Here is a 57671-nt window from a genome sequence, read left to right on the forward strand (position 1 = left end):
GGATCCTGTCGCGCCCCATCGATATCGCGGAACACAACGCTGGACGGAATGCCATTGCGAACCGCAAGCTTCTGGACAGTGTTCAGCCCATTGTCCTGTGTGATCAACCCGCGTCCGGTTCCGGCAGCAATTGCCGCGACCTGATCGGCCAGCTTGCGGTTTCCCTGAATGCCGCTGTTCACGCCTTCCAGAATACCCACTGTTTCAGGCAATGTATCCAGCCACACGGACAGGGAAACTTCGGCATCCTGCGCGCTTGCTGCCTCGGGCAAGTCCGCAAGGGCCAGAACTTCGAACCCAGCCGCGCGGTGCCGTGCCATCTTTTCCGCCGCATCCGGATCAGACGGGTTCACGGCAAAGCTGATCGGGTAAGGGAAATCCTGCAACGCTTCGGCCCCGAACGCGCCTTCGTCATCAATCAGAATGATCGACATCAGCGGCTTAGATTCCGGGTTCTCGAACTTGGCGGCAAAACGTTCAATCGGTTTTTCCGCAGATGGCTGTTCGGAAATCGCCTGTTCTGCAACAGGCTCATCATCGCGTTCCGTCAACGGCAGGATACGTTTTCCGACAATCGAACTGGCACTTTCTTCCTGTTCTCCCCCGATCTGAGGCAGCGCAGCAATGCGAGGAAGCTCACGGGGTAAGGTATCTTCATCCCCTTCCACCGCAATCGGACTGCTTTCAAATGAATTATCAGTCGTAGTGTCTTTTGTTTGTGGTTCAGCCTCGACCTGTGGCAACGGAGTTGGTTCGGGCTCAAGAACTGCGACCTCGGTTGTGTCAGACTCGGTCGGCGGCGTGGGGGTTTCATCAATTACAACCGGCACGGACTGTTCCTGCTGAACTGCGGGTACCTGGCTGGGCTCGGGCGGCGCAGCGGGGGCTTCGGTCATGACGGACACCTCGGTCGCCACCGTTGCAGTGGGCTCGTTCGGGGCCTCAGCCGCTTTGCCAACCTCGGGCTGCGGCTCGGATGACGCTTCCAACCCGGACAAATCGGCCAAATCTTCGTTGGCATTATCGGCGGCTTCTGGCGCACGCGGGGCCAGTTCCACCAGATCGGCATCAGAAACATCCTCGGCAAGTTCAGTAGGCGCCTCTGGTGTTTCTGAAATCGTCGGCGCTGGTGCTTCGGTCGCAACAACCGGTGTGTTGACCATCGGCGTGTTGAGCGACACGACCGCACCCAAGATCAAAACAACGATCGCCCCTGCGACCATTCCTCCGAAAAATCCGCCCATATTTCCTGCCTTTCGCCTCTTTTCCCTGCCTCGCCCTGCTCTGCGCCATCTGGTGTGGCGCTCGGTCAATTGGAGGCGTCAGAAACCGTATGTCCTCTTGACGCTGCCGCCCAAGCCTGAGCATGTATGTGCGGACATTATACCGTGGCCCGGGGTTGCATCGCCAGCCCGAAATGCCCAAGCGAAGATAAGTGCCCATATGCTGCTGCTGATCGACAACTACGACTCGTTTACCTACAATTTGGTACATTATTTGGGCGAACTTGGTGCCGAAATGGTCATTCGCCGCAATGATGCGCTGGATGTGCAAGAAGCAATGGCCATGAACCCGGCTGGGATCCTGCTAAGCCCCGGCCCCTGCGACCCGGATCAGGCGGGCATCTGTCTGGCTCTGACCGAAGCCGCCGCCGAGACCAAAACGCCCCTTTTGGGGGTTTGTCTTGGGCATCAGACCATCGGACAGGCGTTCGGTGGCAAGGTGGTACGATGCCACGAAATTGTGCACGGCAAAATGGGCATCATGCACCACACCGGAAAAGGCGTCTTTGCTGGCCTTCCATCGCCCTTTGAAGCCACACGTTACCATTCGCTGGTGGTCGAGCGCGAGACGCTGCCCGACTGTCTTGAGATCACAGCCGAGCTGGAAGACGGCACGATCATGGGGCTGCAACACAGGGAACTGCCTATTCACGGTGTTCAGTTCCACCCTGAATCGATTGCGTCCGAGCATGGTCACGCCCTTCTCAAGAATTTCCTGCAAGAACTGAAAGTCCCCGCATGAGCGACGCGCTGAAACCGCTGATTGGAGCAGCCGCCGATCGTCCGCTGACCCGTAAAGAGGCCGAGACTGCCTTTGGCATCCTGTTCAACGGCGAAGCCACGCCAAGCCAGATTGGCGGGCTGTTGATGGCCATGCGTACAAGGGGGGAAACGGTTGATGAATATGCCGCGGCCGCGGCTGTGATGCGCGCCAAGTGCAATGCCGTGCGGGCGCCCGAAGGGGCGATCGACATCGTTGGCACGGGCGGGGACGGAAAAGGTACTCTGAATATCTCGACCGCGACGGCCTTTGTCGTCGCAGGCGCTGGCGTGACAGTCGCCAAACACGGCAACCGCAACCTAAGTTCCAAATCAGGCGCAGCGGATGCATTGGGTCAAATGGGCATCAACGTCATGGTTGGCCCGCAAGTCGTTGAAAGCGCATTGAAAGATGTCGGGATCGGATTCATGATGGCGCCGATGCATCACCCGGCCATTGCGCATGTTATGCCTTCGCGGCAGGAGCTGGGAACGCGCACGATTTTCAATATCCTTGGCCCACTGACCAACCCTGCCGGTGTCAAACGGCAACTGACTGGCGCCTTTAGCCGCGAGTTGATCCGCCCCATGGCTGAAACACTAGGCTTGCTGGGGTCAGATCGCGCGTGGCTGGTGCACGGATCAGACGGGACAGACGAATTGACGATCACCGGTATCAGCTGGGTCGCCGCTTTAGAAGATGACGTGATCAAAGAGGTCGAGCTGCACCCCGAGGATGCTGGCCTGCCTGTGCACCCTTTCGAAGACATCCTCGGCGGAACCCCTGAAGAAAATGCCATCGCATTTCGTGCGCTGCTGGACGGCGCTCGGTCAGCGTATCGTGACGCCGTGTTGCTGAACTCTGCCGCCGCATTGGTTGTCGCCGATGCTGCAAGTGATCTGCGCGAAGGCGTGGCCATGGCCGCCGAGAGCATCGACAGCGGTGAAGCCAAAAACAAAATCACGGCCTTGGCCGCCAAGACTCAGGAGGCCGCATGACCGAAACCGTTCTGGACAAGATCAAAGCCTACAAACTGGAAGAGATCGCAGCAGACAAGGCTCATAAGTCCTTGGAAACTCTGGAAAGTGAAGCACGCGCCGCTTCGGAAACCCGCGGGTTTGCCGCAGCTCTTCAAGCTGCGTCCCGGCAAGGTTACGGCCTGATTGCCGAGGTCAAGAAAGCCAGCCCCTCCAAGGGTTTGATCCGGCCAGATTTTGATCCGCCTGCCTTGGCCAAGGCCTATGAAGAAGGCGGTGCTACGTGTTTGTCCGTGCTCACCGACACGCCGAGCTTTCAGGGTGCCAAGGAATATCTAACACAAGCGCGTAACGCGACATCTCTGCCCGCTTTGCGTAAGGATTTCATGTATGACCCTTATCAGGTGGTCGAGGCACGTGCTTTGGAAGCCGACTGTATTCTGATCATCATGGCATCCGTCAGCGATGATCAGGCAGCCGAGTTGGAACAAACCGCTTTCGCTTGGGAGATGGACGTTCTGATTGAGGTTCACGACCAAGCCGAGCTTGAACGCGCAGCCCAACTGAAAAGTCCTTTGATCGGCATAAACAACCGCAATCTCAAGACCTTCGAAACCACTCTTGATACGACTCGGCGCTTGTCCAAACTGGTACCGGCAGACCGTACTATCGTCTGCGAAAGCGGGTTGGGCACGCCAGAAGATTTGCGGGATATTGCGCGCTATGGCGCCCGGTGCTTTTTGATCGGCGAAAGCCTGATGCGTCAGGACGATGTCGAAGCGGCCACCCGCCATATCCTGTCCAATCCGCTTATCCCCGGAGTGATGTGATGCCGCTGACCCATTTCGATGCTCAAGGTCAGGCGCATATGGTCGACGTCTCGGGCAAAGAGGTCACAGATCGTTTAGCCGTGGCTGTGGGTCACGTTAAGATGGCACCGGAAACCTATGAAATCATTTCAGAACAACGCGCCGCTAAGGGCGATGTTTTGGGCGTTGCCCGCCTGGCCGGCATCATGGGTGCAAAAAAGACGCCGGATCTGATCCCGCTCTGCCATCCTTTGCCAGTAACTAAGGTTGCCGTTGAACTGACCCTCGACCCGGATCTGCCGGGAGTTCAGATCGAAGCAACGGTCAAAACGTCAGGTCAAACCGGAGTTGAGATGGAGGCCCTGACCGCCGTTTCCACCGCGGCCTTGACTGTGTACGACATGACCAAAGCCGTCGACAAAGCGATGGAAATTGGCGGCATTCATTTAAGTCTTAAAGACGGCGGAAAATCAGGACGTTACGAGGCGAAATGATTACCGTCGAAGAAGCGCGCGCCCTGCTGTTCGATCTTGTCGGCCCTCTACCTTCGGAACAGGTTCCCCTGGCCCAGTCTGCGGGACGTGTTCTGTCGCACGAGGTTGTGGCAACGCGCGACCAGCCGCCATTTGCGGCATCTTCGATGGATGGCTATGCCGTCAAAGCCGACGAAGTCGAGCTTCATGCCATGTTCAAAGTGGTGGGCGAATCCGCTGCGGGTCGTCGTTTCGACGGCTCGATGGGCCCCGGTCAGGCCGTGCGTATCTTTACCGGCGCTCCGGTTCCCGAGGGCGCGGATTTCGTTGTGATTCAGGAAGATACCGACCGGCGTGGCGATCTGATCACGATCACAGACGACCCCGGCCCCAAAACGAACATCCGCCCTGCCGGTGTGGATTTTATGACAGGCACCCCCATCACGGCACCGCGTTTGATCCGCGCCGAAGACATTGCACTGATGGCTGCGATGAATGTCGCGCGGGTCCCGGTTTCTCGAAAACCCGTCATTGCCCTGATCTCGACCGGCGACGAACTTGTCATGCCCGGCGAAGAACCGGGACCGGACCAGATTATCGCGTCAAACACGTTTGGACTGCGGGCATTGCTTGAGGGGCTCGGTGCTGTGGTTCGTGTCCTTCCGATTGCACAGGATACGGTCTCATCACTTGAAACGGCTTTTCACCTGGCACGAGGGGCCGATCTCGTCGTGACGATTGGCGGTGCGTCGGTTGGGGACTACGACCTTGTGTCTGACGTTTCGCAGGGGCTGGGGATGGATCGGTCTTTCTACAAGATCCGAATGCGCCCCGGAAAACCTCTGATGGCTGGTCGCATGGGTGACACCGCGATGGTCGGGCTTCCGGGGAACCCGGTCAGCGCGATGGTCTGTGGCTATCTGTTCCTTGCCCCGATGGTGCGGCGGATGCTGGGGCTGGAAATGGTTCTGCCACCCTTTCACTCTGCCCGGTTGACCGAACCACTGTCACAAAACGGCCCGCGCGAGCATTACATGCGTGCGGTTCTAAGCGAAACGGGTATCCAGGCCTGTGCAGATCAGGACAGCTCTCTGCTCAGCGTTCTGGCGCAGGCAAACGCCCTTTTGGTCCGTCCCCCGAACGACCCCGCCCGCAAGGCCGGGGAAACGGTTCGATACCTGCCGATCTGAGCTTCGCCCAAATTCATTGACACAAAACGTGAACATGCGTAGAACAAAAGAAAACGCATGAGCGACGAGGTGTGAGCAATGCTGACCAAGAAGCAATTGGATTTGTTGAAATTCATCCAAAAACGCGTGCAGGCGGACGGTGTTCCGCCCAGTTTCGATGAAATGAAGGCCGCGCTTGACCTGCGGTCGAAATCCGGCATCCACAGGCTGATCACTGCGCTGGAGGAACGCGGCTTTATCCGTCGCCTCGCGCATCGTGCCCGCGCGATTGAAATTGTGAAACTTCCTGAAAGCCTTGGCGGTGAACCAACTGCCGGATTTTCACCCCGCGTGATCGAAGGTGACCGGCCCAAAGGCCCCCGCCCGGCCAATATTGAACCGGTTGCGGTGGACGCGTTGGAATTGCCGGTGATGGGCCGGATCGCGGCGGGTGTCCCTATTGAAGCGATCAGTCACGTGTCACATCACGTGGCGGTCCCCGGCCCCATGGTTTCCGGGAAAGGCCAGCACTATGCGCTTGAGGTTCGCGGTGACTCGATGATCGACGCGGGCATCAATGACGGTGATGTGGTTGTCATCCGCGAAACCGCGACTGCTGATAACGGAGATATCGTGGTTGCACTGGTAGAAGATCAGGAAGCGACGCTGAAACGCTTTTTCCGCCGCGGCAACGCTATTGCTCTCGAAGCGGCCAACCCGGCTTATGAGACGCGCGTTCTACCTGAAGAAAAGGTCAAGGTTCAGGGTCGCCTAGTCGGTCTGATCCGAACCTATTGATCCGGATTCAAACGACGGTCCCCGACGGGCTTCGGGGACCAGAGCCTGTGACCTGTCAGTTCCGCGCTTGAAGTCAACTTTCCGTCCGACAATGACAGGCTGCCGGTTTCGGTCAGGTGATCCGGATCGAAGACGGCGCACGCTCCCTCAAGGGTCAGCGCAACTGTCGAAACAATGATCTGGTTGTTCTTGCATTCGTCGAACGCGTGCGCGGCCTTTTTGCCCGAGATATGGATGATTTCCATATCCTGATATGGGTACCGCTGAACGGTGCTGCTGTCCGGCCATCTGCCTGCTGCCGCGATCTGATCGGCACCGTCACCGTCATTCTCAAGCCAGACGCTGGCAACAAACCCGCTGCCTTTGCTTCTGCTCAAAGCCCGGCCCTGAGCGGTCATCACGCCGACTAACCCCCCGTTTTCTGCGATCAGAACATCTGGCCTGTGGCCCGAGTTCCAAAGCAGAAATGACAGAACGACGGGCCCGACACCGTACCAACGCGCGCGCCCTTGCCACAAGGCCAGCCACAAAGCACCAACAGTAACAAGTGGCAATACATACCAGGGCGGGCTAACTACGAAACCCTGAGCACCGTCCAGGTGCGACACCCAGTTTGACACCCCCAAGATCCAATGCAGCGCCCAGCCCATAACGGTCAGCGGAAAAGCCTCCAATCCAAATGGGGCGGCCAGTGCGGCGACAACCGCCGCAGGCACAACTAATAAGCCCATGACGGGTACGGACAGAAGGTTCGCCAGCAATCCATAGTGAGACATCGTATTGAAATGCGCAGCGCCAATTGGGGCCGTGGCAAGCCCGGCTATCGCCGAGGACATCACCACACCAGCAATCGGTTTCAACCAATTCGGGCCGGGTAACGGACCCACCTGTTGCAATGCGCCGAAGACGGCAACCAGGGCTGTCGTTGCCGCAAAGGACATCTGAAACCCCGGACTCAGCAGCGACTCGGGCCAAAGAACCAGAACGATCAGCGCAGCAACGGAAACCGCACGCAACGAGATCGCGCGCCTGTCGATCAACACGGCCCCCAGCATGACACTGACCATGACATAGGCGCGTTCGGTTGCGATATTCCCGCCGGACAACAGCAAATAAATCGTCGCCGCGATCAGCGCGAGCACAGCCGCAACTTTTCGGACAGGTAACCGCAGCGCCACGAAGGGGATCAGTGACAAACCAATACGGCAGGCCACGAAAACAAAACCCGTCAGTAACCCCATGTGAAGCCCGGAAATGGCAAGCAAATGCGCCAGGTTCGACGCGCGCAGGGACAAGAGCGTCTCCTGCCCCATACCACTGCGATCACCTGTGGTGACGGCAGCGGCAAACCCACCGATTTCTCCGGGCAGGATTTGTTTCACTCGCTGCGATATGGCCATTCGGATTGCGGTAATTCGAACACCGCCAATACCGTCCTTGACTGGCGCAATCGTCAATACAGGAACGCGGGTATACCCGACCGCACCCAGCTCCTGAAACCAGGCATGGCGACGAAAATCGAACCCGCCAGGTTCAACCGGGCCCTGCGGCGGCGAAAGATGCGCTGTGGTCATGATCCGTTGCCCAGGCGCAAAAGGGTCTGTTGCGCCATGAACAGAAAGACGGATGCGTTGCGGCCTGCGCTCCTGCGGTACGTCCCCTACGCGCACCTGATCGAGCGTCAACCGCAACGCATCCGAGGCAGACCGATCCATGGCGACGACCCTCCCCTCGACAGGGCCATAGTACCGCCAGGACAGAACCGGTTCTGCCACCATATGGGCGCGAGTGCCCGCCAGTATGACACCGACCGCAATCAGCGCCCCCCCGGTCGCTAACGCTCCCATCCCCGGTGGCAGCCGGCGGCTCAGGACGACAAGAGCCAGGAACAAGCAAGAAAGACCAGCGTATACCGGCCAGCCAGGCTCGCTCCGGGCACCGAAATAGAGACCGATCCCCGTTGCCAGCATGACTGGCGTCCACGGAAACAGGTACCCTGTCTGGTGCAGCAGCGCGGCCTCGACCCGTGCAAGAACACGCATGGTTGCCCCCGTCCTTCGGGCTCGTTAGACAGGCGTCAAACTATGCCAGATACGGTTACCAAAAGGTTAATCCTCAACATGTCCGAACAGGTCGTCACACGTTTTGCCCCCTCGCCCACAGGTTTTCTGCACATCGGTGGCGCACGCACCGCATTGTTCAATTGGCTTTATGCCCGCGGACGTGGTGGAAAGTTCCTGCTGCGGATCGAAGATACCGACCGGGAGCGCTCGACCCCCGAGGCAACCACCGCGATCCTTCAGGGTATGGAATGGCTGGGACTGGATCATGATGGCGATGTAATCAGCCAGTTCGAAGGAGCTGCCCGGCATGCCGAAGTCGCGCACCAGCTTCTGGCCGAGGGAAAGGCATATAAATGCTTCTCGACGCAGGACGAAATTGCCGCCTTTCGGGAACAGGCGCGGGCCGAGGGCAAGTCGACCCTGTTCCGCAGCCCCTGGCGTGACGCTGATCCTTCGGCTCTTCCCGAACTGCCATTTGTCATTCGCATCAAGGCTCCGCAGGACGGTACAACAGTGATCCGCGATCAGGTTCAGGGCGACGTGACCATTCGCAACGACCAACTGGACGACATGGTTCTGCTGCGTTCCGACGGGACACCGGTCTACATGCTGGCAGTGGTGGTCGACGATCATGATATGGGTGTTACCCATGTCATTCGCGGCGATGACCACCTCAATAACGCGGCGCGCCAGATGATGATCTATGAGGCAATGGGCTGGGATGTTCCGGTCTGGGCCCATATTCCGCTGATCCACGGGCCAGACGGTAAGAAATTGTCCAAACGCCATGGCGCGCTTGGCGCGCAGGAGTATCAGGCCATGGGCTATCCTGCCGCCGGGATGCGCAACTATCTGGCCCGTCTGGGCTGGAGCCATGGTGACGATGAATTCTTTACTGATGCACAGGCAAAGGAGTGGTTTGATCTGAACGGCATCGGCAAAAGCCCTGCCCGGTTTGATCTGAAAAAACTGGAAAACCTGTGTGGTCAACACATCGCCATTTCTGAGGATGCTGCGTTGCGGCATGAAATCGGAGCCTACCTGGCCGCAGCTGCTTTACCACCCCTGACAGATTCACAATCGAGTGATTTGGAACGTGCGATGTATTGCCTCAAGGATCGGGCGCGGACTTTTCCTGAACTCCTTGAAAAGGCTCACTTTGCCTTGACGGAACGCCCAATCGTTCCCGACGAGAAAGCCGCAAAGGCGCTGGCATCTGTATCCGACGGTATACTGGAAGAATTGACGCCGCAGTTGCAAAATGCTAGCTGGTCTCGAGACGAACTGGAGGAGACCCTGAATTCCTTTGCCGAGTCAAAGGAGCTCACGTTCGGCAAGCTCGCTGGCCCACTCAGGGCCGCCTTGGCTGGTCGGGCCGTCACGCCTTCGGTTTTTGACATGATGCTTGTGCTGGGACGGGATGAAACCCTGGCGCGGCTTTCAGAAGCAGCGAAATAACCCGAATTTCATAAACGGGTAACGCTGCTCCGCTAACACCCGGACTGCGCGAAAGCGCGCAGTCGTTGCCCGCACTGCCCGAGGTTTCTTTGGCATGCGTATGAATGAAGAAGGGATAACCATGACAGACAGCAACAAAACAGCCACTCTGACCGTTCACGGCAAAGAGTATGAGTTGCCGGTTCATACCCCGACCGCCGGTCCGGATGTCATTGATATTCGGAAGCTTTACGGTCAGGCAGGGGTATTCACCTATGATCCCGGTTTCACTTCAACCGCAAGCTGTGACAGCACAATAACCTTTATCGATGGTGAAAAAGGCGAGTTGCTGCACCGTGGCTACCCGATCGACCAACTGGCAGAGAAATCGCACTTTCTTGAGGTCTGCTATCTGCTGCTCTACGGAGAGCTGCCGGTCGCAAAAGATCTGGAGAAATTCGAAACCACGATCACCCGCCACACCATGCTGCATGAGCAGATGCAGTATTTCTACCGTGGTTTCCGCCGCGACGCGCATCCCATGGCCATTATGGTCGGTGTTGTCGGCGCAATGTCAGCCTTCTATCACGATTCGACCGATATCGCGGACCCGCATCAGCGCGAGGTCGCCTCGCATCGCCTGATCGCCAAAATGCCGACAATCGCCGCATGGGCTTATAAATACCACACGGGGCAGCCCTTCGTGTATCCGCGCAATGACTTGGATTATGCGTCTAACTTCCTGCGCATGTGTTTCAGCGTTCCTGCCGAAGAATATGAGGTCAACCCGATCCTCAGCCGCGCGATGGACCGTATCTTAACGCTTCACGCAGACCACGAGCAGAATGCGTCAACGTCCACCGTGCGTCTGGCGTCGTCATCGGGCGCAAATCCGTTTGCATGCATCGCCGCTGGTATTGCCTGCTTGTGGGGGCCGTCCCATGGTGGCGCCAACCAGGCATGTCTGGAAATGTTGGAAGAGATCGGCACCGTAGATCGCATTCCCGAATTCATCGCCCGTGCCAAAGACAAGAACGACCCGTTCCGCCTGATGGGCTTTGGCCACCGCGTGTACAAAAACTTTGACCCACGCGCAAAGGTGATGAAGCAGTCGGCCGACGAGGTTCTGGATCTGCTGGGCATTGAAGACAACCCTAAACTGCAGGTTGCTAAAGAGCTGGAACGCGAAGCGCTGGAAGACCCGTATTTCGCCGACAAAAAACTGTTCCCGAACGTTGACTTCTATTCGGGTATCATCCTCGAGGCGATGGGTTTCCCGACCTCAATGTTCACACCAATCTTTGCACTTTCGCGGACTGTTGGCTGGGTCAGCCAGTGGAAAGAAATGATTGAAGATCCACAGAACAAGATCGGCCGCCCGCGTCAGTTGTACCTGGGTGAGACGCTGCGCGATTACGTGGACATCGAAAACCGCTGATCCATCAAAGCACGCAATAAATCCAGAAGGCCCCGGTTAAACCGGGGTCTTTTGCTTTCGATACTGAAGCAGCGGACGGTTGGGTATTTGGCTTCAGAACAAGCTCATTTGATCCCCAGGTTGCGGCGGAACTGCAAACCGGTCGCATCGTAACGGAGCGGATTTGATCGAAAGCCCTTGTCTTTTGCAGGTTTTAGCGAATCTCAGGGCGATGAGTTCGGCATATTCCCCCTCACCCCGCATCCTGTACCCCCAGCGCGGGTCATAATTTCGTCCGCCATGCATTTCACGCAGCTTGGACATGACCTTTTCTGCACGGGCGGGTTCGTGCTCTGCCAGCCAGTCCTGCCAAAGCTGCGAGACTTCGCGGGGCAATCGCAACATGATCCAGCTTGCCGCATCTGCGCCCGCCTCTTTTCCGGCGCCCAACAGGCTCTCCAACTCATGATCTGTCAGCCCAGGCACAATAGGCGAGGTCATTACGCGAACCGAAACGCCCGCATCGGTCAACGCTCTGATCGTCTGCAACCGACGGGCCGGAGACGGTGCGCGGGGCTCCATCCGCCGGGACAGACCCGCATCCAGCGTGGTAAGCGAAATACCGACCCGCACCAATCCCCGGCTGGCCATGTCAGCCAAAATATCCAGATCACGCTCGATCAATGTTCCTTTGGTCACGATTGCGACCGGGTGGTTGAACTCTTGCAAGACCTCAAGGCAAGACCTTGTAATCAGTCTGTTTTTTTCAATGGGCTGGTATGGGTCAGTGTTTGTCCCGATTGCGATCGTGGCGACCTTGTAGGACTTTGCCGACAGTTCCTTGCGCAGAACAATGCTCATGTTGGGACGCGCAACAAGGCGAGTTTCGAAATCCAATCCTGCGGACAAGCCCAGAAAGGCGTGGCTGGGTCTGGCAAAACAATAGACACAGCCATGCTCGCACCCCCGATACGGATTGATCGAACGGTCAAAAGGCAAATCGGGTGAACGGTTATAGGTGATTGCACTGCGCGCCACCTCATCCCGCGTCTCGGTTCGCAGGGGCGGCAAGTCTTCATTGATGTCCCACCCGTCATCAACAGCCTGCGTTGCAAACCGTTCAAACCGCCCAGCAGTATTGGACGCCACCCCCCTTGCCTTGACGACATACCCGATGCTCACGATATATTTGTTCCCTATTTGTTCTTGCCGTACGATAAGCGTGAAACAAAACCTGTGCAAGCCAACCCTTCGAAGAAACAGGAACGCACAGATGAAAAATAAACAGGATAATATTGCAGACTTTTCAATCGAGCCGGTGCCATTTTTGGCATATAGGTCGGTCCCGAAACGACCAACGTCGCAATCGTCACAGTCAGAATGCGACGTTTTGGCCAAAACGGAAAAAATGCCACCACGGGCCGATGGCCCGCCCAGCACAGGGAATACCCCATGTCCGACGAAGAAGATATCGTCCTGTCCGAACTGAATGATGACGAACTGGTCGATCAGATGTTCGACGATCTCTATGACGGATTGAAAGAAGAGATCGAAGAAGGCACCAATATCCTGCTGGAACGCGGATGGACGCCGTATGACATCCTGACCAAAGCTCTGGTTGGCGGCATGACCATTGTGGGCCATGACTTCCGCGACGGCATTCTGTTTGTACCTGAGGTTCTGCTGGCGGCCAACGCGATGAAAGGCGGCATGTCGATCCTCAAGCCGCTGCTGGCTGAAACCGGTGCTCCGCGTGTTGGCAAAATGGTTATCGGCACCGTGAAGGGCGACATCCACGATATCGGCAAGAACCTTGTGTCGATGATGATGGAAGGCGCAGGCTTCGAAGTTGTCGATCTGGGAATCAACAACCCGGTCGAGAATTATCTGGAAGCACTGGAAACGGAACAGCCCGACATTCTGGGCATGTCCGCCCTGCTGACCACCACGATGCCTTACATGAAAGTCGTTATCGACACCCTGGTCGAACAGGGCGTGCGCGATGACTACATTGTTCTGGTCGGTGGCGCGCCGCTGAACGAAGAGTTCGGCAAAGCCATCGGTGCAGACGCCTACTGCCGTGACGCTGCTGTTGCAGTGGAAACCGCCAAGGATTTCGTGGGCCGCAAACACAACCAACTGGCTGGCTAAGACCACTCAGGTTTTTCTTGAAAGGCCGTCCGTTTTGGGCGGTCTTTTTCGTTTTATTGCACCGCCTCCGTCTTTAGGCGTCTTGATTATCCAATTGTATACGAAAGTGCGGTTAAAAACCGAAACGTCCAAGTTTCGGGGGTCCCGTGCCGCAGTCATTCACAGCCATTTCGTTGGGCAAACTCGCCGATATCGATCGTGTTGAGGGCAATTACGTCGCTGAAAACGCCTCCGCGCTTGTTGGGCAAACCTTCGGTTACACGGACGCGCCATTATCGCACAACAGCGTGACATGGAGCGCCGTAGGAAACCCCGGCTCTGCCTATGACATGAACAACATGTCTGCCAATGATCGGTTTTCGATCGACGGCGGCGCGCCGCAAACCTTTGATGGCACATCAGTTTACCACGCCACTGTCACTTATTTCGACGGCACAAGTGCAAACATTACTGCCGTTGTCGCGCAGGATGTGGATGGCAACACATATCTGGTGCCAGAGTTCTCGGACAACGCAGATCAGGCCGCTCTGGAAGCGGGGCCTATACACTCGATCACCTTCAACAGTCTTGCCGGTAATCGGTATTCGGGACTGGTGTCAAGCCGCGAGGACTGGGATCTGGTCCCGTGCTTTACGCCCGGAACGTTGATCAGAACACGGAAGGGAGAACGCCCGGTAGAAACGCTGCGTGCCGGCGACCGGGTTGAAACCCTTGACCACGGGTTTCAAACGGTGCGTTGGGCCGGGCAACGGCGGGTTCAGGCCGCAGGCACGTTCGCGCCGGTTCTGTTCAAGGCAGGCGCATTTGGAAACGCACGCGACCTTCTGGTGTCGCAGCAACACAGGATGCTGCTCTGGAACTGGCGCTTGGAACTGCATACCGGCTATTCCGAAGTGCTGGCCCCCGCCAAACACTTAGTCAATGGACATGACATCATCCTCAAACCCGGCGGGGTCGTAACCTATATCCATCTGCTGTTTGATCAGCATGAGTTGCTCTGGTCGGAAGGCTGCCTGAGCGAGAGCTTTCATCCCGGCGCCCAAACCTGGAACGCACTTGATCGGTCGGCCCGACAGGAGATCCTATCGTTGTTTCCCGAGTTATCGAAGCAAGGTATCGCCGCCTACGGCCCGCCCGCGCGGCCTCTGTTATCGGCATTCGAAACACGAACGTCGGCAGCCTGACACGAGATGTCGGAAGAAGGCTTGCCTGCAAGCTGTTTTCGTTCTCTTGTGCCATGAGCCCATAAGGAAGCCGACCTATGCCAAGCGATACGCTACCGGATGATGCAAGCCTCACAACCAAAGGCTATGACGGCGTGGAAAACGCAGGCATCCTGCTGATCGCCTGCGGGGCACTTGCGCGCGAAATTCTGGATATCAAAACGCGCAACGGCTGGGATCACATGGCTCTGACCTGCCTGCCTGCAATCCTGCATGTTCATCCGGAACGGATCACGCAGGCAGTTGAAGACACCGTGGCCAAACACCGCGACAGGTTCGAAAAAATCTATGTGGTTTACGCTGATTGCGGAACCGGAGGTCTGCTGCAATCCGCCTGCGAAAAACTGGGCGTCGAGATGGTAAAAGGCCCTCATTGCTATTCGTTCTTCGAAGGCAATCAGGCCTTTCAAGAACGCGGCGAGGACGAAACAACTGCCTTCTACCTGACTGACTTTCTGGCCCGCCAGTTCGACGCATTTGTCTGGAAACCACTGGGCCTGGATCGCCACCCGGAACTGCGGGACATGTATTTCGGCAATTACACCAAACTGATTTATCAGGCCCAGATCGACGATCCGAAACTGACCGAACGCGCACGGAAATGCGCGGACCGCATGGGATTGGCGTTCGAACGTCGTTTCACCGGCTACGGCGATCTGGAAACCACTTTGTCAGACTGGGCAAACCGCCCCGAGTGACCTCAGGCGTTTTCCTGCGCGACCTGGCGGATGCGTTCGATCATGGCCCGCAATCCATTGGACCGCTGCGCTGACAGATGATCGTTCAAGCCCAGTCGGGCCAGTTCTGCCGCCGCATCGACCTGCGGCACCTCGGTCACCGGCAGTCCGTTGTATAGGGACCGAAGCACGGCGATCAGCCCGCGAACGATCAGCGCATCACTGTCGCCATCAAATTTGAACACACCTGCTTCGATCATCGGATGCAGCCAGACCTGACTGGCACAGCCGTGAACCTTTGTCGCCGGAACTTTCAACGCGTCATCCAAAGGCTCCATCGCCTTGCCCTGTTCGATGACATGGCGATACCGGTCTTCCCAGTCTTCGAGAAACTCGAAATCCTCGACAATGTCTTCAAAGGCAGGCGTGGCCATGGCGCAATGATCCTTTCGTTGAAATCACAATGTGACCTATGCCGACGACCACCTGCTGTCCAGCCCCAGCTGTGGCTTTTCAACGCGAAGAAATTACGCTAACCCATTGTCTGAATTCGTGTGAAAAGCAGTGGGTCCATGCAAAAGTCTCTGTCCGTTCTTATCATCGCCATGCTGACCCTGACTGCCTGCGGCAGCTGGCGCGACTCGCGGGTGAATCCGTCAAACTGGTTTGGCTCCAGCCGGTCTGTGAAGTCTGAAACGCCGTCGGACCCAAATGCCGCCGATGCTTTGGTTCCCAAGACAAGAGAGGGAAGAGGCCTGTTTTCGCGCCCAGACGCCGAAGATACCAGCATTCCAATCGCCAAAATCGATGAGCTGCGGATCGAGCCAATTCCGTCGGGCGCGATCATCTATTCCTCTGGCACCGCGCTTCGGCAGGGTGCCTATAACGCACGCTTGGTTTCGGTTAATTCAGAAGAAAACAAAGAAAAGGGAATTCTGGAGTTTGTATTCCGCGTGAATTACCCCAGCACAGATACCCCGCAAGGATCTGAACGAACAAGAATGGTGTCGGATGCCATTAATGTCTCGACCCAGGATCTTGAAGGCATTCGTCTGATCCGTGTTGTCGGGCAACAGAATACTTTGGAATCGCGGCGGCGGTAATCGCCGCTAAAGCGAGACGACCTTGACCGCCTGCCCTTTGGCCGCCAGCGCGATTTTCCCCTCGCACAGCTTTAGTGCGTCTTCCCCAAAGACCTCGTAACGCCATCCCGACATCGCGGGCAGTTCTCGTTCGCCAGCGGCAATCTGGTCCAATTCGGAACTTGTTGCGATCAGCTTGGCCGCAACGCCTGAGCTTTCAGTTTTGGATTTCAGCAGAACCCGAAGCAAGTCGGCCAAAGCCGGGTTGACCTTCAGGTTATCCCGGGAATTGTCGATCTTCGGCAGATTTTCCTGCGGACAATTTGTGCCCTTCGTCACCGCAGCAAGAATACCTTCGGCAATCGGGCCCTTGCGCGCCTCGCGCAGCAAAAGGCGTGATCCACCGAGATCGGCGACTGTCTTGGGCTTGGTCGACGCCAGTTCGATCAAGGCATCATCCTTGAACACCCGGTTGCGCGGCACGTTATGTTCCTGTGCATACCTTTCGCGGAACTGCGCCAGCTCGCGTACAACAGCCAGGAACTTGGCCGAATTCGTTCGCGTCTTGACCCGCTTCCAGGCCTCTTCGGGACGAATGTCATACGTGGCAGGCTGCGTCAGCGTACGCAGCTCTTCAGCCACCCAGTGGCTGCGCATCGTCTTCTTGAGTTCCGCGGAAAGATATTCGTAGATCCTGCGAAGATGCGTCACATCCGCCAGTGCATATGTTTTCTGCGCCTCTGTCAAAGGGCGGCGGGACCAATCGGTGAACCGCGAAGTCTTGTCGACGCCCTGTTTGCAGATCTTCCGCACCAGCGTCTCATAGCCGACCTGCTCACCAAACCCGCAGACCATCGCGGCGACCTGTGTGTCGAACAACGGGTTGGGGAACACACCGGCCTCGACCCAGAATATCTCAAGATCCTGACGCGCGGCGTGGAACACCTTGACCACGTTCTCGTTTCGGAAAAGCTCATACAGCGGTTCGAGAGACAGGCCATCAACCAGCGGATCAACCAGAACCGCGCTGTCTTCATCATCAGAGGGAAGCGCCAGTTGCACGAGGCACAGTTTCGAATAATAGGTCCGCTCGCGCAGAAACTCGGTATCGACTGTGATATATGAATAGCTTGCGGCCGCCTTGCAGAAATCGGCCAGTTCTTGCGTCGTCGTCAGAGTTTTCATGCGCCGTACTAGTTTTGCTCTTGCTCTTGTGAGTGCCCGTAAATTCCCTCGCCTCCAAGCGATACCGACGACCATAGGACGATTTTCAGGCGAGTGTAAATCACCCTCGGAACCTCACGGCATGAGAACGGGTGACCTGTTGCCTTCGGCAAAGCGGCGCAGCACCGCTGGATAAAGTTCATGTTCCCGGATCAGAACTTTTGAAGCCAGAGTTTCCGGGGTATCCGCTGGTTCGATACCCACACGCGCCTGACCCAGAATCGGGCCATCGTCCAGCGCCGCTGTCACCTCATGGACCGAGCAGCCATGTTCCGTATCGCCCGTTTCAATTGCGCGGGCGTGGGTGTGTAACCCCTTGTATTTGGGCAGCAATGAAGGGTGGATGTTTAACATTCGCCCCTGAAAGCGGGTTACGAAATCCGCGGTCAGGACCCGCATGAACCCGGCCAGGCAGACAATATCCGGCCGCGCGTCTTCCAAGGGCTTCAGCAACTCAGCCTCAAAGGCTGTGCGATTGCCCTTGAATGGCCGGTGATCGACCACTGCGGTCGGAATGCCACGGTCCGCAGCTTTTTTCAGCCCGCCCGCCTGCGCATCGTTGGACAGGACTAAACAGGGACGCGCCGGATGATCACCGGTCATGCTGTCGACAAGCGACACCATGTTGGACCCGCCGCCCGAAATCAGGATCGCGACGCGCTTGTGGCTCACAGCAGTTTGCCCGAATAAGCAACTCCGGGCGTTTCGGTGACAGTACCAATTTGCGCCACCGTCTCGCCAGCCTCGGCTAGCAAGGTCGAAAGCTGATCGGCCTTATCCGGGTCGCAAACCATGATCAGACCGATGCCACAGTTGAAGGTCTTGAGCATCTCAGCTTCCGCGATACCACCAGTCTGCGCCATCCAGCTGAAAACAGACGGCAATTGCCAGCTGCCCAGATCAATCTGGGCCCCCAACCCATCCGGCAATACGCGCGGCAGGTTCTCGGTCAGACCGCCACCGGTGATATGGGCCAGCGCGTGAACGCCACCTTCGCGGATCGCGGACAGGGCCGGTTTGACATAAAGGCGCGTCGGCGTAAGCAGCACCTCGCCCAATGAACCTTCACCAAAAGGGCACGGTGCATCCCAGCCCAGACCAGACAGTTCGACGAGTTTACGTACCAGTGAATACCCGTTGGAATGCACTCCGTTCGACGCCAGACCAAGCAGCACATCCCCCGCCTGGACCCCAGAAGGCAGGTCAGCGCCGCGTTCCATTGCCCCGACCGAGAACCCGGCCAGATCGAAATCGCCATCAGGATACATGCCGGGCATCTCGGCAGTTTCGCCACCAATCAGAGCACAGCCGGATTGCGCACACCCTTCGGCAATTCCTTCAATGATCCGCGCGGCCGTGTCTGTGTCCAACTTGCCTGTCGCGAAATAGTCGAGAAAGAACAAGGGCTCGGCCCCCTGACAGATCAGGTCATTGACACACATGGCCACCAGATCGATGCCAACCCCGTCCACGACGCCGGTGTCGATCGCAATTCGCAGTTTTGTACCAACCCCATCCGTGGCACCAACCAGAATGGGATCCTGGTACCCGGCAGCTTTCAGGTCGAACAGTGCGCCGAAACCGCCCAGACCGCTCATCACGCCGGGGCGGTTGGTTCGCTTTGCTGCGGGTTTGATCCGGTCAACCAGAGCATTGCCCGCGTCAATATCCACGCCTGCATCGGCATAGGTGATTCCGTTCTTGCCCGCTGTCATGGCCAGTTCCTTTTGAATGCTTTGCGGGCGGGTTATTCGATTGTGGCGTTTGTTGCAACGGTCAGGCTTGACGCGGCTGTTCACCGTGATACGCAATGCGCCTAGGCGGGCCTGTAGCTCAATTGGTTAGAGCAGAGCGCTCATAACGCTTTGGTTGGGGGTTCGAGTCCCTCCGGGCCTACCAAATCACCGCCACTTGCCTTGAACACCCCGCACATCTCACTGGTTTTGTTTGCGTTTTTGACAACAAGCATTCATCCTGTCCCGTGCAACCTGTCCAAACGCGGTTCGAATTTAAAGGCATTGGTCCAGTTCGCAGATTTCCAGTTGCGATCAAAGCGTCCTTGGGTGACAGGTCTTGCTGAAATGCTCCAAAATCTTGTCGCGGGAATCCAGACGCACAAATTGTCATATTGGCGCGAGTTTGAACCGGTAGAGGTGTCAGTTTACCGGCCAATAATGATATCCGCGCACAAACCGCCCAAGCGTTCACTTTTGGCCAGTCTCAGGGTGCCACCATGGGCCCGTGCAACATCCGCCACGATTGCCAAACCCAAACCCACGCCACTGCCTTGATTCTGGTTGCGCGCAGGGTCGAGCCGCGTAAAGGGTTTGACGGCCTCTGTGCGCTGCTCTGCGGGAATTCCGGGGCCATCATCTTCGACACGGATGCGCAGCGACTTGGAATTCAGCGACAGGCTGACCTCAGCCCGGCTGCCGTAGCGCACAGCATTTCCGATCAGGTTTTCGACGGCCCGCCGAACGGCCATTGGGCGCAGCATTGCCGTTCCTTGCCCCTCGACAGCGACCAGTTCGGCTGGATGCCCGGCTCGTGTCGCGTCATCTACAATCTGTCGAACAAACTCAGCCGGATTGATTTCCTCAGGCGATCCTTCGGACGCCCCGCGCGAGAATTCGAGGAATGCATCAACCAAGGACTGCATTTCCGCCACGTCCTGTAACAAAGGTCGTGCCTCGTCCTCGGGCAGCATGGCCAGTCCAAGCTTCAGGCGGGTCAGAGGTGTGCGCAGATCATGGCTGACGCCGGACAACATCAGCGTCCGTTGTTCGATCTGACGTTCGATCCGTGATCGCATATCCAGAAACGCATTCCCCGCCGCGCGTACCTCGATGGCACCGCCCGGGGAGTACGGTACGCTCCGCCCTCGTCCAAACGCCTGCGCCGCATCGGCCAGCCGTGTGATGGGGCGCAACTGGTTTCGCATGTACAGAAATGAAATCGAGGTCATGATGATCGCGAAAAACAGCATCGTCACGATCAACTGATGCGGCGCCGCTGGCGACAATCTGCGCCGGTCGAAGGTCAGTTCCAGCACCCCCAGATGCGTATCCAGATACAAACGCGCCTCGCGGCTGCTTGGCAACGCAACAGCACTCAGCTCCGGCAGCCTTGCACGAAGTTCTGCCTCGACCTGAGGTGCTATGAAGTCGTACCACCGTGGACGGTCAGTTTTGGGAGTTTCGTTGGGAGGCAGAAATCGGGCCTGCATTTCCAGCGCCAGAAGATCCGGGCGCACTTCGGCCAATGCCTGGTGCTGCGTCTCGGCCCCGTCCATCATGGTGGTGATCAGCATCACTTCCCTTGAGGCTGCGCGCGTCATCTGGTCAGTGACATCTTCCAGATGCTTTTGAAGAAAGGAAACTCCTACAACCAGCAGCAACGCGATCACAGGAAGAACCAGAATCAGCGCTGCCCGGGCGTATAGGCTGCGTGGCATATAAGGTTTGAGCCAGTGCGTCGACATGCGCTAAACCTAGCGGGCTGCCCGGACAAGAGAAAGAGCACAGAATGCAGGCACCTGACGATTTCAATCCACCCGCTGGTGTTGCGACAGAATTGCAACCGGGTCTGCGGCGCATTCTGGCCCCCAACCCGTCACCGATGACCTATCGCGGCACCAACACCTATCTGCTAGGCGATCGCGACATTGCCGTCATTGATCCCGGCCCCGCAAGCGAAGAGCATTTGAACGCGATCCTGAATGAACTGCAACCTGGTCAGAGAATCAGCCACATAGTCGTCACGCACACCCATCTGGATCACTCACCCTTGGCGGCACCCCTAGCCGCCCGAACGGGGGCTGCGATCTACGCGTTTGGCGGCCCCGAAGCCGGTCGCAGCGCAGTTATGACGACCCTTGCAGCACGTGGGTTGGCTGGAGGTGGCGAAGGCATCGACACCGCGTTTCGCCCGGATGTAGAGGTTGCGGATGGTGAGGTCATCTTGGGCGATAACTGGCAGCTTGAGGTTATTCACACTCCGGGGCATCTGGGAAACCACATTGCCCTGGCATGGCAAGATACCTGTTTCACCGCCGACCATGTGATGGGATGGGCCAGTTCGTTGGTGTCACCACCGGACGGAGACCTGACTGATTTCATGACAGCCTGCCACCGCCTGCGCGCGCGCGACTGGTCGGTTTTTCACGCGGGCCACGGTGCGCCAATTTCAGACCCTGCCGCGCGATTGGACTGGCTGATCCGACACAGGCAAAACCGCGAAGCTCAGATTCTAACTGCCTTGGAGGATGCAGACGGAACGGCGCGGCAATTGGCCAAGCGTATCTACACCGACACACCCGTAACCCTGCTGCCAGCCGCGGAGCGGAACGTTTTTGCCCACCTCGTTGATCTTACTGGTAAAAAACAGGTGTCACCACACGGCGAACTATCTGCCACCGCAATTTTTCGCAGAGACCCTTGAAGCCACGAAAATTTTTTAAAGTTCGCGTGCTTAACCTCTGGACGCCGGGAATCCGGATTGCTATACGCCCCTCAGTTCCGGCGTAGCTCAGCGGTAGAGCAGTTGACTGTTAATCAATTGGTCGTAGGTTCGATCCCTACCGCCGGAGCCAAACATATCTGAAAACCAGATATTTGGCTTTTCCCAGATCGCGATCTTGAATTTTCCGGTTTGCTGGAAATAACGTGCCAATCACTCACATGGCTAAGGTTCAATTCCAGTTTCATGCACATCTCAACCAAGCGTTAAGCTGGTTCGGCGCTTGCTTCTCGGACCCTTTAAGGAACAAACCGAATTTAACACGTCCCTAAGGGAGCGTTAACAATCGAATGACACGAATCAAGCGATCGACGGGAATCTGCATTGGCTCTACCTCGAATATCGCCATTCGACCAACAAGCTCAGGCTTAGGCAGAAACTCTTCCGCCGCTTGTAACCGTGGGCGATCACCGTAGTCGTCGATCAACAAGGTCACTGGTCGGGTAATATTGAAGGCCGTCGCCAAAGCACAACCCACGCGAAACCGACCGTCAACAAGAACCACATCCGGGTGCTTAAATCCGTTGCTCTGCCAGATTGACAGCGGATATCTGGGATAGCGCGCCGATTTGTCCTGATTTACCGGAAAACCCCACTTCTTGGTTTCACCGACATCGACCCATGAAATATTGACCTCAGTCCCTCTACTAGGAGGATTCTCACGAAACCAACGCCGCATCATGCGAGCCCAGCCTCGATCACTTTCGACACTGAAAACAGTTTTTGCTTCCATCTCCCCAGCGACCACAGTCGAACCGCCCGAGCCATATTCCAGAATTACAGAGGCCGCATCATAGTGCTTTCGCAGGACACGCTGCGCATTTTCCGGCATGGTTAAAACAGGTCTTTCAAGGCTTGCCGTATTCAATTTGATCTCCGGGTCTTTTCGCTTTTGATGCTTGACGTTGCAATTCACCGTGGTTTCTGAACCGGCACAATCTACCCCTACAGAATTCTCATCACATGACAGCGAAATCAATAGCGACGACTTGATTCCCCAGGCAAAGATTCCACCACAACGGCACCCCGACATATAAGTTTCAGTTGAGCCGGGATTGACAGCTTACCGTACAAGCATCAAGCAAACAGCAATGACCCAAGGAACAGCTTGACGCTCAGATTTCGGGCTGGGAAGATTTTCCTCAAGAATGCTGCTCTCCCTCTGGACGCCAGATACTCCGGTTGCTATACGGCGCGGACCGTTCCGGCGTAGCTCAGCGGTAGAGCAGTTGACTGTTAATCAATTGGTCGTAGGTTCGATCCCTACCGCCGGAGCCAATTCACCCCGCCAGATCGCGTCTCACCCCCCAAGGGCATCCTTGAAATCCGCACGCAGGTTGCGTTTCAGCACCTTTCCGGTTGCGTTCAGCGGCAGCGCGTCAACAAAGACAACCTTGTCCGGAATCTGCCATTTGGCGATTTTCCCTTCGAAGAAGGCCAGAACCTCTTCTTCGCTTGGATTTTCCCCCTCGGCCCTTACAGCGACCAGCAACGGCCGTTCGTCCCATTTCGGGTGCGGAACACCGACCACGGCTGCAGTTGCCAGTTTCGGGTGCGCAATAGCGATGTTTTCAAGTTCGACCGAGCTGATCCACTCCCCTCCGGACTTGATGATATCCTTGGATCGGTCACGAATGGTCATGTATCCATCGGCGTCTAGCGTTGCGACATCGCCTGTGGCGAACCAACCGTCTTGCAACAGATCCTGATCCTGCATCAGGAAATAGCTGTCCAGCACCCAATGCCCCCGCACCATCAGATCGCCCTGCGTTTCACCGTCATGTGGCAGATCTTTTCCGTCATCATCCACGATTTTCAGTTCAACCCCGAAAGGAGGCCGGCCCTGACTCAGACGGATAAGGTGTTGTTCTTCAAGCGGCAGCACCAGATGTTTGGCCAATGGGCAGTTGGCCGTACCAAGTGGGCTCATCTCGCTCATTCCCCACGCATGGACCGTATCGACGCCATATTTATTCCGGAAGGTTTCCATCATCGAGGGCGGGCAAGCAGCTCCTCCGATCACGGTCCGTTCGAGGCTTTTCAAGCTCGTCCCGCATTTGGCGGCATGTGCCAACAGTCCCTGCCAGATGGTTGGCACCCCCATGGCCAGCGTCACGCCATAGGTGTCGATCAGATTAACCAGCGCCTCGCCATGCAGATCCGGGCCGGGCAAAACCAGACGCGAGCCTGACATGGCGCAGGCATAAGGCGACCCCCATGCATTAACGTGGAACATAGGAACAACGGGCATCACGACATCCATCGCCGAAAAGCCGATCACGTCGCGCGTATTCGACGCGAAACTGTGCAGGACCGTCGATCTGTGGGAATAAAGAACCCCCTTGGGATGGCCAGTTGTGCCCGACGTGTAACAGAGCCCCGAGGCCGTATTTTCATCCAGTTCAGGCCAATTAAAGGCCGCGTCACCGGTTTCGATCAGCTCATCACAGAATTTCACGTCGGGTATCTGTGCGGCGGCGTCATCATTGCGGGGGCCCATCAGAACAAAATGGCGAACATCCCTCAGCGCACCGTGCAAGGTGGCAACCAGCGGGACGAAGGTTGCATCAAAGAACAACACCCGATCCTGAGCATGGTTGATGATATAAGTCAGTTGTTCAGGAAAAAGCCTCGGATTGACCGTGTGACAGACATATCCCGCACCCGAGGTGGCATAATAGATCTCCAGATGGCGACGATTGTTCCAGGCCAGCGTCGCGACCCTGTCCTGCGGCTCCAGACCCAGCCGCGTCAGGGCCGACGCCAAACGCCGGGCGTTCACGGCTATCTCGGACCAGTTGGTTTCGGTCACTGTTCCATCCGTTTCGACCGAGATGATCTCGGTCTGGCCGTGGTAGCGCTGCGCGTGATCAATCAACGACGAAATCAGCAAAGGCTGCGTCATCATCTGTCCCAGCATGGACATCCTCCCGTCATGGGCGGGACCTTGCCTGGCCCCGGCCTGTTCCGTCTGGCACTGACAGGCAGAGGTGTTGCCTGTCACGTCAGTCCAGCCGTTTCCTAAGACGGAACCCTGCCAATCATTTAATTGTCTGACAATAAGAGAATGCAACCCACACCGATAGCGGACTACATTCCCGCCGCCTAATCCCGGTGTTTCAGTGCGTAGGCGACCAAGGCCGCGGTCGACCCATCCTTGCCCTCGGCGCTTTCTTCACCGTCCACGATGGGGCCGAGCGAATTGGCCAGTTCCTTGCCCAGCTCAACCCCCCATTGGTCGAAAGAGTTGATGCCCAGCAACACGCCTTCGACAAACACCCGGTGTTCGTAAAGCGCAATAATCTGACCCAACACAAACGGTGTGAGTTTGGGGTAAATCAACGTTGTCGAAGGACGATTACCGGGGAAGACCCGGTGCCGGGCCTGCCGGTCCAGTTCATCACCCAGATACCCCTGCTGCGCCATGCGTTGTCGCGCTTCTTCGAACGAACGGCCACGCATCAGGGCCTCGGACTGGGCCAGACAATTGGCCAAAAGCAGACGGTGGTGATGGGTCAGTTCGGGTTCGTGCCCCTCGGCCGCAACCATGAATTCGCAGGGAATGACATCCGTGCCCTGATGGATCAGCTGGTAAAACGCGTGTTGTCCATTGGTGCCCGGCTCACCCCAGACGACAGGTCCTGAAGGCATGGTTAAGGACGACCCGTCCATCGCCACGGATTTGCCATTCGATTCCATCTCCAACTGCTGGAAATAAGCGGGCAGACGCAACAACCGCTGGTCATAAGGCAGCACCGCACGGCTGGTATATCCCAGAACCTGTCGATGCCAGATGCCAACCAATGCCAGCATCACGGGCATGTTTTCATCCCAGTCAGCCGAGCGGAAGTGCAGATCCATCGCCTGCCCGCCACGCAAAAACGCGTCAAAAGCTTTTGAACCAACCGAAATCATGACCGGCAAGCCGACCGGCCCCCAAACCGAATAACGCCCACCGACCCAATCAGCGAAACCAAAAACATGCGCCTCGGGAATACCGAAGGCCTGCGTCTTGTCCAAAGCGCTGGAAACGGCGGCAAACTGACGCGTCGGATCGCCCCCGCCTTCGGACATCCACGCACGGGCGGTGCGTGCATTGGTCATCGTTTCGATTGTGGTAAAGGTTTTTGAGGCGACAACGACCAGCGTGCGCGTCGGGTCGAGCTGCCGCAACGTGTCCGCGATATGCGCCCCATCGACGTTCGAGACGTAATGCACCCGCGGCCCATCGTGATAAGGTGCCAGCGCCAACGTGGCCATGACCGGGCCAAGGTCTGACCCGCCGATGCCGATATTGACCACATCGGTAAAGTTGCCCCCCGCCCCAGCGATGGCGCCGCCACGCACCTCTTCAGCGAACACGCGCATCCGATGCAGCGTGTCCAGAACCTCGGGCATAACGTCCTGACCGTCCACCTCAACCGGCCCGCCATCAAGGTTGCGCAGGGCCGTGTGCAACACCGCGCGCCCTTCGGTCTCGTTGATCTTCTCGCCCGCAAACATCGCATCACGCCGAGACGCCAGATCAGCCTCTGCACACAATTGAATGAGCGCGGATCGCACCGCATCATCGATCTGTGTTTTTGAATAGTCGAAGACCATATCCCCGGATGAGGTTGAAAAAGCTCCAGCCCGGTTTGCATCTGCCGCAAACAGGTCAAGGATACGACGGTCACTTTTCGACAGAGCCAGTGTTTTCAAAGCATCCAGATGCATTGCCTTACTCCGCCCAGTGTACGGTCATGCCACCAAGAACTGCGGCGATCGGTGCCTCTTCCGGCGGTAGCGACATAGCTTTTTCAAGAACGGTGCGCTTTGCCTGACCATAGATGATCAGATGTTTCGACAGCGCCCCGTCCAGGACCGGAGCGGTCAGGGAAATTCGTGCCTCTGGCTGCACTTCGGTCCGGGCAACGATCAACGTAGGTGCATCACTGCGCAAAGCTTCCTCCAGCCCTTCCATCCCCGGAAAAAGAGAGGCCGTGTGCATGTCTTCGCCCATTCCCAGTACCAGCACCGACAATGGCAATACCGGCGCAATCAGCGACTCGATTTCAGGCAACGCTGCCTCAGGTTCTGCACCAGGGACATAAAGCGGAATATATTGCGCCACAGAGGCCCTGCTGGTCAGCAACCTTTCGCGGATCAAACGCTCGTTAGAGCGGTCATGATTCGCTGGCACACAGCGTTCATCCGTTGGCAACACACGCACACGATCCCACTCAAGATCGGCGGCACACAGGCTGTCAAATACCGGGCCCGGAGTTGTTCCCCCGGGGACGGCCATTGCAACGGTATCATGGTGCAGCAATGCGGCCTCAAGATCGCCCGCCAACACGTTGGCCACGTCGATGGCAAGCATTTCGCGATCAGCATATTCCTGAATTTTCATGGCTTTATCCCTTGCCAGTGGCGTCCATCACGTTTCATTAGCAGTTCAGCGTCGCCCGGCCCCGTGCTGCCGCTGTCATAAGGCTTCGGCACGTCCCCGCGCGCCAACCATCCAGCGATGATCGGATCGGTCCAGGCCCAGGCGGCCTCAACCTCATCCCCGCGCATGAACAGGGTCTGGTTTCCACGGATCACGTCCATCACCAGTCGTTCATACGCATCTGGCGGGTCCTGATTTTCGGGGCCGAGGGCTTCGGCAAAGCTCATGTCCAAGGGAACATCGATCAGACGCATCCCGCCCTGCCCCGGTTCCTTGATCGTCACCTTCAGCGTGATCCCTTCATTCGGCTGCAACCGGATCGACAACGTGTTGGCGTGACGCCCCGCTTCTTCCCCGAAAATCGAATGCGGCGCGTCCTTGAACATCACGTTGATCACCGACGAGCGCGCCACCAGACGCTTGCCGGTGCGCAGGTAGAACGGTGTACCTGCCCAACGCCAATTGCTGATATGGGCCTTTAACGCCACATAGCTTTCGGTGGTTGATCGCAGGTTGCCAACGCAGTCCCGGTATCCCGGCCCGTCCGATCCGGCCGCAAACTGCCCCCGCACGATGTGATGCGGTTCAACCGGATTAAGCGCCCGGATCACCTTGAGCTTTTCATCCCGAACTGCGTCAGGATCGAACTTGGCCGGAGGTTCCATCGCAATCAGGCAGAGCAGCTGCATCAGGTGGTTCTGCACCATATCCCGCATCGCACCCGCGCGCTCATAATAATCTTCGCGCCCCGCGATACCGACAGTTTCCGCAACCGTTATCTGGATATGGTCGACATACTGGCTGTTCCACAGCGGTTCGAACAGCATATTGCCAAAGCGGACCGCCATCAGATTCTGGACGGTTTCTTTGCCTAGATAATGGTCGATCCGGTAGATCTGATTTTCATTAAAATGCGCGGCCAGCGTGGCATTCAAGTCCCGCGCGCTTGCCAAATCATGTCCAAACGGCTTTTCGACCACGATGCGGGTTTCTTCTGTCACCAGATCATACGCCCTAACCCGCTCGGCCAATGGCCCGAACAGGCTGGGACCGACTGAGAAATAGAAAGCGCGAACCCGGTCCGGCGAGAGCTTTTCGCCCAGTACATCCCAACCTTCCGACGTCAAGGCATCCAGCGATACATAGTCGACCCGTTGCAGGAACCGGGTCAGGGCTTGCGAATCCCGGGCGCGTTCCGAAGCGTGCCGTTGCAGCGACTCAGCAACCATCTTACGAAAGGCGTCCGCCGAATGACCGGCGCGCGCCGCTGCGATAATCCGGGCATCCTCGTGCCACTGACCCGCACAATACCGACGGAAAAGCGCAGGCAGGATCTTACGCTGCGCCAGATCACCGGTGCCGCCGAAAATGATCAGATCAAATGGATCAACAGGGATGACACGTGAAACCATGAGTTGTCCTTACCCTGACCCTTCCGGCATGTCCAATGTTAGCGCAACCAAAGCTCAATAAATCTTGTTGATCAAAACTCTGTCAGAACCCCTGCACCAGACTTACCAAATCCGCGACAAAGGGCTAGATCAGTTTGATGACTTCAACGAACCGGATGCGGGAATGAAAGACAACGCCCCTCAGCTTGCCAATATCGGCAAGTTTCAGCGTAAACTGGTAACGGCCGATGGCCAGACCCGCGCAAAGGTTTCCCTGACCAACCCTCAGACCCTGTGGTTCAACACCGGCACGCTGTGCAATATTGAATGCGTAAGCTGCTATATCGCCAGCAGCCCGACCAATGACGCACTGGTTTATATCACTGCAGACGAGGTTCGTGACTACCTGGATCAGATCGAAGCCCGCAATTGGCCTGTGCGTGAAATCGGTTTTACGGGCGGCGAGCCCTTTATGAACCCCGAGATGATCGATATGACCCGCGCCGCGCTGGAGCGTGGATACGAAGTTCTGATCCTGACCAACGCGATGGCCCCGATGATGCGCCGCAAGGTGCGCGACGGGCTACTGGCATTGCAAAGGACTTTCAATGACAAGCTGACCCTGCGTGTTTCCGTCGATCATTACCGCGCAGAACTGCACGACCTTGAACGCGGCAAGGGGAGCTTTGAAAAAACCCTGACGGGTATGAAGTGGCTGCGCGATCACGGCTTTAACATGGCTGTTGCCGGGCGCACCGTTTGGGGTGAGTCTGACACGGAAAGTCGCGCGGGTTATGCCGCATTCTTTACAGAGCACGGCTTTGACATTGACCCGCATAACCCGGCTCGGACCGTCCTGTTCCCGGAAATGGACGAAACTGTCGAAGTTCCCGAGATTACAACGGCTTGCTGGGGAATACTGAACAAATCACCCGATGCATTGATGTGCGCCAGCGCCCGCATGGTGGTGAAACGGAAAGGCGCTGACCGGCCTGCCGTGTTGGCCTGCACCCTGTTGCCCTACGAGTCGGAGTTCGAGATGGGGCATTCTCTGGCCGAATCCGAGGCTGACGTTCACCTGAACCACCCCCATTGTGCCAAATTCTGCGTGCTGGGCGGTGCCAGTTGCTCTGGCTGAACGATTCAGGAATTCCTGATTTCGCTTCGGACGGATCATCAGACACGCGCCGACCATTTCGCTTCAATGATTGAAGAGCATGCACCAACGGAACTCGTACCTGCCTCTCGCTCAGTTCACACGAAACTCGCCCACCATGTTGCGCCACTCACCCGGTGCGATCATTTTGCGATGGGTGAATTTGACCGAATGCAGCGGGCCTTCGATTTCGCGCTGCCAGAAGTCGATGAATTTGAACAGTTTCGGATGATCCGGCGCAAGGTCGTAATCCTGCCAGATGAACGTGTTCAAGACGTGGATATAGTCGGGCATATGATAGAAAAACTCAGCCGTTGTCAGCCCGTACCCCTTGAGCATCAATTCGGTTTCGCTTGGGTTCATGCAGACCTCCTGCTTGATACAAGGTCCATTCAAGATACCACGAAAAACTTCTAATACTTATATAACAATATGTTACTTGAGTATTACCGCGGAAAATCCCCGTAAAGGCGCTGCTTGCTTGCACCTTATGTGCCGGGTCTGATAAGATACACCCACAAGATATAGACCCAGAACAAGACACGGGCAGTTTACGTGAGCGATACGCCAGAAATTCCTGAAAACATGGATGAAACCCCGCCCGAGCGCCCAGTCTACGACGGCCCGACGGTTTCCATCGAATCCGAAATGCGCACATCCTATCTGGACTATGCCATGTCGGTCATCGTTAGCCGCGCGATCCCTGATTTGCGCGACGGGCTGAAACCGGTGCACCGCCGCATTCTGTATGCGATGCACGAAACGGGGAACACGCACGACAAGTCGTACCGCAAATCGGCCCGTCCGGTGGGCGACGTGATGGGTAAGTACCACCCGCATGGTGACAGCGCGATCTATGACGCACTGGTGCGGATGGCGCAGGATTTCTCGATGTCGCTGCCGCTGCTGGACGGTCAGGGCAACTTTGGCTCGATGGACGGCGATAACCCGGCGGCTATGCGCTACACCGAAGTGCGGATGGACAAGCCCGCCGCTTCCCTGTTGGCTGATATCGAAAAAGAAACGGTTGATTTTCAGGACAACTATGACGGCAAGGACCGGGAACCGACGGTTCTGCCGGCCCGTTTCCCGAACATGCTGGTCAATGGCGCCGGTGGTATCGCCGTGGGGATGGCGACGAACATTCCGCCGCACAACCTTGGTGAAGTGGTCGATGCGACTCTGGCGCTGATCGACGATCCCGACCTTACATCAGAACAGCTGATCGAATACATCCCCGGTCCCGACTTTCCGACCGGTGGCCTGATGCTGGGGCGTTCCGGTGCGCGCAAGGCCTATCTGGAGGGCCGTGGCAGCGTCATCATCCGCGCCAAGACCCGAGTAGAAGAAATCCGCAAGGACCGCTATGCCATCGTTGTCGACGAGATTCCCTATCAGGTGAACAAGGCCGCGATGATTGAAAAGATCGCCGAGGCAGTTCGCGAGAAGCGGATCGAAGGCGTGGCCCATGTACAAGACGAATCCGACCGCAACGGTGTGCGCGTTGTGGTCGAGCTCAAACGTGACGCGACGCCCGAGGTGGTGCTGAACCAGCTCTATCGCTTTTCGCCGATGCAGACCTCCTTTGGCTGCAATATGCTGGCGCTGAATGGTGGCCGCCCCGAGCAGTTGACCCTGCGCCGGTTCCTGACCTCGTTCATCGACTTCCGTGAAGATGTCGTTGCCCGCCGCACCGCCTACGACCTGCGCAAGGCGCGCGAACGCAGCCACATCCTGTGTGGTCTGGCTGTGGCAGTGTCCAACGTCGATGAAGTGGTCGCAACGATCCGGTCGTCTGCGGACGCGGCGCAAGCGCGTGAAAAGCTGATGACCCGCCGCTGGCCTGCCTCCGAAATCGAAAGTTATCTGCGCCTGATCGACGATCCTCTGTCCAAGATGAATGACGATGGCACCTATAACCTGACCGAGGTGCAGGCCCGCGCCATTCTGGAGTTGCGCTTGCAGCGCCTGACCCAATTGGGCGTCAAAGAAGTCACGGACGAACTGGAAGAACTGGCAGCCAAGATCAAGGAATACCTTGATATTCTGTCCTCACGCGAACGGATCATGAGCATCATCGCTGATGAGCTGCGCAGCGTGCGTGAACAGTTCGCGGTCGACCGCCGCACTGAGATCGTCGACTGGTCGGGCGACATGGAAGACGAAGACCTGATCGAGCGTGAAGACATGGTCGTGACCATCACTTCGGGCGGCTATATCAAACGAACGCCGCTGGCAGATTTCCGCGCCCAGAAACGCGGTGGCAAGGGCCTTTCGGGGATGCAGACCAAGGAAGAGGATGTTGTTACCAACCTCTTCGTTGCAAACACCCACACTCAGCTGCTGTTCTTCACAACAGATGGGATGGTCTACAAGCTCAAGACCTGGCGCTTGCCCCAATCCGGGCGTACCGGCAAAGGTAAGGCCATCGTCAACATTCTTCCGATCCCAACCGGTGTTTCCATCGCCGCAATCATGCCCGTGGATGTACCCGACGAAGAATGGGAAAACCTCCAGATCGTCTTTGCCACCAGCGCAGGTGACGTGCGTCGTAACCGCTTGTCAGACTTCACCAATGTCCGGCGCAACGGCAAGATTGCGATGAAACTGCCCGACGGCGTCGAACTGGTGAATGCACGCATCTGTTCAGAAGACGAAGACGTGATGCTGGTCACCAATTCCGGCCGCGCGATCCGTTTCCGGACCACCGACGTGCGAGTCTTTAACTCACGCGAATCCACAGGTGTCCGGGGGATCAGGCTGACCAACGGTGACCGTGTCGTGTCGATGTCCGTGATCCGTCATTTCGAGGCGACCCCCGAAGATCGTGTGGCCTATCTCAAGATGCGGCGTGCAGTTGCAGGGCTTACCGAAGAAGACGCTGGTGACGAGGAGGAAGCCGCAGCAAGCAGCGATTTTAGCCAGGAAAAATATGCCGAGATGTCGGCGGCTGAAAACCTGATCCTGACCATCACCGCCGGTGGTGCTGGCAAGTTGAGTTCAAGCCACGACTACCCGGTGCGCGGACGTGGCGGCATGGGCGTAGCCGCGATGGACAAAGCGATGCGCGGTGGGGATTTGGTTGCATCCTTCCCGGTCGAGATCGACGATCAGATCATGCTGGCCACATCGAAAGGCCAATCTATCCGGGTGCCGGTCGATGGAATCTCGTTCCGCTCACGTTCCGCAGGTGGCGTGAAGGTATTCAATACCGGCAAGGGCGAAGAAGTCGTCAGCGTCGCGTGGATCGCCGATCAGGGCGACGAGGAAGAATGACAGTAACCCCGGGCACCGGTTCGACGATTCCCGGGGTTCAGTTCATGTCAGGTAGGCATTGAAAAAAGCGATGGTCCGGCTCCATGCCAGATTTGCCGCGGCTTCGTCATACCTGGGCGTCGTATCGTTGTGAAAACCGTGATTGACGTCCGGATAGAAGTGCACGCTGAATTTCTTTTGATTGGCTTTCAACGCCTCTGAATATGCAGGCCATCCAGCGTTGATACGCTCGTCCAGACCGGCATAGTGAATCATAAGAGGTGCTTCGATGGACGGAACATCTTCGGCTGGTGGTTGCCGACCGTAGAATGGCACCGAGGCCGCAAGGTCCGGATAGGCCACGGCCAAGGCGTTGCAAACACCTCCGCCATAGCAGAATCCGACAGCGCCAACCTTGCCTGTCGAAAGTTCGTGATCACGTAAGAACTCAAAAGCCGCAAAAAAATCCGCCATCAGTTTTTCCCGGTCCATCGAGCGCTGCATCTCGCGCCCTTCTTCATCAGTACCGGGATAGCCGCCAAGGGGGGACAACCCATCAGGTCCAAAAGCCAGGAAACCGGCCTTGGCCGCGCGGCGCACAACGTCCTCGATATAAGGGTTTAGACCCCGGTTCTCGTGCACGACCAGTACCGCAGGCAGTTTACCTTCGGCATTTGCCGGCATCGCCATCAGGCCGCTGGTTTCGCTATGCCCATCCGGGCTGTCATATGCGACCACCATGGTTTGGATCGCGGGATCGTCCGGGGCCACCTGTTGCGCCCAGGCGTAATTAGGTTGCAACTGGTCCAGAATCATTGCGCCTGTCACTCCAGCAGCCGTGTATTTACCGGCTTTTGAGATGAACTCACGCTTGGACATCGTGCCGTGCACATATCCGTCGAATATCTCGAGGATACGCGGATCAAAATCACTGGCTTTCTTGCGGGCTTTTCCGGTCATCGTTGCCTCCCAGGCGATGGTATCGGTGCACCGATTCTAACGCTTGGGAGGCAATTCGGAAACTCACAAATCGTAGAGCGCGCCGAACTTGGCCTCAAGATAGCTTAGCAATGGGTCCGGTCCGGGTTCAACACCGCTGGCACGGGCAATCACCTCGCGCGGTGCATAAAGGCCGCCATGCTGCTGCACATGCTCACGCAACCAGCCGGTCGCGCCGGACGTGTCGCCTCGGGCCAGTTGCGCGTCAAGATCGGGTTCAGAGACGCGCAAGGCCTGATAGAGGCACCCAGCATAGACATTGCCCAGCGAGTAGGTCGGGAAGTAACCGAACAGCCCAACCGACCAGTGCACATCCTGCAAACAACCGTTCGAGGGCTTGTCGACCGCATAACCGAAATCTGCCTTGAACCGATCATTCCAGGCGGCCTCCAGATCGCCGACCTGCAAGTCTCCGGCCATCAGCGCGCGTTCCAGATCAAACCGCAGCATGATGTGCAGATTGTATTGGACCTCATCCGCCTCGGTGCGGATATAGCCGTTATGGACGCGGTTGACCGTCGCATAAAACGCGTCCGGATCGGCAATGCCGAAATCGCCGAACGCCTCTTTCATTTGTTCGAACAACCATCCGGTAAAGGCCCGCGACCGACCCAACTGGTTTTCGTAGATCCGGCTTTGGCTTTCATGCACGCCCATCGACACGCCAGACCCGAGCGGTGTCAGGAGGTATTTCTCGTCGATCCCCTGTTCATAGGCGGCGTGGCCCACCTCGTGAATGGTGGAATAGAAACAGTTGAACGGGTCTGTTTCGCTGGTTCGCGTGGTGATGCGGACGTCAAGACCGCTGCCGGAACTGAATGGGTGAACCGCCTTGTCCACGCGGCCATTGTTCAGGTCATAGCCAAAGGCGACCGCCAGTTTTTGTGTCAGACGCATCTGGGTCTGCTCATCAAAACTGCGGTTCAGGGCAGCGGGCTCGGGCCGCTCCAGCACGGCGGCACGCAGGGCTACCAGTCGTGGGCGCATCTGGTCGAAGATTTCCGCGATCTGGGCGCTGGTCGTGTAAGGTTCGTAATCTCCGGCCATGGCGTCGTATACGTCGCCCCCTTGCGCCAGCGCCTCGCCTTCCTGTCGTTTCAGCGACACGACCTCTTCCAGAACCGGAAGAAAGGCCGAGACATCTTCGTCTGCGCGCGCCTGCGCCCACTTTCCCTGTGCAGCGGACGTCACACGGGCAATCGCCGTCGCCAGATCGGCAGGCACCTTCACCGCGCGATCATATGCGCGCCGGATTTCACGCATCTGCGCCTTGCCGACCTCATCCTGAGGTGCGGCCTGATCCAGCCATTCGGCAACACGAGGATCGGAACGGCGCGCGTGCAGGACAGATTCGATAGCTGCCATTTCTTCGGCACGCTGAGGCGCTGCGCCGCGCGGCATGACGGTTTCCTGATCCCAGCCAAGCCGACCGGCGATCTGGCCCAAAGCCGAAGTTTCCCGCTGAAAGGTCATCAGTTCATTGAAAGCGGTCATAGTTTTAAACTCCGCGCACAGATGTTGCGATTGGATAAGCCGTGAGGAACCGCGCGCGCAGGATCAGCGTCCAGACGATAACGGCCATAAACTGGTGGAAGATAGCGATCTGCCATGGCGCGCCATAAACCACGGTCACGATGCCGACGACGACCTGTAACGTAAGCGCGGCGAAAGCAGCGTTAAAGGCAAAACGTGTCTGCGGATGCGCGCTGCCGCCACCACGTCGCCAGACGACGACGGCAAAGATGAACAGCAGATACCCCGCACAGCGATGGATGAACTGTACCAGACCGGGGCTTTCAAAGAAATTTCGCCACATCGGTTCCAACATAGTCGCATCCGGGGGCAGCACGTGCCCCCCCATCAGCGGCCAGTCGGTGTAAGACCGCCCGGCGTCGATCCCGGCGACAAGCGCGCCAATGAGTATTTGTAAAAAGGCGAAATGCATCAGCCCTGTGGACAATGAAAACAGCCTGACCTCTTTGGCCCGGCGCGCCTGCATCAGATCACGTTCTTCCCGGCCGAGTTCAAAGATGTACCAGGCTAGGGCTCCCAGGATCACAAAGGCCAGCCCCAAGTGTATTGCCAGACGGTAACTTGCAACAGCCGTCATGCCTTCACCCTGGGTGACGCCCGAGGCCACCATCCACCAACCAACAGCGCCCTGCAGACCGCCAAGAAGACCCGGAACGATCAACTTTCCCGTCCACCCTGTCGGGATCTTGCGGGAGAGAAGAAAGGTCAGAAATCCAACGGCCCAGACCAGACCGATCATGCGACCCAACTGACGATGGCCCCATTCCCACCAATAGATGGATTTGAAGTCACCCAACTCCATCCACTGGTTCTGGATGCGCCATTGGTCAATCTGCTTGTACTTGTCGAACTCTGCATGCCAGTCCGCCTCGGTCATCGGCGGCAAAGCTCCGGTGATCGGGCGCCATTCGGTGATCGAGAGGCCGCTGTCAGTCAGGCGCGTCAGGCCGCCAACCGCGATCATCACAACGACCAGAGCAAACAGGATCATCAGCCAGATGCGGATCGCGTTGCGCGCGCCGCCGCGCCCCCGGTCGATCATACCGGGTTGAACCGCCTGTTGTTTTTCGGTGTCCGTGACCTCTTCGAAGATGCTGCGCTTACCGCTCATGCTGTCCTCATGTCCTGATTTCGCCACAAGCTAGGGCTTGGGTGAAGATAGGTCCAGCCTCAGCCTTTATCCTTCCAGCGGACCATCTGCCGCATGATCCCGTGCAACATCTGCACATCGGCCCGTGTCATCCGCATCCGCGACCACAGGTTGCGCAGGTTAACCTTCATCCCTTCGGCCTTTTCGGGAGGGTAGAAGAACCCCGCCTCCTCCAGCCTGTCCTCGTAGTGCTCGACAAGTTTTTCGACTTCGATCCCCGTGGCCCAGTCGCCTTTGCCCAGGTCGGTCGACTCATGCACTACATCCCCGGTCTGGCGCATCCACTCATAGGCGGTCAGCAATACGCATTGACCAAGGTTCAGCGAGGCATATTCCGGGTTCACCGGCACCGAGATGATCGCGTTGGCCTTGGCGATGTCTTCATTCTCTAGCCCCGCGCGTTCAGGGCCGAACAGAACTGTAACCTTCTCGCCCGCAGCGATCTTTTCGGCGGCAATCCTCATTGCGTGTTCGGGGCTGTAGACAGGTTTGGTCAAGCCCCGCTGACGAGCTGTTGTGGCGAAGACAAACGTGCTGTCGGCCAGCGATCCGGCCAGATCATCAAACAACTGCGCCTCATCCAGCAAGCGCCCTGCACCGCTGGACATTGCCACCGCTTTGGGGTTCGGCCAGCCGTCACGGGGGGCTACAATACGCATCCGGTCCAGCCCAAAGTTCCACATCGCCCGCGCAGCAGCGCCGATGTTTTCACCCATCTGCGGGCGCACAAGAACGAAGGAAGGCTGGGGTTTGTCGCTGGGCATGGCTCACCTTAAGAAAACTTGGCCTGCTGTAATTGGCAGGCTCTTGCAGGGCAAGGCGCAAGGGCGTTATTTGCAGGCTCTTGACCATAAAAGTTTGCTTCCCAGCCGCAATCCGCTAAACCGCGCCAAAGACTGAAAGCCGAAGGACGCGCCCATGGACACCCCCGAGCAGCCGCAGATTTACCTGATCACGCCTCCGACTATCGAGTTGAGCACGTTCACGAACAAGCTGGCGACTGTGCTGGACGGGGTCGAGATTGCCTGTGTCCGCCTCGCGTTGGCCGGAAGTGACGAAGATACCATCGCTCGCGCGGCCGACGCTTGCCGTGAAATCGCCCACGCGCGCGACGTGGCCATCGTAATCTCGAACCATGTATTGCTGGCGCAGCGTCTGGGGCTGGACGGGGTGCATTTGGATGATGCTGCACGCTCGGTCCGCACCGCGCGCAAGGAACTGGGCGCTGATGCAATCGTCGGAAGCTTTTGCGGCGCGTCGAGCCATGATGGTATGACTGCTGGCGAAAACGGAGCGGATTATGTGGCCTTCGGTCCTGTCGGATCGGCCAAACTGAGGGACGGAACCCGCGCCGAAAAGGACCTGTTCCAATGGTGGTCCGAGATGATTGAGGTTCCGGTTGTGGCCGAAGGTGGGCTGACACCCGAACTGATCCGCGACCTGGCCCCCTGCACTGATTTCTTTGGCATTGGCGATGAGATCTGGGGCAGTGACGATCCGCTGGCGGCGCTGAAAACGCTGCTGGCGGCGTTGCCTTAACCCAGCACCCAAGGCTCGACAATCCAAAAGACCCCGGCACCTGCAATCAACATCGAGGCCAGAACCGATATCCGGCCTCGGGTTCGGTGCGAGCCGCCAGAAAACAAAAGCGACAGAGCAAGCCCAGCAAGGGCCACAACAACAAGCGGCAGAATACTCCCGGCGCCAAAGCCCAGGATGGCCGGGGGCAAATGATCTGGTGGCACCCCGATCCCGATCAGGTTCGAGGCAATTACCAGACCTTGAAAACCGCCAATGGCGAGAACCGCCAACAAACGCCAGACCTGCAATCGCCGGGCAACCAGGTTCCACAGCGCCAGAACGATGGTCGAAGCAACCAGAACAGGGGCCTCGCTCACTTTTCCTGCATCCAATACGCCATACAATCCCAGCCCAAGCCCGATCAGGGCGCCCGCTGAAAGGAAAACCAGTTGAGATACCACCGGGCGCAATTTCAAAGACAGAAACACTAGCGCCAAAACAAGAATGGATGGCTTAATTGGGTTTCGGAGAAACTGATCGACCCCTTTTGTGAAATATGTCTGCAATGTTTGTTGCGTTGTCAGAGACGCCCCGCCTTGCAAGGGGATCAGCGGGCTGGCTTCACCGGCAGCCAAATACCCGGTGTATGGCGCCGCGACATTTTGCTGTCGCAGAACGATTGGTCCGCTTTCTGACGGCCAGGTCAGACGCAGGTTTGACGCCTGATCGGGCAAAGGAGCAGTCAGCAACAGTTTGGAAACCCGCACTTTCTCCGTATCTCCCACAACAGGGATACGCACGCCTTCATAAGACAAACTCAATCGCTCTGGTGCCTCCACGACAAGATTTTGTTTCCAGAGATGAACGAACTCTTTGATCTGGGGTTCCAGCTCAGACGAAACCATTCGCCGCAAGGATTTGTAGTTTGGATCGTTGGAAAACGCAGCGGGCTGCGCGGGATTGTTCCCGGTCAACATGGCCTCGGCATTCCATTTCAACTCAAGAAACAGAGTGTTGGACTTGATCCAGAAATCAACAACGGTCGGCGGGGCGGATTGCGCCCTGCCCGATCCGGGATATAAAGTTGCAAGAACAAAAAAACTCAGGGCACAGGTTTTGAGGGTTCGAAAGATGGCGCGGAAAGCAGGGCCATTCATACGAAAAGCTCCAACAGGAAAATCAAATCACCAATCATTGCTTTCGATTGTTCCCGCGAAGGCCGCAGATCGCAAGCCCAAAGGGTATATGGGACCTGTGGATCGTAAATCTCTGATTGCGGTAACGTTCTGACTTGCATGGGCATCACCGCTGCGGCATGACGTCCTTTATGACTCAGAACAGTAATATCCTGTGTATCGGCTCGGTCCTGTGGGACGTGATCGGACGATCAGCCAGTGCCATGCGGCATGGCTCGGACGTGCCCGGCCGGATTACTCGCCTGCCGGGTGGTGTTGCGATGAACATAGCCATGACGCTGGTGCGTTTTGGTATGACGCCCACCCTGCTGACTGCCATCGGTCGTGACCCCGAGGGCGACGAACTGATTCATGCCTGCTCCCGCCTCGGCATGATCACGGATCACATCTATCGCTCGCAGGACCTGCCAACCGACCGGTATATGGCCGTCGAAGGTGCCAACGGGTTGATCGCGGCCATTGCCGACGCGCATTCGCTGGAAGCCGCTGGCGCAAAGATCCTGCGTCCGCTGATGCACGGCCCGATTGGTTATGAAAACATGCCCTTTGAGGGCGCCATTGCACTTGACGGAAACCTGACCCTGAACCTGCTGGAAGAAATCGCCCAAAGCCCTGCTTTCGCCCGTGCCGATCTGCGTGTTGCCCCGGCCTCGCCCGGTAAGGCCGAGCGCCTATTGCCCTTCCTGAAACACGCCCGCGCCACGCTTTATGTGAACCTCGAAGAGGCAGGAATATTGTGCCAGCGCGAATTCACCGATTCTGAATCTGCCGCAAAAGGCCTTCTGGATCGTGGCGCGCTACGCGTGCTGGTCACCGATGGCGGCAGCTCGGCCACGGTCGGTAGTTCAGACGAAATTCTGACCCAAACACCCCCCTCCGTTCTGGTCACCCGTGTGACCGGTGCCGGGGATACCTTCATGGCGGCTCATATCGCCTCAGAATCCGGCGGCGCATCAAGTGACGAGGCTCTAACCCGCGCTCTGCATGCCGCAGCAACCTACGTTTCCGGAGAAACCCCACTGTGATCGACATCCAATATTCTGCCGAGGTCCGCGCCGCCAAGGAAGCGGGCCGTCCCATCGTTGCGCTGGAAAGCACCATCATCACCCACGGCATGCCCTACCCGCAAAACGTCGAAGTTGCGGCTCAGGTCGAACAGGACATCCGCGATGCGGGGGCGGTTCCGGCAACCATGGCGGTGATTGAAGGCAAATTGCATGTGGGGCTCGAGCCGGACCAGTTGCAATGGCTGGGTCAGACGCAAGGCGTTGCCAAAATCTCGCGCGCGGATATGGCGGCCTGCATCTCGACCGGCGGCACCGGAGCCACAACCGTCGCCGCCACTATGATCGCCGCGCATTACGCCGGGATCGAGGTGTTTGCTACAGGCGGCATCGGTGGCGTGCATCAGGGCGCCGAAACCACGTTCGACATCTCGGCTGATCTGCACGAACTTGGCCATACACCGGTCACCGTCGTCGCAGCCGGAGCCAAGGCTATCCTTGATCTGGCCAAAACCCTTGAGGTTCTGGAAACGCTGGGGGTTCCAGTCATCGCCCATGGTCAGGATGCGTTTCCTGCCTTCTGGTCTGCAAAGTCACCCTATGCTGCCCCCCTGCGCATGGACACTCCAGAAGCTATCGCCAAGGCCCATGCAACCCGTCGCGCATTGGGCCTGCCTGGCGGGCAGCTGGTGGCCAACCCGATCCCGATCGCGGATCAGATCCCTGCCGAAATACTGGCCCCCATCATCGCCGAGGCACAGGCTGATGCTGATGCGCATCGGATTACCGGAAAAGATGTGACGCCCTATCTGCTGCAACGTATCTTTGAAAAGACCGAATGCCGTTCGCTGACTGCCAACATTGCCCTTGTGCGCAACAATGCGCGCCTCGCGGCGGCGATTGCACGGGCACTGGTAGAACAGGGATAACGCAAGCCTATTGTGCCAAGGCTACCGATTGACTACCTAAATCCCGATAACCACTCGGATCCAAGATGAATACACCGTTCGACGAAGAACCGCTTCATCGCCGCCCCGGCATGCTGGCACGGCTGCGCGCGTCGTTCCTGACGGGGCTGGTTGTCATTGCGCCGGTCTGGCTGACGGTCTGGCTGATCTGGTCGGTAGTCGGTTGGATCGACAGTGCGGTCCTGCCACTGGTTCCTCATCAATTCCAACCGGAACGTTACGTCGGTATCAACCTGCGCGGCGTGGGCGTCGTGATCTTCCTGATCTTTACCGTTATCGTAGGGTGGATCGCAAAAGGAATTCTGGGCCGGTCCCTGATCCTGTTCGCTGAAAGCGTGGTAGATCGGATGCCGGTCGTCCGCTCGATCTATTCCGGGATCAAACAGATCTCGGAAACCGTATTTGCCCAAACCGAACGCTCTTTTGAAAAGGCATGCCTGATCCAGTATCCCCGCCGCGGGATCTGGGCCATTGGATTCGTCTCGACAACCGCCAAAGGCGAAATCAGCAAACGCGCGGAAACTGGAGGAGAGCTGCTCAGCGTTTTTGTCCCGACTACACCCAACCCGACCTCGGGCTTTTTGCTGTTTTTCCCGATGGAAGACGTAATTATGCTGGACATGACAATAGAGGATGCCGCGAAACTGGTGATTTCGGCCGGGCTCGTTTATCCCAACGAAAAAGACCCCACGCAACCGCCCGAGTGATTAACCGAACATAGCTGGCAGATCGACAGTACTGGTCTGACCCAGATCACTCTTATGCTTGGCCAGAAAACGATCCGCCGCTACCCGCCCCGCCTGTTTCAGCTTGTGCAAAATAACCGGGTTGGGCACGGTTTTAGTGGCAACAGACAGGCTGCTCATCAACTCGTTATCGGCAATCATATGCACCAGAACGCGGCTCATGTCCCCGGCCTTCAGCTTGCCCTCTTTCAGAAGCCGTTGAACAAAGCTGATTGCCCGCAATTCGCGAAACAGGGATGAATTGAAGCTGATCTCGTTTATCCGGTTCTGGATCTGCTGCGGTGTGACCGGCACCGCGTCGCGCTCCAACGGGTTGATATTCACGATCACCACATCATCCGGCAGATCATTGTTGAACAGCGGATAGAGCGCCGGATTACCAGTATAACCGCCATCCCAATAGGCCTCGATCCGGTCTGTCTTTGGATCAAATATCTCGACAGCCTTGAACAGGGTCGGCAGGCAGGCCGAAGCCAAAATGGCATCTGTCGAGACTTCCTCCCCGGTAAACACGCGGATCTTGCCGCTTCTCACACAGGTGGCGCACACAAACAGGCGGGGTCCCGCATCGGCGCAAACTTCCGCAAAATTGAACCTGTCCACCACCGGCTCCAGCGGATTGCTGTAGAATGGACCATAAGCATAAGGCGACACCATCCGCGACCAGGCATCACCGAAGGAAAACGGCACCGAATATTCCATCGCCTGCGCGATTACAGCCGGTTCCAACCTGCGAAACCAATTGGCGATACGCATGTCACCAATCGCGCCCATACGCCTCCAAAGCCCATCCAGTTGCGCGCGCGCACCCTCACGTCCTGAATGAACCATCCCCGATTTGAACGCCGCACCGTTCAACGCACCGGCGGATGTTCCAGTGATCGCAGCAACCTCGATGTCTTCCTCATCCAGCAGCCGGTCAAGCACACCCCAGGTGAATGCCCCATGCGCACCGCCGCCCTGCAAAGCCAGATTGATCCGTATCACCGCCCTCACCCTTCATCTTTTCAGAAATACTCCGGGGGTTTGGGGGCAGCGCCCCCAAGGCCAATCACAAGGCGGTCCAGCCGCCATCGACAGAAATCGTGGTTCCCGTGATCTGCGCCGCCGCGTCCGAGCACAGGAAAATGGTTGTCCCGCCCAGTTGCTCAACGGAGGCGAATTCCTTGGAAGGTTGCCGTTCAAGAAGCACGTTTTTCACGACCTCCTCGCGGCTCATATTGTATTCTTTCATCGTGTTCGGGATCTGGGCCTCGACCAGAGGCGTCAGCACATAGCCCGGGCAAATGGCGTTGCAGGTGATCGGTTCTTGCGCCGTTTCCAAGGCAACGGTCTTGGTCATCCCCACCACCCCGTGCTTGGCGGCAACATAGGCTGCCTTGAACGGCGACGCCGTCAAACCATGCGCCGAGGCGATATTCACGATACGACCCCATCCCGCTTTGCGCATCATCGGCAGTGCGGCCGCGGTCGTGTGAAAGGCCGAGTTCATGTTGATCGCAATAATCGCATCCCATTTATCCACCGGGAACTGATCGATCGGGGACACAAACTGAATGCCCGCGTTGTTCACAAGTATGTCGCAAGATCCGGCCTGCTCAATCAGCGCGCGGCACTCATCGCCTCTTGACATGTCCGCCTTGATGTAACGCGCGTTGGTTCCGGTCTCTTTGGCAATCTCAGCAGCCAACGCGTGATCTTCGTCACGGTCCGTAAAGGAATTAAGGACGACATCTGCTCCGGCCTTCGCCAGCTCGCGCGCGACCCCCAGACCGATGCCAGAATTAGACCCAGTGATGATTGCTGTTTTGCCGGAAAGGCTCATGACCGTTCTCCCTGATGCGATGATTTGGTGCACAATGCCATGCTGCACCTGCAAAGAAAACGGGGAAACACACTGGTCTGAAATCCCAGCCTGACACTTCTCAAGCAGCCAAAAAAAACGCCCGCACGAAGCGGGCGTTAAGTTATTGAGGCAGGTTTCATACAGGCAAGAAACCTATCGAGCAGTGCATCCTTTATAAGCAATTCCACGCCTTCGTCCAAGCTAAAAGTTTGATAATATGAAAAATCATCACTACGGTGAATCCCAACAAAATAAGGCCAGAGCAGGATTGTTTCCAAAATGAGCCCGGATTTTCTCCGACCGTTTCGACCACTTGCGGCGGGAATCGCCAGCATTTTGATGATCTCGTCCGCCCATGCAGAATCGTCTCATGGCATAGCTATGTATGGAGACCCGGCCCTACCACCGGATTTTGTGTCCCTACCCTATGCCAACCCCGATGCGCCCAAAGGCGGCAAAGTCGTTTTCGGAAATACTGGCGGCTATAACAGCCTGAACCCGTTTTTGCAAAAAGGCACCTCGCCCTGGCAATTGCCATTTTGGACCCATGAAAGCCTGATGGGGCGATCCTGGGACGAACCTTTCACACTTTACGGGCTGTTAGCCGAATCAGTTGAGACGGCTCCCGACCGGTCATGGGTTGAATTTACCCTGCGGGAAGAGGCCCGGTTTTCCGACGGCAGCCCGGTCACGATTGACGACGTGATCTGGTCATACGAGACGCTCGGCACTCAGGGGCATCTGCGCTATCGCGGTTTTTGGGACAAAATCGACAGGATCGAACAGACCGGCCCGCGTTCGGTTCGGATTACTTTCAACGTGCCGGATCGCGAACTTGCCCTGCTCGCAGGGATGCGTCCGGTCCTCCAAAAGGCGCAGTGGAAGGACAAGAAATTTGCCGACGCCGCCTTGCACGATGTCCCAATCGGAACCGGCCCCTATGTGATCGAAAGCTACGAGGCGGGGCGCTATGTGAACCTTCGTCGCAACCCTGAGTATTGGGGGCAGGATATCCCGTTCCGTCGCGGCACCATGAATCTGGATGAAATGCGGATCGAGTTCTACGGCGACGGCAGCGTCCTGTTCGAGGCCTTCAAAGCTGGCGAGCTATCAGCGGTGCGTGAGTTCAACGGCGACAAATGGGACACGCAATACAGCTTCCCCGCCGTTCAGCGCGGCGATGTCATCAAGACCGAGATCCCGCATGGCAAACCGTCAGGCATGACCGGGTTCGTGATGAATACCCGCAAAGCCCCGTTCGACGACTGGCGCGTTCGCGAGGCCATGACGCTGGCCTTCAACTTCGAGTTCATCAACGACACGATCACTGGTGGGGCGCAGCCAAGGATCACGTCCTACTTTTCAGGCTCGGACCTGGCCATGCAGCCCGGACCGGCCCAAGGGCAGGTAAAAGCCCTGCTGGAACCCTTTGCCTCGGATCTGATCCCCGGCACGCTGGAAGGGTATGAACTGCCGAAGGGCGACGGTTCAGCCCGCAACCGCGCAAATATTCGCAAAGCCACCAAACTGTTGACCGAAGCGGGTTGGACCGTTCAGGACGGAGTCTTGCGCAACACGAATGGTGACCCGTTCAAAATGACGGTCTTGCTGCAGCAGGGTGACAGCGAGATGGCGTCGGTGGTCGAGATTTATTCCCGCGCTCTGGAACGGCTTGGCATTCAGGTTACGACGGAACAGGTCGACAACGCGCAGTATGTCGGGCGCACTGGGGAACTGGATTTTGATGTTACGCCTTTCCGGCGTGCTCTTTCACTGTCTCCCGGCAATGAACAGCGTTTGTATTGGGGAAGCGAGAACGCGGACACACCCGGCACACGCAACCTGATGGGCGTGGCCTCGCCCGCTGTTGATGCGATGATTGACGCCATGCTTGCCTCGGAAACACGTGAAGATTTCACCGCGGCAACCCGCGCGCTTGACCGGGTTCTGACGGCCGGTCGCTATGTCATCCCGATCTGGAGTTTTGATGTCGGGCGGATTGCCCACATACGCGAGCTCAGGTTCCCCGACACTGTGCCAATCTATGGCGATGGACCGCAATACATGCCGGAAGTGTGGTGGTACGTCGCCGGGTAGTCACATGAACATCAGGGCAGCCGGGTTTTGTACAACACCGGCTGTTCACCGCGGAGTGTTGGCGGACGCCTTGAAATACACGATTCCTTTGCTCTTCCTGCCCGATTGGCCCATGAAAACCACGCCTGTCGGCGGAAATCAGCACATTGCCATCACATTCAGGTATACGTTTGGCGACGACAAATCGCAGCACCACATGCAGGCCATGTCGGACGCCGGATGATCCCATGAGACGGGCCTTCGGCCTGCTTTGGCCAACACTAAAAGCTACATTGAATCGAAATATTTAGACGTAGCCCAAAGATCGAGATCGCCTTTACAATCTGCTCGCCGGGATTTCCCGGTGCCGCAACAAACAGGTCTCCTGATCCGTAGGTACTTTGAATAATTTCAAGCCCGCCGCCCTGTTGCGGCAGCTATTGCAGAGGCACAATCTTGTAAAAGGAATGCAGTGACATGCTGCGACATTTTGTCATGTCTTCCCTTACGGCACCCATTACGTACCCTAAGGAGGGGAGAGCAGTCCTAATCGCTACATAAGGAAAGCTCATACATGATGAACTGGACGGATTTGACACAAGACTGGAATGCGGCCTACGCACGTGCAAAGCGGCGTTTTCCGAATTTGCGTGACCAAGACATGATGCGCGTATCACAAGATCGTAAAGGGTTCGAAGCCTATCTGGCCGAGCGTCACCAGTTAACCATGAACGAAGCTCATGAAGAGGTCGAAGACTTCCTGTTCACCGAAGGCCTGAACAGAGAATTCTGCCGCGCGTCGCTAAGCAAGTGATGTGACCCAAAGGATTGTCGCGTCTTCGTCACTGACGGAGATTACGTTATGGCCCATGCTGCCATCGTAATAGGCGCTGTCACCCCTGCGCATTTCGACCGGCTCATAAAACTCGGTATAGAGCCGGACAACACCGGTCAGAACATACATGAACTCTTCGCCATCGTGGCGCACCCAGCCGTCGAATTCATCCATGGACCGCGCCCGAACCCGCGCGCGGTAGGGCAGCATGTGCTTCTTGGTCAGGGTTTCGGCCAGCAACTCATGCTCGTAGGTCGTTGTCGCGTGAGCCGCCCCTTCGCCCATCCGGGTAATCGCCATCCGTCCGATGACCTGATCCCGCTGTGGCGGTGTGAAAAGCTGAGGAACCGAGATTTCCAACCCAACCGCAAGCTTTTTGAGCGCGTCATAGGTAGGTGACATCTGCCCGTTCTCAATCTTGCTGAGGGTCGAACGGGCCAAACCGGCCTGACTGGCGGCCTGCTCCAGCGTCCATTTCCGCGCTTTTCGCAATTCGCGCACGCGCGCGCCAAGGTCCAGCGGTTCAACTTCGGTGTGATCGCCGGAATCGCGGGCAATTCGGATCAGGGATTTGGGATCTTGGGTGCTCATGCCATTCTCTATAGGCTTGGCCAGCCGCGCTTGCAACGCGCCAGACACCGCGTTAGCCAATGGCCATGTTATCTGTCTTCGATCAGGGGGCGCCCGCGCCCTGCCCTGCACCCTTCAATCTGGCGGCGCACGTCCTTGGCCGCGCGGATCAGGTCCCTGACAAAGTGGCTTTGTCGGTATTAATGCCCCACGGCGCGCTGGACTGTACCTATCGCGACCTGCAATCCGCTGTACTGGGCACTGGCGCAGGATTGCTGCAAGCAGGTCTGACACCCGGCGAAATCGTTCTGATGCGGCTCGGCAATACGGTGGATTTCCCGATTGCCTATCTGGGCGCGATTTCAGTGGGTATCATTCCGGTGCCCACATCGTCGCAACTGACGGAACCCGAAACCGCCAGAATGATCGACGATCTGTCCCCAGCCGCGGTTCTTCGTGATCCCGCTGTCTCATGCGCGCCTCATCCCAGACAGATCGAGTTGGATGAACTGAAGGCTATGCACCATTTGCCCCCTGCCAGCTTTGAACTGGGCGACCCCGAGCGTATGGCATATGTCGTCTACACCTCGGGAACGTCGGGCAGTCCGCGTGCCGTGGCCCACGCGCATCGGGCAATCTGGGCGCGGCAGATGATGGTCGATGGCTGGTATGGTCTGCGCGCGTCCGATCGACTGTGTCACGCCGGAGCGTTCAACTGGACCTATACACTTGGCACCGGACTGATGGACCCGTGGACCATCGGCGCAACCGCCTTGATCCCGGAACCGGGCACGGACATCACCGCCCTGCCTGCTCTGCTCCACCAGCATCGTGCAACCATCTTTGCGGCGGCACCAGGGGTCTTTCGCAAATTGGTGCAAGAGTATGAGCAAATCAGCTTACCTGACCTGCGCCACGGTTTATGCGCTGGGGAAAAGCTTTCGCGCGCTCTGCACGAGAAATGGCTAAGCGCCACCGGTACGGAACTGTTCGAAGCCTACGGCATGTCCGAATGCTCGACTTTCATATCCTCAAGCCCGGCCCACCCCGCGCGCGGCGACGCATTGGGGCACCCGCAACCGGGTCGTCGCGTGGCCATTCTGGGCCCGGACGGCCCGGTGCCGCAGGGGCAAGAAGGTACCATCGCCATTCATCGGTCTGATCCCGGATTGATGCTGACCTACCTCAACGCACCCGATGAAGTTGAATCCCGGATGCAGGGCGAATGGTTCCTGACCGGAGATCAGGGGGCAATGGCAGTGGACGGCCAGGTCAGTTATCTGGGCAGGGACGACGACATGATGAATGCCGGTGGCTACCGCGTGTCCCCGGTCGAGGTCGAAGCCGCCCTGTCCCGTTTTCCCGGTATCACGCAGGTCGGTGCAGCTACGGTCGAGGTCAAACCGGACACATTTGTGATAGCAGCCTTCTATACCGGCCCGGAAAAGCTGGACGATGCGGCCTTGCGCGCCTATGTCGAGGCAAACCTGGCACGTTATAAACAACCACGCGCCTTCATCCACCTGTCTGCGCTACCAACCGGCGGCAATGGCAAACTCCTGCGCCGGGCGTTGCCGGCCTATTTCGAGGCATCAACCACATGACCCAGACCGTCAAGCTCGACATCCTGTCCGATCCGATCTGTCCGTGGTGCTATATCGGCAAAACGCATCTCGACAAAGCACTGGCCAATGTGCCGGACCACCCTTTTGTCATCGAATGGCACCCCTTTCAGCTGAACCCTGATATGCCGGAAAATGGAATGGACCGGCGCGAGTATCTGGAGCGTAAATTTGGCGGCAAAGATGGTGCCGTGCGTGCTTATGCGCCGGTGGTTGAACATGCTGAAAGCGCCGGTCTGAAGATAGACTTTGAAGGCATGAAACGCACACCTAATACACTGGATGCACATCGCCTGATCCATTGGGCGGGGATCGAAGACAAACAGAATGCCATTGTGGATGCGCTGTTCGATGCCTATTTTGTTCAGGCCCGAGACATCGGCGACCCCGAAGTCCTGTCCGACATTGCAGACAGTGCCGGAATGGACGCTGCGGTGGTCATGAAGCTGTTGAAATCCGACGCCGACCGCGAGGATATTCGCAACCGTGATACTCATTCTCGCGAAATGGGCGTCAGTTCGGTCCCGACCTATATTGTTGCCAATCAACATGCCGTTCCGGGTGCTCAACCACCTGAAATGTGGGAGAAAGTGATCGCCGAAATCATGTCTCAACTTGAGGCTTCCCCCGCAGAATAGCACAGAGGTCTGTGCGAATTTCCAGTCTGGCCTAACCTGACTCACCATGATAGCGCGAACAGGTTAGGAGTGCTTCATGGCCAACCGCATGTCGAAGGCGGAATTCATTGCGCTGATCGCAATGATGTTCGCCACTATCGCGTTTTCGATCGATTCAATGCTGCCTGCCCTGCCCGAAATCGGCGCGCAGCTCAGCCCCGATGATGTCAATCGCGCCCAACTGATTCTGACGTCCTTCGTTCTGGGAATGGGTATCGGTACATTCTTTACCGGCCCGCTATCGGATGCGCTGGGACGCAAGCCGGTGATCTTTTGCGGCGCACTATTGTACATTGCGGCTTCGGCTGTTGCCTGGGCCAGTTCTTCGCTGGAACTGGTGCTGATTGCGCGCGTTGTACAGGGGCTGGGCGCTGCTGGACCACGTGTGGTGGCAATGGCCATCATCCGTGACCTGTATTCAGGCCGGGAAATGGCGCGCATCATCTCAATCGCTATGATGATCTTCACTTTGGTACCAGCAGCGGCCCCGATGCTGGGCGCTGGTGTTATCGCCCTCTTCGGCTGGCGCGGGATATTCATGTCCTTTATCCTGTTCGCGCTGGTCGTCCTTTTTTGGGTGAGTACACGACTGCCCGAGTCCCTGGCCGTCGAGAACCGCCGCCCCTTTCGCCTGCCCCTGATGATTGCGGCCGTGAACGAAATGTTTGCCCATCCCACCGTGCGCTTGTCTATCTTCGTGCAGACCTTGTGCATGGGGACCTTGTTCACCATGCTGACTATGGTGCAACCGGTCTATGATGTGATCCATGATCGGGCCGACAGCTTTCCCTTCTGGTTCGGATTTGTCGCCCTGATGTCAGGTTCGGCCAGCCTTTTGAACGCAGCTTTGGTGGTGCGCGTCGGGATGCGCCGGATGGTCACATTCGCCTTCGGCGCGCAGATAGCCATCACGTCTGTCGTCATCATCCTGAACATGGCGAACCTTTCGCCCGATATGTCATTTGCCTTGTTTGTATTTTGGCAAACAACAGTCTTTTTCATGGCCGGTGTAACCATCGGCAACCTGAACGCCATTGCCATGGAACCCATGGGTCACATTGCGGGCATGGCCGCGTCGGTTGTCGGGTCGATCTCAACCGTACTGGCCGCGGCAATCGCCGCGCCGATCGGGCTTCTGTTCAACGGATCCATCGCGCCGTTGACAATTGGCATTCTGAGTATGTGCGTGCTGTCGTTTGGCCTGATGATCCACATGGGTCGCATCGAAGAACGGCTGCCAGCCTGACCTGTGAATCTCGGGTGAAACACGCTATCCTACCCCGAACTTAGGGGGAGGAACTGTGATGAACGATTACTACGATCTGGGCAGCTATTCCTGCCCGGTTTCCACTTCCAGCCCCGAAGCTCAGCTGTGGTTCGACCGCGGGCTGAACTGGACATACGGCTACAATCACGAAGAGGCGGTAGCCTGTTTTCAACGCGCGGCCGAGCATGATCCGAATTGCGCAATGGCCCATTGGGGTGTCGCCTATGCAGCCGGTCCCAATTACAACCTCCCGTGGGACCTGCTGGATGAGAAGGGTCAGGAAGAAGCGCTGGCACAGGCTTACGACGCGATGCAAAAAGCCCTTGGTCTGCTCGCAGGGTGCACTGCCGTCGAACAGGCCCTGATTCAGGCCCTGCTTGCGCGTTACCCGCAACGTGATCCGGTTCAGGACATGCACCAATGGGACCACGGTTTTGCCGAAGCGATGCGCGCGGCATTTGCGGCGCACCCGGACCACCTCGACTTGCGTACCATCTATGTCGAAGCGCTGCTGAACCTGACGCCATGGAAGATGTGGGATCTGAAAACGGGCCAACCCGCCCAGGGCGCGGCAACGAAGGAAGCGCAAGATGCGCTTGAATGGGCCATGGCGAACGATCCGGCTGCGATGTCACACCCGGGCCTGCTGCACCTCTATGTTCATCTGATGGAGATGTCTCCAACACCAGAAAAAGCCCTGAAAGCAGGGGATGTCCTTCGCACATTGGTTCCAGATGCAGGCCACTTGGTACATATGCCGACACATATCGATGTGCTCTGCGGACATTACCACAACGTTGTGCACTGGAACGAAAAAGCCTCGGAAGCCGACCTGAAATATTACGAACGCGAAGGCGCGTTCAACATTTACACAGGCTATCGCCAGCACAATTATCACTTTGCCATCTACGGTGCGCTTTTTCTTGGACAGATGGAACCGGGCCTACGTGCCAATCAGGGATTGTGGGATACAACACCCGAAGAATTGCTGCGCATCGAAAGCCCCCCGATGGCCGATTACTTCGAAAGCTACATGTCCATGGGCCCTCACATCTTGATCCGGTTTGGCCGCTGGGACGAGGCTAAGGCACTGGAACTGCCCTCAGACCCAGACCTGTTCCGCACCCTGACGGCCACGACACACTACGCGCGCGCCATCGCTCATGCAGCAACCGGTGATATCGCCAATGCCGAGGCGGAAGAAAATCTGTTTCTTGCCGCCAAAGAATGCGTTCCGGAAACACGTAGGCTGCACAACAACCGTGTGATTGACCTGCTGAAAATTGCGCGGGAAATGCTGCGCGGTGAGATCGAGTACCGCAAGGGCAACTTTGAAATCGCGTTTGCCCATCTGCGCCGCTCGGTCGAGCTGGACGATACCTTGCCCTATGACGAACCCTGGGGATGGATGCAGCCCACCCGCCACGCGCTTGGGGCGCTTCTTTACGAACAAGGACGGCTGGCCGAAGCTGAAGACGCCTATCGTGAAGATCTGGGCTTGGGCGGTACGTTAAGTCGCGCCTCGATACATCCTGACAACGTCTGGAGTTTGAAGGGCCTTTACGATTGCCTCAAGGCACGCAGCGAACAGGTCGAAGTCCTGCAGATCAAACAACGGCTTGACCTGGCATTGGCCCGTGCCGACCGCATGGTGGCTGCGTCCTGCTTCTGCGCGCAGGCGGCAATGCGTAGCTAAAGTGTCCTGATCGTGCTGACGCACGATGCCTCCGGCGGGGATATTTTTAGCCAGATGAAGCAGGGATCCGCTTCTTCATCTGGCCATAAATATCCCGGGGGAGATGCGCGGAACGCGCAGCGGGGGCAGAGCCCCCTCTCACATCTCAACCTGCTTTGACCTTTTTTTGCGCCGCGACCACTTTTTCAGCGAGATCCCGGGCAATTGCAAAAGCCCCTTTGATCTTGTCACTGTCTTTTTTCCAGTCCCGGCGCACGACGATCTTGTTGTCTTTGACCTTGGCCATACCACGTTGATTTTGAATGAACTCAACCAGTCCCTGCGGCGAGGCGAATTTGTCATTGTGGAACTGGATGGTCGCACCTTTCGGCCCACCGTCGAGCTTTGCGATCCCGGCGCGTTTACACATGGCCTTGATCCGCACAACCAGCATCAAGGTATTCACCTCTTTCGGCAATTTGCCAAAACGATCGATCAATTCCGCAGCAAAGCCCTCCAGTTCGACCTTTGTCGACAGTGACGACAGGCGGCGATAGAGCCCCAAGCGCACATCCAGATCTGGTACATAGTTCTCAGGGATCAGAACCGGCACACCCAGATTGATCTGCGGAGCCCATTGATCGTCCGCATCCGACAACCCCTCCATCTCGCCGGCTTTGATCTTGGCAATCGCCTCTTCCAGCATGGATTGGTAAAGCTCATAGCCCACATCGCGCATCTGGCCGGATTGTTCTTCACCCAACAGGTTGCCCGCACCACGAATGTCAAGATCCTGCGAGGCCAGAGTGAACCCGGCCCCCAACGTGTCCAGCGAGCCCAGAACACGCAGGCGTTTTTCGGCGGCAGCGGTCAGTTTTTGGCGCGGTTTGGTGGTCAGGTAAGCATAGGCACGGGTTTTCGAGCGCCCAACGCGACCCCGGATCTGATAGAGCTGGGCAAGGCCAAACATGTCCGCACGGTGCACGACCATCGTGTTTGCGGTCGGGATGTCCAGCCCGCTTTCGACAATGGTTGTGGCCAGCAGCACGTCGAATTTCCCGTCATAAAACGCGTTCATCCGATCATCGAGCTCACCCGCTGCCATCTGGCCATGGGCAACCACGTAAGTGAGCTCAGGCAGTTGATTTTTCAGAAATTCTTCGATCTCAGGCAGGTCCGAGATGCGCGGTACAACATAGAAACTCTGCCCCCCACGATAGTGTTCACGCAGCAGCGCTTCTCGGATTGTAACGGCATCGAACTCGCTGACATAGGTACGGATCGCCAGTCGGTCGATTGGAGGCGTGCCGATAATCGACAAATCGCGCACGCCGGTCAACGACAGTTGCAGCGTTCGCGGGATCGGTGTCGCGGTCAGGGTCAGCACGTGAATGTCTGAGCGCAGCTGTTTCAGCCGTTCCTTATGACCCACGCCAAAATGCTGTTCCTCGTCGATGATCAGAAGCCCCAAATTGTTGAACCGTATGTTCTTGGCCAAAAGCGCGTGCGTTCCGATCACGATGTCCACTGTCCCGCGGGCCAGACCGTCACGGGTTTGCTGGGCTTCTTTCGCCGAAACAAAGCGTGACAATTGCCGGACCTCCAGCGGGAACCCCCGAAAGCGTTCCCTGAAACTCGCGGCATGCTGGCGGGCCAGCAGGGTCGTGGGTGCCACAACCGCAACCTGAACGCCCGACATGGCGGCGACAAATGCGGCACGCATGGCAACCTCGGTCTTTCCAAATCCGACATCACCGCAGATCAGACGATCCATCGGCGCGCCGGAATGGATGTCCTCCATCACATCCGAGATCGCCCGCAACTGGTCTTCGGTTTCCTGATATGGGAATCGCGCGCTGAATTCCTCCCACGCGTGGGGCGGTGGATCCATGACCGGGGCTTTACGTAATGCACGTTCAGCGGCGATGCGGATCAGCTTATCCGCCATCTCGCGGATGCGCTCTTTCAGCTTGGCCTTCTTTGCCTGCCATGCACCGCCACCCAAACGGTCCAGCAGACCTTCGTCATGGCCGTATTTCGACAGCAATTCTATGTTTTCGACCGGCAGGTACAGCTTTGCCTGCTCGGCATATTCCAGCAACAGGCATTCATGGGCGGCACCGGCTGCGGTGACGACCTCCATTCCCATGTAACGACCTATACCGTGATCCACGTGAACAACCAGATCACCGGGGCTGAGCGACTGGGTTTCGGTCAGAAAGTTTTCGGCCTTGCGGCGCTTTTTGGGCTGACGGATCAGCCGGTCGCCCAGCACATCCTGTTCAGCGATCACCGTTAGATCAGGAGTTTCGAACCCGTGCTCCAACGCCCAGACGGCAAGGTGCAAGCCGCGTTTTCCAATGCGGGTGCCGTTAGCCACATGTATCGCCTCGGCCAGCCCTTCGTCTTCGATCAGGCCGGTCAGGCGTTCCCGCGCGCCATCGGAATATGAGGCGATCAGCACCGGTCCTTTGTCGAGCTTTGCAGTGATGTGACTGGCCAAAGCGCCGAACAGGCTGATGCTTTCCTGCTGGCGTTCCGGCGCAAAGTTGCGCCCGATGCGCCCACCCGCGTCGATGACACCGGGGCCAGAGGCTTGCTGCAGCGGGCTGAACTGCAAAACCCGACGATCCGCGACAGCCGCCTCCCAGGCGGTATCGTCAAGATACAACAACCCCGGAGGTGTGGGTTTATAGACCGTGTCCATGCGAGATCGGTTTTCCAGCGCCAGTCGTCGGGTCTCGTACTGATCGGCAATCGTATCCCAACGCGCCAGACGCGCGGGCGTCACCTGATCATCGACAGTGATCACCGCATCCGGCAAGTAGTCGAACAGTGTCTCCAGTTTTTCGTGGAAGAACGGCAGCCAGTGTTCGATCCCCTGATGTTTGCGGCCTGCGCTTACGGCCTCATACAAAGGGTCATCCGTACCGGCGGCACCAAACTCGATGCGATAGTTCTGACGGAACCGGGTTATGGCGGCCTCGTCCAGGATGACTTCGGACACCGGTGCAAGTTCAACGATGTCCAGCTTTTCGGTTGTTCGCTGGGACGCCGGATCAAAGCGGCGCGCGCCGTCCAGGACGTCACCGAACAGGTCCAGCCGAACCGGGCCCGCCTCTCCCGGAGGGAAGATGTCGATGATGCCGCCACGGATGGCGTAATCGCCGGGTTCCATCACCGTTGGACTTTGTGTGAACCCCATACGCACCAGAAAGTTTCGCAGAGCGGTTTCATCTATGCGATGGCCAACTCGGGCAGTAAACGCCGCCTCTCGCAAAACCTCCCGTGCCGGGACGCGTTGGGTCGCGGCGTTCAGCGTGGTCAGTAATACATACTGTTGGGGCATCTGGTGGACCAGCGCCGCCAGAGTAGCGACGCGCGCCGCCGAGATATCCGCATTAGGCGAGACCCGGTCATAAGGTAGGCAATCCCAACCCGGAAACACAAAGACAGGCATCTGAGGCGCAAAGAACGCCAGTGCAGCGCGCATCGCTTCCATCCGCTTGTCATCGCGTGCGACATGGGCCACCGGCCCCCTGCTGCGGGCGATCTCGTTCAGCACCAGCTGCGCGTCAAACCCTTCGGGGGCGCCGCCAACTGTCACGTGGTTCGGAGCCTTCATCGCCTCGCCTTTCAGAATCTTCTATCCCAGAACGCCAATCGAAAGGTTCTGATACATGCCCCAGAACGAAGTGACCAGTATCGAGATCATGCCGATGATCTGGGTATACAGACGGCAGCGGGAAATCGTTTTCGAGACAGTTTCGAGTGTCAATTCCTGCCGCCGGAGACGCCTTGCATGCACGATATTCACTAAAAGCACCAAGGTCATTGGGAACAAAAGCAAAAACAGGGCCTGCGCGAACTCGACATCATAATAAAACCCAAGCGTGGCCATCCCGGTGAACAGAAAACACCCAAACGCCAAAAGGATGGTGCCAGACATGTCGACGATCAGCAGAATCCGATTTGTATGGATGCGAACGATGTCGAGCAGATCGGTTTCGACCTGACCTCCGATCCGGCGGGCACGAACAACCAGATCATATGGGATGCCCATCACCCAGTGGCTGGCAGACGACCAGAGTACCGCCAGTACGATCCAGAACCACAGATTCGAAAAGCTGCGCATGTCGATGAGTTCAAAGATCGAAGAGTACCAGTCCAAACCCAACCCTTTATTCGCACTACTCAGGGGGGTTCCATCTAGGCGCGCGTCCATTGATACCCTTGAGACCTTTGTGAATTCATGCCACCCAATGCACGAATGTTCAAGGAGAACGCGCCATGAAACCGACCATTGCCCCATTTCCCATGACCCGCTTTCGCCGAGCCCGTCAATCACAGGCAATTCGTGCGCTGGTGCGTGAGAACACTCTGACAACGGATGACCTGATCTGGCCGGTTTTCGTGCGCGATGGCGAAGGTATTGAAGAGCCCGTGCCCTCGATGCCTGGTGTGGTTCGCAGATCGGTTGACCTGATTGCCAAAGCGGCGGTCGAGGCCCAGGCCCTTGGGATTCCTGCAATTTGCATCTTTCCCTACACCGACCCAGCGCTGAAAACCGAAGACTGCGCTGAGGCATGGAACCCCGACAACCTGTCAAACCGGGCCATCCGGGCAATCAAGGCGGCGGCCCCAGACGTCGCCGTAATGACGGATGTGGCGCTTGACCCGTATAACATCAAC

51 protein-coding genes and 3 tRNA genes (2 of these 54 only partly in view) are annotated in these 57671 nt (G+C 57.5%); 30 read left to right on the plus strand and 24 right to left on the minus strand.

The annotated features are described in order from the left end of the window. Nucleotides 1-1244, minus strand: partial view of a divergent polysaccharide deacetylase family protein gene (locus ACR0BK_RS02215; RefSeq protein WP_480553609.1) — the 5' portion only. The gene continues 184 nt to the left of window position 1, outside the view; the window shows 1244 of its 1428 coding nt (coding positions 1-1244); it begins with the start codon at nt 1242-1244; its stop codon lies off the left edge, out of view. A 199-nt stretch (nt 1245-1443) separates the two neighbouring features. On the opposite strand from ACR0BK_RS02215, the gene ACR0BK_RS02220 reads away from it, so the two are divergent. The 6 genes from ACR0BK_RS02220 to lexA all read left to right on the plus strand — a co-directional run bounded on the left by ACR0BK_RS02220 (nt 1444) and on the right by lexA (nt 6269). Next, on the plus strand, nt 1444-2025 hold the full coding sequence (locus ACR0BK_RS02220; protein WP_209503818.1) for an anthranilate synthase component II: 582 nt from the start codon (nt 1444-1446) through the stop codon (nt 2023-2025). Then, entirely contained in the window at nt 2022-3041 is a 1020-nt protein-coding gene (gene trpD, locus ACR0BK_RS02225) for an anthranilate phosphoribosyltransferase (RefSeq protein ID WP_480553611.1), read from the plus strand. Before ACR0BK_RS02220 ends, trpD begins: the two co-directional genes overlap by 4 nt. Continuing rightward, a complete protein-coding gene (trpC, locus tag ACR0BK_RS02230) occupies nt 3038-3850 on the plus strand; it encodes an indole-3-glycerol phosphate synthase TrpC (RefSeq protein WP_480553613.1) in 813 nt (270 codons plus the stop codon). Before trpD ends, trpC begins: the two co-directional genes overlap by 4 nt. Next, nucleotides 3850-4323, plus strand: coding sequence for a cyclic pyranopterin monophosphate synthase MoaC (gene moaC, locus ACR0BK_RS02235; protein ID WP_480472966.1), 474 nt, complete (start codon nt 3850-3852; stop codon nt 4321-4323). Before trpC ends, moaC begins: the two co-directional genes overlap by 1 nt. Next, nucleotides 4320-5492, plus strand: coding sequence for a molybdopterin molybdotransferase MoeA (locus tag ACR0BK_RS02240; RefSeq protein ID WP_480553615.1), 1173 nt, complete (start codon nt 4320-4322; stop codon nt 5490-5492). The genes moaC and ACR0BK_RS02240 overlap by 4 nt, the downstream gene beginning before the upstream one ends. Before the next feature lie 78 nt (nt 5493-5570). Next, a complete protein-coding gene (lexA, locus tag ACR0BK_RS02245) occupies nt 5571-6269 on the plus strand; it encodes a transcriptional repressor LexA (RefSeq protein WP_480472970.1) in 699 nt (232 codons plus the stop codon). On the opposite strand, the gene ACR0BK_RS02250 is transcribed toward lexA, so the two are convergent. Further along, a complete protein-coding gene (locus ACR0BK_RS02250; RefSeq protein WP_480553617.1) occupies nt 6263-8311 on the minus strand; it encodes a ComEC/Rec2 family competence protein in 2049 nt (682 codons plus the stop codon). The two genes, lexA and ACR0BK_RS02250, sit on opposite strands and share 7 nt — an antisense overlap. A gap of 78 nt (nt 8312-8389) precedes the next feature. On the opposite strand from ACR0BK_RS02250, the gene gltX reads away from it, so the two are divergent. Beyond that, nucleotides 8390-9790 carry a glutamate--tRNA ligase gene (gltX, locus tag ACR0BK_RS02255; RefSeq protein ID WP_480472974.1) on the plus strand — a complete coding sequence of 467 codons (1401 nt, stop codon included), beginning with the start codon at nt 8390-8392 and terminating at the stop codon, nt 9788-9790. 121 nt (nt 9791-9911) lie between these two features. After that, complete coding sequence (gene gltA / locus ACR0BK_RS02260; protein ID WP_480472976.1) at nt 9912-11207, plus strand: citrate synthase; 1296 nt, start codon at nt 9912-9914, stop codon at nt 11205-11207. Nucleotides 11208-11300: 93 nt separating this feature from the next. Here the strand turns inward: gltA and ACR0BK_RS02265 are convergent, their stop codons facing one another. Beyond that, complete coding sequence (locus tag ACR0BK_RS02265; RefSeq protein ID WP_480553619.1) at nt 11301-12368, minus strand: PA0069 family radical SAM protein; 1068 nt, start codon at nt 12366-12368, stop codon at nt 11301-11303. A 270-nt stretch (nt 12369-12638) separates the two neighbouring features. On the opposite strand from ACR0BK_RS02265, the gene ACR0BK_RS02270 reads away from it, so the two are divergent. The 3 genes from ACR0BK_RS02270 (at nt 12639) to ACR0BK_RS02280 (ending at nt 15258) form a co-directional block, all read left to right on the plus strand. Then, nucleotides 12639-13337: a corrinoid protein gene (locus tag ACR0BK_RS02270; RefSeq protein WP_209503809.1), complete on the plus strand. Its 699-nt coding sequence runs from the start codon at nt 12639-12641 to the stop codon at nt 13335-13337. A gap of 146 nt (nt 13338-13483) precedes the next feature. Then, nucleotides 13484-14521 (plus strand): Hint domain-containing protein, encoded by a 1038-nt coding sequence (locus ACR0BK_RS02275; protein WP_480553621.1) that lies wholly within the window; start codon nt 13484-13486, stop codon nt 14519-14521. Between the two features lie 77 nt (nt 14522-14598). Further along, nucleotides 14599-15258: a DUF1638 domain-containing protein gene (locus ACR0BK_RS02280; protein WP_480517173.1), complete on the plus strand. Its 660-nt coding sequence runs from the start codon at nt 14599-14601 to the stop codon at nt 15256-15258. Nucleotides 15259-15260: 2 nt separating this feature from the next. Here ACR0BK_RS02280 and ACR0BK_RS02285 read toward each other — a convergent pair whose 3' ends face one another. Next, complete coding sequence (locus tag ACR0BK_RS02285) at nt 15261-15671, minus strand: SufE family protein (protein ID WP_480472984.1); 411 nt, start codon at nt 15669-15671, stop codon at nt 15261-15263. Between the two features lie 138 nt (nt 15672-15809). On the opposite strand from ACR0BK_RS02285, the gene ACR0BK_RS02290 reads away from it, so the two are divergent. Further along, nucleotides 15810-16340: a hypothetical protein gene (locus tag ACR0BK_RS02290; RefSeq protein WP_480553623.1), complete on the plus strand. Its 531-nt coding sequence runs from the start codon at nt 15810-15812 to the stop codon at nt 16338-16340. A gap of 6 nt (nt 16341-16346) precedes the next feature. Here the strand turns inward: ACR0BK_RS02290 and rnd are convergent, their stop codons facing one another. The 3 genes from rnd to purM form a co-directional block, all read right to left on the minus strand. Continuing rightward, nucleotides 16347-17504, minus strand: coding sequence for a ribonuclease D (gene rnd, locus ACR0BK_RS02295; RefSeq protein ID WP_480553625.1), 1158 nt, complete (start codon nt 17502-17504; stop codon nt 16347-16349). A 114-nt stretch (nt 17505-17618) separates the two neighbouring features. Beyond that, entirely contained in the window at nt 17619-18215 is a 597-nt protein-coding gene (purN, locus tag ACR0BK_RS02300) for a phosphoribosylglycinamide formyltransferase (RefSeq protein WP_480553627.1), read from the minus strand. After that, nucleotides 18212-19258, minus strand: a complete 1047-nt coding sequence (gene purM / locus ACR0BK_RS02305) for a phosphoribosylformylglycinamidine cyclo-ligase (RefSeq protein WP_480553629.1) — start codon at nt 19256-19258, stop codon at nt 18212-18214. Before purM ends, purN begins: the two co-directional genes overlap by 4 nt. A 107-nt stretch (nt 19259-19365) precedes the next feature. On the opposite strand from purM, the gene ACR0BK_RS02310 reads away from it, so the two are divergent. Next, nucleotides 19366-19442, plus strand: a tRNA-Ile gene (locus ACR0BK_RS02310). A gap of 262 nt (nt 19443-19704) precedes the next feature. On the opposite strand, the gene ACR0BK_RS02315 is transcribed toward ACR0BK_RS02310, so the two are convergent. Continuing rightward, nucleotides 19705-21024 (minus strand): ATP-binding protein, encoded by a 1320-nt coding sequence (locus ACR0BK_RS02315; protein ID WP_480472994.1) that lies wholly within the window; start codon nt 21022-21024, stop codon nt 19705-19707. A gap of 44 nt (nt 21025-21068) precedes the next feature. On the opposite strand from ACR0BK_RS02315, the gene ACR0BK_RS02320 reads away from it, so the two are divergent. Together ACR0BK_RS02320 and ACR0BK_RS02325 are read left to right on the plus strand one after the other, a co-directional pair. Continuing rightward, nucleotides 21069-21983, plus strand: a complete 915-nt coding sequence (locus tag ACR0BK_RS02320) for an MBL fold metallo-hydrolase (RefSeq protein ID WP_480553631.1) — start codon at nt 21069-21071, stop codon at nt 21981-21983. 76 nt (nt 21984-22059) lie between these two features. Beyond that, nucleotides 22060-22134: transfer RNA gene (locus ACR0BK_RS02325), tRNA-Asn, on the plus strand. Nucleotides 22135-22329: 195 nt separating this feature from the next. Here ACR0BK_RS02325 and ACR0BK_RS02330 read toward each other — a convergent pair. Further along, nucleotides 22330-23094: a hypothetical protein gene (locus ACR0BK_RS02330; RefSeq protein WP_480553633.1), complete on the minus strand. Its 765-nt coding sequence runs from the start codon at nt 23092-23094 to the stop codon at nt 22330-22332. Between the two features lie 170 nt (nt 23095-23264). Here ACR0BK_RS02330 and ACR0BK_RS02335 point away from each other — a divergent pair. Further along, nucleotides 23265-23339, plus strand: a tRNA-Asn gene (locus ACR0BK_RS02335). Between the two features lie 22 nt (nt 23340-23361). Here ACR0BK_RS02335 and ACR0BK_RS02340 read toward each other — a convergent pair. From ACR0BK_RS02340 to zwf, 4 genes are all read right to left on the minus strand, one after another. Then, nucleotides 23362-24981 carry a long-chain-fatty-acid--CoA ligase gene (locus ACR0BK_RS02340; protein WP_480553635.1) on the minus strand — a complete coding sequence of 540 codons (1620 nt, stop codon included), beginning with the start codon at nt 24979-24981 and terminating at the stop codon, nt 23362-23364. Nucleotides 24982-25166: 185 nt separating this feature from the next. Further along, nucleotides 25167-26777 (minus strand): glucose-6-phosphate isomerase, encoded by a 1611-nt coding sequence (gene pgi, locus ACR0BK_RS02345; protein WP_480553637.1) that lies wholly within the window; start codon nt 26775-26777, stop codon nt 25167-25169. A 4-nt stretch (nt 26778-26781) separates the two neighbouring features. Then, on the minus strand, nt 26782-27453 hold the full coding sequence (gene pgl / locus ACR0BK_RS02350) for a 6-phosphogluconolactonase (RefSeq protein WP_480553639.1): 672 nt from the start codon (nt 27451-27453) through the stop codon (nt 26782-26784). Continuing rightward, complete coding sequence (gene zwf / locus ACR0BK_RS02355) at nt 27450-28904, minus strand: glucose-6-phosphate dehydrogenase (RefSeq protein ID WP_480517189.1); 1455 nt, start codon at nt 28902-28904, stop codon at nt 27450-27452. Before zwf ends, pgl begins: the two co-directional genes overlap by 4 nt. 163 nt (nt 28905-29067) lie before the next feature. Here zwf and ACR0BK_RS02360 point away from each other — a divergent pair, with 163 nt between their 5' ends. Further along, entirely contained in the window at nt 29068-30021 is a 954-nt protein-coding gene (locus ACR0BK_RS02360; RefSeq protein ID WP_480517191.1) for a radical SAM protein, read from the plus strand. 111 nt (nt 30022-30132) lie between these two features. On the opposite strand, the gene ACR0BK_RS02365 is transcribed toward ACR0BK_RS02360, so the two are convergent. Continuing rightward, nucleotides 30133-30402, minus strand: coding sequence for an usg protein (locus tag ACR0BK_RS02365; RefSeq protein ID WP_267366492.1), 270 nt, complete (start codon nt 30400-30402; stop codon nt 30133-30135). 222 nt (nt 30403-30624) lie between these two features. On the opposite strand from ACR0BK_RS02365, the gene gyrA reads away from it, so the two are divergent. Further along, nucleotides 30625-33315 carry a DNA gyrase subunit A gene (gene gyrA, locus ACR0BK_RS02370; protein ID WP_480553885.1) on the plus strand — a complete coding sequence of 897 codons (2691 nt, stop codon included), beginning with the start codon at nt 30625-30627 and terminating at the stop codon, nt 33313-33315. A 42-nt stretch (nt 33316-33357) separates the two neighbouring features. Here gyrA and yghX read toward each other — a convergent pair whose 3' ends face one another. The 4 genes from yghX to ACR0BK_RS02390 all read right to left on the minus strand — a co-directional run bounded on the left by yghX (nt 33358) and on the right by ACR0BK_RS02390 (nt 37740). Continuing rightward, complete coding sequence (yghX, locus tag ACR0BK_RS02375) at nt 33358-34254, minus strand: YghX family hydrolase (protein WP_480517197.1); 897 nt, start codon at nt 34252-34254, stop codon at nt 33358-33360. Nucleotides 34255-34317: 63 nt separating this feature from the next. Further along, entirely contained in the window at nt 34318-35787 is a 1470-nt protein-coding gene (locus tag ACR0BK_RS02380; protein WP_480517199.1) for a carboxypeptidase M32, read from the minus strand. Nucleotides 35788-35791: 4 nt separating this feature from the next. Continuing rightward, nucleotides 35792-36937, minus strand: a complete 1146-nt coding sequence (gene ctaA, locus ACR0BK_RS02385) for a heme A synthase (protein ID WP_480517201.1) — start codon at nt 36935-36937, stop codon at nt 35792-35794. 59 nt (nt 36938-36996) lie between these two features. Further along, nucleotides 36997-37740, minus strand: a complete 744-nt coding sequence (locus tag ACR0BK_RS02390; protein WP_480473016.1) for an RNA methyltransferase — start codon at nt 37738-37740, stop codon at nt 36997-36999. Nucleotides 37741-37894: 154 nt separating this feature from the next. Here ACR0BK_RS02390 and ACR0BK_RS02395 point away from each other — a divergent pair, with 154 nt between their 5' ends. Next, a complete protein-coding gene (locus ACR0BK_RS02395; RefSeq protein WP_480553641.1) occupies nt 37895-38515 on the plus strand; it encodes a thiamine phosphate synthase in 621 nt (206 codons plus the stop codon). Here ACR0BK_RS02395 and ACR0BK_RS02400 read toward each other — a convergent pair. Beyond that, nucleotides 38512-39654, minus strand: coding sequence for a hypothetical protein (locus ACR0BK_RS02400; protein WP_480553643.1), 1143 nt, complete (start codon nt 39652-39654; stop codon nt 38512-38514). The genes ACR0BK_RS02395 and ACR0BK_RS02400 overlap by 4 nt on opposite strands. Before the next feature lie 170 nt (nt 39655-39824). On the opposite strand from ACR0BK_RS02400, the gene ACR0BK_RS02405 reads away from it, so the two are divergent. The 3 genes from ACR0BK_RS02405 to ACR0BK_RS02415 all read left to right on the plus strand — a co-directional run bounded on the left by ACR0BK_RS02405 (nt 39825) and on the right by ACR0BK_RS02415 (nt 42372). Continuing rightward, nucleotides 39825-40718: a PfkB family carbohydrate kinase gene (locus tag ACR0BK_RS02405; RefSeq protein WP_480553645.1), complete on the plus strand. Its 894-nt coding sequence runs from the start codon at nt 39825-39827 to the stop codon at nt 40716-40718. Next, entirely contained in the window at nt 40715-41626 is a 912-nt protein-coding gene (locus tag ACR0BK_RS02410) for a pseudouridine-5'-phosphate glycosidase (protein WP_480553647.1), read from the plus strand. The genes ACR0BK_RS02405 and ACR0BK_RS02410 overlap by 4 nt, the downstream gene beginning before the upstream one ends. A 65-nt stretch (nt 41627-41691) precedes the next feature. Then, on the plus strand, nt 41692-42372 hold the full coding sequence (locus ACR0BK_RS02415; RefSeq protein ID WP_480553649.1) for a DUF502 domain-containing protein: 681 nt from the start codon (nt 41692-41694) through the stop codon (nt 42370-42372). On the opposite strand, the gene ACR0BK_RS02420 is transcribed toward ACR0BK_RS02415, so the two are convergent. Beyond that, the gene (locus ACR0BK_RS02420) at nt 42373-43398 is read right to left on the minus strand and encodes a patatin-like phospholipase family protein (protein WP_480553651.1); all 1026 of its coding nucleotides are present in this window, start codon (nt 43396-43398) and stop codon (nt 42373-42375) included. It abuts the gene before it with no gap. 64 nt (nt 43399-43462) lie between these two features. After that, the gene (locus tag ACR0BK_RS02425) at nt 43463-44236 is read right to left on the minus strand and encodes a 3-hydroxybutyrate dehydrogenase (protein ID WP_480553653.1); all 774 of its coding nucleotides are present in this window, start codon (nt 44234-44236) and stop codon (nt 43463-43465) included. Between the two features lie 300 nt (nt 44237-44536). On the opposite strand from ACR0BK_RS02425, the gene ACR0BK_RS02430 reads away from it, so the two are divergent. From ACR0BK_RS02430 to ACR0BK_RS02440, 3 genes are all read left to right on the plus strand, one after another. Continuing rightward, complete coding sequence (locus ACR0BK_RS02430) at nt 44537-46354, plus strand: extracellular solute-binding protein (RefSeq protein ID WP_480553655.1); 1818 nt, start codon at nt 44537-44539, stop codon at nt 46352-46354. 4 nt (nt 46355-46358) lie between these two features. Then, nucleotides 46359-46577, plus strand: coding sequence for a hypothetical protein (locus tag ACR0BK_RS02435; protein ID WP_480553657.1), 219 nt, complete (start codon nt 46359-46361; stop codon nt 46575-46577). 330 nt (nt 46578-46907) lie between these two features. Beyond that, nucleotides 46908-47147: a hypothetical protein gene (locus ACR0BK_RS02440; protein WP_480473034.1), complete on the plus strand. Its 240-nt coding sequence runs from the start codon at nt 46908-46910 to the stop codon at nt 47145-47147. Here ACR0BK_RS02440 and ACR0BK_RS02445 read toward each other — a convergent pair. After that, nucleotides 47136-47759, minus strand: a complete 624-nt coding sequence (locus tag ACR0BK_RS02445) for a helix-turn-helix domain-containing protein (protein WP_209503779.1) — start codon at nt 47757-47759, stop codon at nt 47136-47138. The two genes, ACR0BK_RS02440 and ACR0BK_RS02445, sit on opposite strands and share 12 nt — an antisense overlap. 65 nt (nt 47760-47824) lie before the next feature. Between ACR0BK_RS02445 and ACR0BK_RS02450 the strand changes: the two genes are divergently transcribed. The 4 genes from ACR0BK_RS02450 to ACR0BK_RS02465 all read left to right on the plus strand — a co-directional run bounded on the left by ACR0BK_RS02450 (nt 47825) and on the right by ACR0BK_RS02465 (nt 53000). Beyond that, nucleotides 47825-49342: a class I adenylate-forming enzyme family protein gene (locus ACR0BK_RS02450; RefSeq protein ID WP_480553659.1), complete on the plus strand. Its 1518-nt coding sequence runs from the start codon at nt 47825-47827 to the stop codon at nt 49340-49342. Then, entirely contained in the window at nt 49339-49998 is a 660-nt protein-coding gene (locus ACR0BK_RS02455; RefSeq protein ID WP_480553661.1) for a DsbA family oxidoreductase, read from the plus strand. Before ACR0BK_RS02450 ends, ACR0BK_RS02455 begins: the two co-directional genes overlap by 4 nt. A gap of 76 nt (nt 49999-50074) precedes the next feature. After that, entirely contained in the window at nt 50075-51283 is a 1209-nt protein-coding gene (locus ACR0BK_RS02460; RefSeq protein WP_480553663.1) for a multidrug effflux MFS transporter, read from the plus strand. Nucleotides 51284-51341: 58 nt separating this feature from the next. Beyond that, a complete protein-coding gene (locus tag ACR0BK_RS02465) occupies nt 51342-53000 on the plus strand; it encodes a hypothetical protein (protein WP_480553665.1) in 1659 nt (552 codons plus the stop codon). Nucleotides 53001-53145: 145 nt separating this feature from the next. Here ACR0BK_RS02465 and mfd read toward each other — a convergent pair whose 3' ends face one another. Continuing rightward, the gene (mfd, locus tag ACR0BK_RS02470) at nt 53146-56604 is read right to left on the minus strand and encodes a transcription-repair coupling factor (RefSeq protein ID WP_480553667.1); all 3459 of its coding nucleotides are present in this window, start codon (nt 56602-56604) and stop codon (nt 53146-53148) included. A 21-nt stretch (nt 56605-56625) separates the two neighbouring features. Then, the gene (locus tag ACR0BK_RS02475) at nt 56626-57150 is read right to left on the minus strand and encodes a component of SufBCD complex (protein ID WP_480486469.1); all 525 of its coding nucleotides are present in this window, start codon (nt 57148-57150) and stop codon (nt 56626-56628) included. A gap of 119 nt (nt 57151-57269) precedes the next feature. On the opposite strand from ACR0BK_RS02475, the gene hemB reads away from it, so the two are divergent. Then, nucleotides 57270-57671 carry the beginning of a porphobilinogen synthase gene (hemB, locus tag ACR0BK_RS02480; protein ID WP_480553669.1) on the plus strand. Its footprint extends 597 nt past the window's final position, so 402 of the gene's 999 nt are visible here — the first part of the coding sequence; the start codon lies at nt 57270-57272; its stop codon lies off the right edge, out of view.

This window comes from Ruegeria sp. AF1 (assembly GCF_056542125.1).

What these genes read in the sequence shown, in the direction of transcription:
- ACR0BK_RS02220 (WP_209503818.1), top strand. Translation starts at nt 1,444, where the DNA reads ATGCTGCTGCTGATCGACAACTACGACTCGTTTACCTACAATTTGGTA.
- trpD (WP_480553611.1), top strand. Translation starts at nt 2,022, where the DNA reads ATGAGCGACGCGCTGAAACCGCTGATTGGAGCAGCCGCCGATCGTCCG.
- trpC (WP_480553613.1), top strand. Translation starts at nt 3,038, where the DNA reads ATGACCGAAACCGTTCTGGACAAGATCAAAGCCTACAAACTGGAAGAG.
- moaC (WP_480472966.1), top strand. Translation starts at nt 3,850, where the DNA reads ATGCCGCTGACCCATTTCGATGCTCAAGGTCAGGCGCATATGGTCGAC.
- ACR0BK_RS02240 (WP_480553615.1), top strand. Translation starts at nt 4,320, where the DNA reads ATGATTACCGTCGAAGAAGCGCGCGCCCTGCTGTTCGATCTTGTCGGC.
- lexA (WP_480472970.1), top strand. Translation starts at nt 5,571, where the DNA reads ATGCTGACCAAGAAGCAATTGGATTTGTTGAAATTCATCCAAAAACGC.
- ACR0BK_RS02250 (WP_480553617.1), bottom strand. Translation starts at nt 8,311, where the DNA reads ATGCGTGTTCTTGCACGGGTCGAGGCCGCGCTGCTGCACCAGACAGGG.
- gltX (WP_480472974.1), top strand. Translation starts at nt 8,390, where the DNA reads ATGTCCGAACAGGTCGTCACACGTTTTGCCCCCTCGCCCACAGGTTTT.
- gltA (WP_480472976.1), top strand. Translation starts at nt 9,912, where the DNA reads ATGACAGACAGCAACAAAACAGCCACTCTGACCGTTCACGGCAAAGAG.
- ACR0BK_RS02270 (WP_209503809.1), top strand. Translation starts at nt 12,639, where the DNA reads ATGTCCGACGAAGAAGATATCGTCCTGTCCGAACTGAATGATGACGAA.
- ACR0BK_RS02280 (WP_480517173.1), top strand. Translation starts at nt 14,599, where the DNA reads ATGCCAAGCGATACGCTACCGGATGATGCAAGCCTCACAACCAAAGGC.
- ACR0BK_RS02285 (WP_480472984.1), bottom strand. Translation starts at nt 15,671, where the DNA reads ATGGCCACGCCTGCCTTTGAAGACATTGTCGAGGATTTCGAGTTTCTC.
- ACR0BK_RS02290 (WP_480553623.1), top strand. Translation starts at nt 15,810, where the DNA reads ATGCAAAAGTCTCTGTCCGTTCTTATCATCGCCATGCTGACCCTGACT.
- rnd (WP_480553625.1), bottom strand. Translation starts at nt 17,504, where the DNA reads ATGAAAACTCTGACGACGACGCAAGAACTGGCCGATTTCTGCAAGGCG.
- purM (WP_480553629.1), bottom strand. Translation starts at nt 19,258, where the DNA reads ATGACAGCGGGCAAGAACGGAATCACCTATGCCGATGCAGGCGTGGAT.
- ACR0BK_RS02315 (WP_480472994.1), bottom strand. Translation starts at nt 21,024, where the DNA reads ATGTCGACGCACTGGCTCAAACCTTATATGCCACGCAGCCTATACGCC.
- ACR0BK_RS02320 (WP_480553631.1), top strand. Translation starts at nt 21,069, where the DNA reads ATGCAGGCACCTGACGATTTCAATCCACCCGCTGGTGTTGCGACAGAA.
- ACR0BK_RS02330 (WP_480553633.1), bottom strand. Translation starts at nt 23,094, where the DNA reads ATGTCGGGGTGCCGTTGTGGTGGAATCTTTGCCTGGGGAATCAAGTCG.
- ACR0BK_RS02340 (WP_480553635.1), bottom strand. Translation starts at nt 24,981, where the DNA reads ATGCTGGGACAGATGATGACGCAGCCTTTGCTGATTTCGTCGTTGATT.
- pgi (WP_480553637.1), bottom strand. Translation starts at nt 26,777, where the DNA reads ATGCATCTGGATGCTTTGAAAACACTGGCTCTGTCGAAAAGTGACCGT.
- pgl (WP_480553639.1), bottom strand. Translation starts at nt 27,453, where the DNA reads ATGAAAATTCAGGAATATGCTGATCGCGAAATGCTTGCCATCGACGTG.
- zwf (WP_480517189.1), bottom strand. Translation starts at nt 28,904, where the DNA reads ATGGTTTCACGTGTCATCCCTGTTGATCCATTTGATCTGATCATTTTC.
- ACR0BK_RS02360 (WP_480517191.1), top strand. Translation starts at nt 29,068, where the DNA reads ATGAAAGACAACGCCCCTCAGCTTGCCAATATCGGCAAGTTTCAGCGT.
- ACR0BK_RS02365 (WP_267366492.1), bottom strand. Translation starts at nt 30,402, where the DNA reads ATGAACCCAAGCGAAACCGAATTGATGCTCAAGGGGTACGGGCTGACA.
- gyrA (WP_480553885.1), top strand. Translation starts at nt 30,625, where the DNA reads ATGGATGAAACCCCGCCCGAGCGCCCAGTCTACGACGGCCCGACGGTT.
- yghX (WP_480517197.1), bottom strand. Translation starts at nt 34,254, where the DNA reads ATGACCGGAAAAGCCCGCAAGAAAGCCAGTGATTTTGATCCGCGTATC.
- ACR0BK_RS02380 (WP_480517199.1), bottom strand. Translation starts at nt 35,787, where the DNA reads ATGACCGCTTTCAATGAACTGATGACCTTTCAGCGGGAAACTTCGGCT.
- ctaA (WP_480517201.1), bottom strand. Translation starts at nt 36,937, where the DNA reads ATGAGCGGTAAGCGCAGCATCTTCGAAGAGGTCACGGACACCGAAAAA.
- ACR0BK_RS02390 (WP_480473016.1), bottom strand. Translation starts at nt 37,740, where the DNA reads ATGCCCAGCGACAAACCCCAGCCTTCCTTCGTTCTTGTGCGCCCGCAG.
- ACR0BK_RS02395 (WP_480553641.1), top strand. Translation starts at nt 37,895, where the DNA reads ATGGACACCCCCGAGCAGCCGCAGATTTACCTGATCACGCCTCCGACT.
- ACR0BK_RS02400 (WP_480553643.1), bottom strand. Translation starts at nt 39,654, where the DNA reads ATGAATGGCCCTGCTTTCCGCGCCATCTTTCGAACCCTCAAAACCTGT.
- ACR0BK_RS02405 (WP_480553645.1), top strand. Translation starts at nt 39,825, where the DNA reads ATGACTCAGAACAGTAATATCCTGTGTATCGGCTCGGTCCTGTGGGAC.
- ACR0BK_RS02415 (WP_480553649.1), top strand. Translation starts at nt 41,692, where the DNA reads ATGAATACACCGTTCGACGAAGAACCGCTTCATCGCCGCCCCGGCATG.
- ACR0BK_RS02425 (WP_480553653.1), bottom strand. Translation starts at nt 44,236, where the DNA reads ATGAGCCTTTCCGGCAAAACAGCAATCATCACTGGGTCTAATTCTGGC.
- ACR0BK_RS02430 (WP_480553655.1), top strand. Translation starts at nt 44,537, where the DNA reads ATGAGCCCGGATTTTCTCCGACCGTTTCGACCACTTGCGGCGGGAATC.
- ACR0BK_RS02435 (WP_480553657.1), top strand. Translation starts at nt 46,359, where the DNA reads ATGAACATCAGGGCAGCCGGGTTTTGTACAACACCGGCTGTTCACCGC.
- ACR0BK_RS02440 (WP_480473034.1), top strand. Translation starts at nt 46,908, where the DNA reads ATGATGAACTGGACGGATTTGACACAAGACTGGAATGCGGCCTACGCA.
- ACR0BK_RS02445 (WP_209503779.1), bottom strand. Translation starts at nt 47,759, where the DNA reads ATGAGCACCCAAGATCCCAAATCCCTGATCCGAATTGCCCGCGATTCC.
- ACR0BK_RS02450 (WP_480553659.1), top strand. Translation starts at nt 47,825, where the DNA reads ATGTTATCTGTCTTCGATCAGGGGGCGCCCGCGCCCTGCCCTGCACCC.
- ACR0BK_RS02455 (WP_480553661.1), top strand. Translation starts at nt 49,339, where the DNA reads ATGACCCAGACCGTCAAGCTCGACATCCTGTCCGATCCGATCTGTCCG.
- ACR0BK_RS02460 (WP_480553663.1), top strand. Translation starts at nt 50,075, where the DNA reads ATGGCCAACCGCATGTCGAAGGCGGAATTCATTGCGCTGATCGCAATG.
- ACR0BK_RS02465 (WP_480553665.1), top strand. Translation starts at nt 51,342, where the DNA reads ATGAACGATTACTACGATCTGGGCAGCTATTCCTGCCCGGTTTCCACT.
- mfd (WP_480553667.1), bottom strand. Translation starts at nt 56,604, where the DNA reads ATGAAGGCTCCGAACCACGTGACAGTTGGCGGCGCCCCCGAAGGGTTT.